General features: G+C 36.8%; 52 protein-coding genes and 1 pseudogene. 20 read left to right on the forward strand and 33 right to left on the reverse strand.

Going from position 1 to position 52,274, the window contains the following annotated elements:
* Positions 1 to 1,058 (reverse strand): diphosphomevalonate decarboxylase (locus AACZ30_RS02105; RefSeq protein ID WP_339647475.1); only part of this gene is annotated, 1,058 nt, incomplete at its 3' end.
* Positions 1,059 to 1,289: 231 nt separating this feature from the next.
* Here AACZ30_RS02105 and AACZ30_RS02110 point away from each other — a divergent pair.
* Positions 1,290 to 1,766 carry a TspO/MBR family protein gene (locus AACZ30_RS02110; RefSeq protein ID WP_339647477.1) on the forward strand — a complete coding sequence of 159 codons (477 nt, stop codon included), beginning with the start codon at positions 1,290 to 1,292 and terminating at the stop codon, positions 1,764 to 1,766.
* On the opposite strand, the gene AACZ30_RS02115 is transcribed toward AACZ30_RS02110, so the two are convergent.
* Together AACZ30_RS02115 and AACZ30_RS02120 are read right to left on the reverse strand one after the other, a co-directional pair.
* Positions 1,763 to 2,983 (reverse strand): NAD(P)/FAD-dependent oxidoreductase, encoded by a 1,221-nt coding sequence (locus AACZ30_RS02115; RefSeq protein ID WP_339647479.1) that lies wholly within the window; start codon positions 2,981 to 2,983, stop codon positions 1,763 to 1,765. The two genes, AACZ30_RS02110 and AACZ30_RS02115, sit on opposite strands and share 4 nt — an antisense overlap.
* 48 nt (positions 2,984 to 3,031) lie before the next feature.
* Entirely contained in the window at positions 3,032 to 3,718 is a 687-nt protein-coding gene (locus tag AACZ30_RS02120) for a glycerophosphodiester phosphodiesterase family protein (RefSeq protein ID WP_339647481.1), read from the reverse strand.
* Between the two features lie 203 nt (positions 3,719 to 3,921).
* Here AACZ30_RS02120 and AACZ30_RS02125 point away from each other — a divergent pair.
* The 7 genes and pseudogenes from AACZ30_RS02125 (at position 3,922) to AACZ30_RS02155 (ending at position 7,592) form a co-directional block, all read left to right on the forward strand.
* A pseudogene (locus AACZ30_RS02125) lies at positions 3,922 to 4,771 on the forward strand (SDR family oxidoreductase).
* 33 nt (positions 4,772 to 4,804) lie between these two features.
* Entirely contained in the window at positions 4,805 to 5,329 is a 525-nt protein-coding gene (locus AACZ30_RS02130; protein ID WP_208224230.1) for a YetF domain-containing protein, read from the forward strand.
* A gap of 3 nt (positions 5,330 to 5,332) precedes the next feature.
* Positions 5,333 to 5,602, forward strand: a complete 270-nt coding sequence (locus tag AACZ30_RS02135) for a SemiSWEET transporter (RefSeq protein ID WP_208224228.1) — start codon at positions 5,333 to 5,335, stop codon at positions 5,600 to 5,602.
* A 104-nt stretch (positions 5,603 to 5,706) separates the two neighbouring features.
* Positions 5,707 to 6,405 carry a guanitoxin biosynthesis heme-dependent pre-guanitoxin N-hydroxylase GntA gene (gntA, locus tag AACZ30_RS02140; RefSeq protein WP_208224226.1) on the forward strand — a complete coding sequence of 233 codons (699 nt, stop codon included), beginning with the start codon at positions 5,707 to 5,709 and terminating at the stop codon, positions 6,403 to 6,405.
* 2 nt (positions 6,406 to 6,407) lie between these two features.
* Positions 6,408 to 6,815, forward strand: a complete 408-nt coding sequence (locus AACZ30_RS02145) for an FMN-binding negative transcriptional regulator (protein WP_339647486.1) — start codon at positions 6,408 to 6,410, stop codon at positions 6,813 to 6,815.
* 16 nt (positions 6,816 to 6,831) lie between these two features.
* Positions 6,832 to 7,023, forward strand: coding sequence for a hypothetical protein (locus AACZ30_RS02150; RefSeq protein WP_339647488.1), 192 nt, complete (start codon positions 6,832 to 6,834; stop codon positions 7,021 to 7,023).
* Entirely contained in the window at positions 7,014 to 7,592 is a 579-nt protein-coding gene (locus tag AACZ30_RS02155; protein ID WP_339647490.1) for an urea carboxylase-associated family protein, read from the forward strand. Before AACZ30_RS02150 ends, AACZ30_RS02155 begins: the two co-directional genes overlap by 10 nt.
* A 79-nt stretch (positions 7,593 to 7,671) precedes the next feature.
* Here the strand turns inward: AACZ30_RS02155 and clpX are convergent, their stop codons facing one another.
* The 8 genes from clpX to AACZ30_RS02195 form a co-directional block, all read right to left on the reverse strand.
* Positions 7,672 to 8,904: an ATP-dependent Clp protease ATP-binding subunit ClpX gene (gene clpX, locus AACZ30_RS02160; protein ID WP_208224220.1), complete on the reverse strand. Its 1,233-nt coding sequence runs from the start codon at positions 8,902 to 8,904 to the stop codon at positions 7,672 to 7,674.
* A gap of 52 nt (positions 8,905 to 8,956) precedes the next feature.
* Positions 8,957 to 9,634, reverse strand: coding sequence for an ATP-dependent Clp endopeptidase proteolytic subunit ClpP (clpP, locus tag AACZ30_RS02165; RefSeq protein WP_075325692.1), 678 nt, complete (start codon positions 9,632 to 9,634; stop codon positions 8,957 to 8,959).
* Positions 9,635 to 9,741: 107 nt separating this feature from the next.
* A complete protein-coding gene (gene tig / locus AACZ30_RS02170) occupies positions 9,742 to 11,064 on the reverse strand; it encodes a trigger factor (protein WP_339647495.1) in 1,323 nt (440 codons plus the stop codon).
* Positions 11,065 to 11,153: 89 nt separating this feature from the next.
* Positions 11,154 to 11,495 (reverse strand): phage holin family protein, encoded by a 342-nt coding sequence (locus tag AACZ30_RS02175; RefSeq protein ID WP_075325690.1) that lies wholly within the window; start codon positions 11,493 to 11,495, stop codon positions 11,154 to 11,156.
* Positions 11,496 to 11,582: 87 nt separating this feature from the next.
* Positions 11,583 to 13,118: a G-D-S-L family lipolytic protein gene (locus AACZ30_RS02180; RefSeq protein ID WP_339647497.1), complete on the reverse strand. Its 1,536-nt coding sequence runs from the start codon at positions 13,116 to 13,118 to the stop codon at positions 11,583 to 11,585.
* 10 nt (positions 13,119 to 13,128) lie between these two features.
* Positions 13,129 to 14,376 carry an outer membrane protein transport protein gene (locus tag AACZ30_RS02185; protein WP_339647499.1) on the reverse strand — a complete coding sequence of 416 codons (1,248 nt, stop codon included), beginning with the start codon at positions 14,374 to 14,376 and terminating at the stop codon, positions 13,129 to 13,131.
* Between the two features lie 119 nt (positions 14,377 to 14,495).
* On the reverse strand, positions 14,496 to 15,260 hold the full coding sequence (locus AACZ30_RS02190) for an alpha/beta fold hydrolase (RefSeq protein ID WP_339647501.1): 765 nt from the start codon (positions 15,258 to 15,260) through the stop codon (positions 14,496 to 14,498).
* 25 nt (positions 15,261 to 15,285) lie between these two features.
* Positions 15,286 to 15,999 (reverse strand): pyridoxine 5'-phosphate synthase, encoded by a 714-nt coding sequence (locus tag AACZ30_RS02195; RefSeq protein WP_339647503.1) that lies wholly within the window; start codon positions 15,997 to 15,999, stop codon positions 15,286 to 15,288.
* 90 nt (positions 16,000 to 16,089) lie between these two features.
* Between AACZ30_RS02195 and AACZ30_RS02200 the strand changes: the two genes are divergently transcribed.
* From AACZ30_RS02200 to murI, 8 genes are all read left to right on the forward strand, one after another.
* The gene (locus AACZ30_RS02200) at positions 16,090 to 16,746 is read left to right on the forward strand and encodes a CBS domain-containing protein (protein WP_339647505.1); all 657 of its coding nucleotides are present in this window, start codon (positions 16,090 to 16,092) and stop codon (positions 16,744 to 16,746) included.
* Entirely contained in the window at positions 16,743 to 17,627 is an 885-nt protein-coding gene (locus tag AACZ30_RS02205; RefSeq protein ID WP_075325684.1) for an NAD kinase, read from the forward strand. Before AACZ30_RS02200 ends, AACZ30_RS02205 begins: the two co-directional genes overlap by 4 nt.
* Positions 17,628 to 17,727: 100 nt before the next feature.
* A complete protein-coding gene (locus AACZ30_RS02210) occupies positions 17,728 to 18,432 on the forward strand; it encodes a DUF6089 family protein (protein ID WP_339647508.1) in 705 nt (234 codons plus the stop codon).
* Position 18,433: 1 nt separating this feature from the next.
* Positions 18,434 to 19,174, forward strand: coding sequence for an isoprenyl transferase (locus AACZ30_RS02215; protein WP_075325682.1), 741 nt, complete (start codon positions 18,434 to 18,436; stop codon positions 19,172 to 19,174).
* A gap of 7 nt (positions 19,175 to 19,181) precedes the next feature.
* Positions 19,182 to 21,800 (forward strand): outer membrane protein assembly factor BamA, encoded by a 2,619-nt coding sequence (gene bamA / locus AACZ30_RS02220; RefSeq protein WP_339647511.1) that lies wholly within the window; start codon positions 19,182 to 19,184, stop codon positions 21,798 to 21,800.
* A 33-nt stretch (positions 21,801 to 21,833) separates the two neighbouring features.
* Positions 21,834 to 22,637 (forward strand): OmpH family outer membrane protein, encoded by an 804-nt coding sequence (locus AACZ30_RS02225; RefSeq protein ID WP_339647513.1) that lies wholly within the window; start codon positions 21,834 to 21,836, stop codon positions 22,635 to 22,637.
* 43 nt (positions 22,638 to 22,680) lie between these two features.
* Positions 22,681 to 23,190 (forward strand): OmpH family outer membrane protein, encoded by a 510-nt coding sequence (locus AACZ30_RS02230; RefSeq protein WP_075325679.1) that lies wholly within the window; start codon positions 22,681 to 22,683, stop codon positions 23,188 to 23,190.
* 70 nt (positions 23,191 to 23,260) lie between these two features.
* A complete protein-coding gene (murI, locus tag AACZ30_RS02235; RefSeq protein ID WP_339647516.1) occupies positions 23,261 to 24,058 on the forward strand; it encodes a glutamate racemase in 798 nt (265 codons plus the stop codon).
* On the opposite strand, the gene AACZ30_RS02240 is transcribed toward murI, so the two are convergent.
* Positions 24,055 to 25,026, reverse strand: coding sequence for a type IX secretion system membrane protein PorP/SprF (locus tag AACZ30_RS02240; protein WP_339647552.1), 972 nt, complete (start codon positions 25,024 to 25,026; stop codon positions 24,055 to 24,057). The two genes, murI and AACZ30_RS02240, sit on opposite strands and share 4 nt — an antisense overlap.
* A gap of 147 nt (positions 25,027 to 25,173) precedes the next feature.
* Between AACZ30_RS02240 and AACZ30_RS02245 the strand changes: the two genes are divergently transcribed.
* A complete protein-coding gene (locus AACZ30_RS02245) occupies positions 25,174 to 26,097 on the forward strand; it encodes a NifU family protein (protein ID WP_339647518.1) in 924 nt (307 codons plus the stop codon).
* Between the two features lie 11 nt (positions 26,098 to 26,108).
* On the opposite strand, the gene AACZ30_RS02250 is transcribed toward AACZ30_RS02245, so the two are convergent.
* Positions 26,109 to 28,361, reverse strand: coding sequence for an inorganic phosphate transporter (locus AACZ30_RS02250; RefSeq protein WP_339647520.1), 2,253 nt, complete (start codon positions 28,359 to 28,361; stop codon positions 26,109 to 26,111).
* Between the two features lie 238 nt (positions 28,362 to 28,599).
* Between AACZ30_RS02250 and AACZ30_RS02255 the strand changes: the two genes are divergently transcribed.
* The 3 genes from AACZ30_RS02255 to AACZ30_RS02265 all read left to right on the forward strand — a co-directional run bounded on the left by AACZ30_RS02255 (position 28,600) and on the right by AACZ30_RS02265 (position 31,870).
* The gene (locus AACZ30_RS02255) at positions 28,600 to 28,800 is read left to right on the forward strand and encodes a dodecin family protein (protein WP_075325675.1); all 201 of its coding nucleotides are present in this window, start codon (positions 28,600 to 28,602) and stop codon (positions 28,798 to 28,800) included.
* Positions 28,801 to 28,867: 67 nt separating this feature from the next.
* On the forward strand, positions 28,868 to 30,910 hold the full coding sequence (locus tag AACZ30_RS02260) for a thioredoxin domain-containing protein (RefSeq protein ID WP_339647523.1): 2,043 nt from the start codon (positions 28,868 to 28,870) through the stop codon (positions 30,908 to 30,910).
* Positions 30,911 to 30,985: 75 nt separating this feature from the next.
* On the forward strand, positions 30,986 to 31,870 hold the full coding sequence (locus tag AACZ30_RS02265) for a mechanosensitive ion channel family protein (RefSeq protein ID WP_339647525.1): 885 nt from the start codon (positions 30,986 to 30,988) through the stop codon (positions 31,868 to 31,870).
* Here AACZ30_RS02265 and tsaB read toward each other — a convergent pair.
* The 20 genes from tsaB to sprA form a co-directional block, all read right to left on the reverse strand.
* The gene (gene tsaB, locus AACZ30_RS02270) at positions 31,867 to 32,526 is read right to left on the reverse strand and encodes a tRNA (adenosine(37)-N6)-threonylcarbamoyltransferase complex dimerization subunit type 1 TsaB (protein WP_339647527.1); all 660 of its coding nucleotides are present in this window, start codon (positions 32,524 to 32,526) and stop codon (positions 31,867 to 31,869) included. The genes AACZ30_RS02265 and tsaB overlap by 4 nt on opposite strands.
* Before the next feature lie 21 nt (positions 32,527 to 32,547).
* The gene (locus AACZ30_RS02275) at positions 32,548 to 33,780 is read right to left on the reverse strand and encodes an efflux RND transporter periplasmic adaptor subunit (protein WP_339647529.1); all 1,233 of its coding nucleotides are present in this window, start codon (positions 33,778 to 33,780) and stop codon (positions 32,548 to 32,550) included.
* 3 nt (positions 33,781 to 33,783) lie between these two features.
* Positions 33,784 to 35,223: a TolC family protein gene (locus AACZ30_RS02280; protein WP_339647531.1), complete on the reverse strand. Its 1,440-nt coding sequence runs from the start codon at positions 35,221 to 35,223 to the stop codon at positions 33,784 to 33,786.
* 62 nt (positions 35,224 to 35,285) lie between these two features.
* Entirely contained in the window at positions 35,286 to 36,404 is a 1,119-nt protein-coding gene (locus AACZ30_RS02285) for an efflux RND transporter periplasmic adaptor subunit (protein ID WP_208224184.1), read from the reverse strand.
* A 36-nt stretch (positions 36,405 to 36,440) separates the two neighbouring features.
* Positions 36,441 to 37,706: an ABC transporter permease gene (locus tag AACZ30_RS02290; protein ID WP_339647535.1), complete on the reverse strand. Its 1,266-nt coding sequence runs from the start codon at positions 37,704 to 37,706 to the stop codon at positions 36,441 to 36,443.
* 1 nt (position 37,707) lies between these two features.
* Positions 37,708 to 38,955, reverse strand: coding sequence for an ABC transporter permease (locus tag AACZ30_RS02295; protein ID WP_075325667.1), 1,248 nt, complete (start codon positions 38,953 to 38,955; stop codon positions 37,708 to 37,710).
* Complete coding sequence (locus AACZ30_RS02300; RefSeq protein WP_339647538.1) at positions 38,948 to 39,649, reverse strand: ABC transporter ATP-binding protein; 702 nt, start codon at positions 39,647 to 39,649, stop codon at positions 38,948 to 38,950. The genes AACZ30_RS02295 and AACZ30_RS02300 overlap by 8 nt, the downstream gene beginning before the upstream one ends.
* Before the next feature lie 108 nt (positions 39,650 to 39,757).
* Positions 39,758 to 39,991, reverse strand: coding sequence for a hypothetical protein (locus AACZ30_RS02305; RefSeq protein WP_075325665.1), 234 nt, complete (start codon positions 39,989 to 39,991; stop codon positions 39,758 to 39,760).
* Positions 39,992 to 40,079: 88 nt separating this feature from the next.
* Complete coding sequence (locus tag AACZ30_RS02310) at positions 40,080 to 40,619, reverse strand: DUF420 domain-containing protein (protein ID WP_075325664.1); 540 nt, start codon at positions 40,617 to 40,619, stop codon at positions 40,080 to 40,082.
* Positions 40,616 to 41,353 carry an SCO family protein gene (locus AACZ30_RS02315; protein ID WP_339647539.1) on the reverse strand — a complete coding sequence of 246 codons (738 nt, stop codon included), beginning with the start codon at positions 41,351 to 41,353 and terminating at the stop codon, positions 40,616 to 40,618. Before AACZ30_RS02315 ends, AACZ30_RS02310 begins: the two co-directional genes overlap by 4 nt.
* Position 41,354: 1 nt before the next feature.
* Positions 41,355 to 41,999 carry a hypothetical protein gene (locus AACZ30_RS02320; protein WP_339647540.1) on the reverse strand — a complete coding sequence of 215 codons (645 nt, stop codon included), beginning with the start codon at positions 41,997 to 41,999 and terminating at the stop codon, positions 41,355 to 41,357.
* A gap of 85 nt (positions 42,000 to 42,084) precedes the next feature.
* Positions 42,085 to 42,447 (reverse strand): cytochrome C oxidase subunit IV family protein, encoded by a 363-nt coding sequence (locus tag AACZ30_RS02325; RefSeq protein ID WP_339647541.1) that lies wholly within the window; start codon positions 42,445 to 42,447, stop codon positions 42,085 to 42,087.
* 18 nt (positions 42,448 to 42,465) lie between these two features.
* Positions 42,466 to 43,446 (reverse strand): cytochrome c oxidase subunit 3, encoded by a 981-nt coding sequence (locus tag AACZ30_RS02330; protein WP_075325660.1) that lies wholly within the window; start codon positions 43,444 to 43,446, stop codon positions 42,466 to 42,468.
* A gap of 47 nt (positions 43,447 to 43,493) precedes the next feature.
* Positions 43,494 to 44,075 carry a cytochrome c oxidase subunit 3 gene (locus AACZ30_RS02335; protein WP_339647542.1) on the reverse strand — a complete coding sequence of 194 codons (582 nt, stop codon included), beginning with the start codon at positions 44,073 to 44,075 and terminating at the stop codon, positions 43,494 to 43,496.
* Positions 44,066 to 44,968, reverse strand: a complete 903-nt coding sequence (cyoE, locus tag AACZ30_RS02340; protein ID WP_339647543.1) for a heme o synthase — start codon at positions 44,966 to 44,968, stop codon at positions 44,066 to 44,068. The genes AACZ30_RS02335 and cyoE overlap by 10 nt, the downstream gene beginning before the upstream one ends.
* Positions 44,969 to 45,110: 142 nt before the next feature.
* Positions 45,111 to 47,228 carry a gliding motility protein RemB gene (locus AACZ30_RS02345; protein WP_339647545.1) on the reverse strand — a complete coding sequence of 706 codons (2,118 nt, stop codon included), beginning with the start codon at positions 47,226 to 47,228 and terminating at the stop codon, positions 45,111 to 45,113.
* Between the two features lie 123 nt (positions 47,229 to 47,351).
* Positions 47,352 to 48,074 carry an energy transducer TonB gene (locus AACZ30_RS02350; RefSeq protein WP_075325656.1) on the reverse strand — a complete coding sequence of 241 codons (723 nt, stop codon included), beginning with the start codon at positions 48,072 to 48,074 and terminating at the stop codon, positions 47,352 to 47,354.
* Between the two features lie 44 nt (positions 48,075 to 48,118).
* On the reverse strand, positions 48,119 to 48,541 hold the full coding sequence (locus tag AACZ30_RS02355; protein WP_339647547.1) for a VanZ family protein: 423 nt from the start codon (positions 48,539 to 48,541) through the stop codon (positions 48,119 to 48,121).
* Positions 48,513 to 48,893 (reverse strand): glycine cleavage system protein GcvH, encoded by a 381-nt coding sequence (gene gcvH, locus AACZ30_RS02360; RefSeq protein ID WP_208224167.1) that lies wholly within the window; start codon positions 48,891 to 48,893, stop codon positions 48,513 to 48,515. Before gcvH ends, AACZ30_RS02355 begins: the two co-directional genes overlap by 29 nt.
* A 62-nt stretch (positions 48,894 to 48,955) precedes the next feature.
* A partial coding sequence (gene sprA / locus AACZ30_RS02365; RefSeq protein ID WP_339647550.1) for a cell surface protein SprA occupies positions 48,956 to 52,274 on the reverse strand: 3,319 nt, incomplete at its 5' end.

Here is a 52,274-nt window from a genome sequence, read left to right on the forward strand (position 1 = left end):
TCGCAAATATACTGCCCTTTTTCACAATAGGCAACAAGCTCATTCTTAATGAATTCTAAAACTTTTGTTTTATTTGCCTCGGGATAAAGCACATGTACATTAGCACCTGCGTCCAATGTGAAACAAATGGGCGTTTTGGTAGCTTCCCTAAACTCCCAAATTTTATTGATAATCTCTAATGTATTAGGCTTCATTAAAATAAAATAAGGATTGCTACTCATCATCATCGCGTGAAGTGTAAGCGCCTCACTTTCTACAATAGAAATAAACTTTTCTAAATTTCCGGAAGCAAAAACCTCTTTCAATTTGTCTAAATTTGAATGCGCCTGGGCAAAACGATTTTCAGCAAATGGATGGCCGTGCATTAAATTATGACCAACACTGCTGCTCACCTGTTTTTGCCCCTTGTCTACCAACAAAATAGTATCCTGGAAACTTTTAAAAACTTCATTAACTTCAAACGGATATTTTATTCCGAAGAGATCACTGCTTCCCGGGGTATTCTGGTGCTCGCCCCACTCAATTAATTCTCCTTCCACGCTTCGGCAGGCGCTTCCTGAACCCAATCTTGCTAAGAATGAGGCTTTTTTATAAAAATATTCTTCATTATTAGTTTGTATAGCTTCTAATTCCTTTTCCAAACTCATTACGCAAAGCGCGAGAGCACTCATCCCACTGGCCGAAGATGCAATTCCACTACTATGCGGAAAAGAATTTTCGGTATAAATTTTAAAGCTATATTCTTTTAAAAACGGGCAGTAAGTTTCAATTCTTTCAAAAAATTGTTGAATTTTCGGTTTAAAATCTTCCTTCTTTTTTCCTTCAAAATAAAGTTCAAAATCAAATCTATCAGATTTCCCTGATTTCTTCTGAAATTCCAGTTTGGTAGTGGTTTTACAATTATTCAAGGTAAAACTCACCGATGGATTAGCCGGAATCTGGTTTTCCTTTTTTCCCCAATATTTCACCAATGCGATATTGCTGGGAGATTGCCAGGTAACTTCTCCTTTCTCTATATTATTCGAAATTTGCTTTGAAATAAAATCCTTTTCAGGCATAATCAGTATTTTAAAACTATGAATATTGGAGCTTAATAAACCAAATATTCCAAATTAAGAAGCAAAGATATGTTTTATGTTTTGGGAATTTTCTTTCCCGGTTCAAATAAATTTATATTTTAGTAGTTGAAAACTCACAAGCTTAGCGACTGAAATAGTGATTTTTACATAATCTATTTTAGAAAATAAAAACTTGAGTGGTTTTAATTTTACTTTGAAAATCAACCAGAAATGACCAAAAAACTCTTTTTTCGAAGTTCGGTGGCCATTGGCATTTGTTTGCTGTTCGGTTTTATGGGCGTGATTGCTACCCAAACGGGATTTGAAGGTTGGTACCCAGGGTTGAACAAGCCCTGGTTTAATTTGCCAGATTCTATATTCGGGCCCATTTTATTTTTAATGTATGTTTTAATGGGGATTGCCGCTGGGATAGTTTGGAGTAAAGGTTTTTATCATAAATGGGTAAAAACGGCTTTATATCATTTTGGATTTCAGTTGTTGTTAAGCGGCGCCTGGTTCCTTCTATTTTTTGGCCTCCAACAGCCACTTTTAGCACTTTTAAATATTATTGCTTTATTTATTCTACTTCTTTTCACCATAAAATGGTTTAAAGTAGTAAATAATACTGCAGCTTATTTGCTTCTTCCCTATGCTGTTTGGGTGCTTTTTGCGATAGCACTTAATTTTGAAATTTGGCGACTCAACTAATCTTTACTTATTGCTTGCGCGGCAAGAAAGCCACCCGTCCAGGCATTCTGAAAGTTAAATCCTCCGGTTATGGCGTCTATATTTAAAATTTCTCCTGCAAGAAATAGATTTTTATAAAGTTTGCTTTCAAAAGTTTTAAAATTGACTTCTTTAAGATCTACGCCACCGGCCGTAACAAATTCTTCTTTAAACGTGCTTTTTCCATTTACTTTAAAAGAGGCCTCGGTAAGTTGTGCGCTTAAATTTTGCAGCTGATTTTTATTTAAATCTGCCCAGGTGGTACCATCTGTAATTCCTGCTGCAACTATTAAATTTCTCCATAATCTTTTGGGTAAATCGAATTGTGCATTTTTTAGAACCTGCTGTTTGGCGAGTTTGTTTTTTAAATCTTTTAACTGATTTAAAACTTCTTCTGAAGTAGTTCCGGGCAACCAGTTTACCTTAATTTCAAACTGATAATTTAGCTTTTCTAAATCCCTTGCTCCCCAGGCCGAAAGCTTTAAAATCCCCGGCCCGCTCATTCCCCAGTGGGTAATTAAAAGCGGCCCTTTACTTTCTAAATTTACTTTTTTAGAATTTATTTTTACTACTGCTTCAGTCGCAATTCCCGGTAGGTCTTTAATTCGCTCGTCTTTAATATTAAAAGTAAAAAGAGAAGGTACAGGCTCAATAATTTTATGACCGAGTTTTTTCAACAAATTCCACATTTTGGGATTACTACCGGTAGCGAGCATCATTTTTTCTGCTGAAAAATCTCCTTTACTGGTCTTTATCTCCCAAAAATCATTTTTTTGCTGAAATGTTTGAACCGCATGACTTTTTAAAACCTGAATTTTTAATCTATCGGCTTCCCGTAAAAAGCAGTCTATAATACTCTGGGAATCGTCTGAAACAGGAAAAATTCTTCCGTCGTCTTCAATCTTTAATGCTATGCCTCTTTCTTCAAACCACTGCATGGTATCGCCCGTCATAAAACTGTGAAACGGCCCTAACAATTCTTTTTCGCCCCGAGGATAGTTGGTGCTAAGTTCCTTTGGAAGAAATTCGGCGTGGGTAACATTACATCTTCCCCCACCTGAAACTTTTACCTTGGTAAGCACATCTTTGCCACGTTCTAAAATGGCAATTTTTAAGTTGGGGTTTATTTCTGCTGCATTTATTGCGGTGAAAAATCCCGCTGCCCCGCCGCCAATTATAATGATATCAAAATGCTGCATTTTCAGGTTTAAAAGTTTAAAAATTCGGGTTTTGAGCTTTCCATTCCCTTAAATTAGTCTATCGGGAAAATCAGAAATAATCCCGTCAACACCAAATTCTTGCATTCGCGCAATATGTTCAGGTTCGTTAACCGTCCAAACATTTACTTTAAATCCGGCCTCATGAGAAGCTTTCACATTATCTCGGGTAATGATTCCCAGAGAAGGATGAATTTTCGAAGCTTTTAATAAATTACCCAAGGCTATAGCCTCTGTCACACTTGCTTTACTCAGTATTCCCAGCGGAACGTTTTCATCGAGTTTTCGCATTTGGAATAATTCATTTTTCTGAAAACTTGAGACGATAAAATCTTCATATTTCCAGTTTCTTTCAGCAATATATTTTTTGATAATTTCTGAAGTAGCTGTGGCAGTATTTAAACCTTTTAATTCAATATTTATAGTGCATCTTCCTTCAATAAGATCTAAAACTTCAGTAAGCAATGGAATTCTAAATTTATTTTCAACTTTAAGGGCTTTCAATTCGGCCAAAGATTTTTTTGCGATTTCTCCACTCCCATTGGTAGTTCGGTCTAAAGTAAAGTCGTGAATTACCACTAACTCGCCAGTTTTACATTTATGTACATCAATTTCTATGGCATTAACTCCAAAATCCAGGGCTTTTTGAATACTCTCTAGCGTATTTTCGGCTATATGGCCTTTGGCGCCACGGTGTCCAATCTTTAATAAATTCATTTGGCAAAGGTATTCAATTAACGTTAATGAATGTTTTTTTAACCTTATTAGGTTTTTAAAGACTTCTTTAGAAAGACTTATAAATCCTTAACATTTTATTGTATAAAATGCTTCTTAATTTTATACTTCGTGCTATTTCAAATTAAGCAACCTATTAATTATGAAATATTTACAAACCAAATACAACCAAAAAACCAATTGATATGGATAACCCAGATAAATTTCCTGACCAGCAGCAGGAGCAACCGGGGAAAGAATATAAAATGAAGCCGGAACCGGAAATTATTAGAAAAAACTACAAAGGCTCGGGTAAATTAGATGGTAAGAACGCTTTAATAACCGGCGGAGATAGTGGCATTGGGCGCAGTATCGCCGTTCATTTTGCACGCGAAGGCGCAAACGTGGCAATTATTTATTTAGAGGAAAACGAAGATGCCCTGGAAACAAAAAAAGTTAGTAGAGCAGGAAGGAAAACAATGCCTTATTATAGAAGGAGATCTAAAGAAGGAAGAATTTTGTAAAAAAGCTTTGCAAAAAACTTCTAACCAATTAGGAAAGTTAAATATCCTGGTAAATAATGCGGCTATACAATTTCCTAAAGAAAATATAGATGATATAAGTACAGAGCAAATTCACAAAACTTTTGAAACCAATATCTATCCTTACTTCTATATTGTAAAAGAGGCGCTCCACCAGCTTAAGGAAGATGATGTGGTGATAAATACTACTTCTGTTACAGCTTATCGTGGTAGTGAACATCTATTGGATTATAGCAGCACTAAAGGTGCCATTGTAAGCTTTACCCGTTCTTTATCTAAAATGTTAGCCAATAAAAAAATACGAGTAAATGGTGTTGCTCCCGGCCCTATCTGGACACCGCTTATCCCTGCCACTTTTGATGATGTAACCGAGTTTGGGCAGGATACTCCCATGGGAAGAGCAGGACAACCCAGCGAAGTTGGTCCTGCCTATGTCTTTCTTGCGAGCGAAGATAGCAGCTATATTACCGGCCAAATTATCCACGTGAATGGTGGTGAAATTATTGGAGGATAGACTTAAAATCTTTTAAATTATTAAAACATTATTATGGAAAAATGGTTTGAAGCTTCCTGGACATCTATTTTGGCAATTTTTTTAACTGCCGTAGGAATTTACATGGCGATTATAATTTTTACGCGAATTGCCGGAAAACGCAGTTTCTCTAAGATGTCCAGTTTCGATTTTGCGATGACGGTGGCTGTAGGTTCTATTTTAGCCACTACTATTTTATCTGCCTCGGTAAGTTTAATACAGGGCATTGTAGGATTGGCGGCTGTATATATTTTACAAATTTCAGCGGCGGTTTTAAGACGTTTCTCCTGGTTTCAGGAAGCGATTGATAATTCGCCATTACTTCTTATGGACGGTAAAACAATACTGTATAGTAACTTAAAAAAAGCCAGGGTTACCGAAGGTGATCTTCGGTCTAAATTAAGGGAAGCCAACGTTTTAGATCTTTCACAGGTGCGGGCAGTTGTTTTTGAAACTACCGGCGATATTTCGGTTTTGCACACCTCAGATGAAACCCAGGAATTAGAAGATTGGCTCACAAAAGATGTTATAAACAATTAGATTATGACTTTAGATTGGACCGATATTTTAGGGCTTGTGGCAGGAATTTGTACTACAGTAGCAGTTATTCCGCAGATTAAGAAAGCCTGGAAAACCAAGAAAGTAGAAGATGTTTCCCCGGGAATGTTCAGTATTTTAATCCTGGGAGTTTTTCTATGGGTTATTTATGGAATTACTCAAAAAGATCTTCCCATAATTGCCACTAATGGGGTTTCTCTTGGGTTAAATGGATTTATGCTGTATCTCATGCTTCGTTACCGCAGGAAGGAATGATAGAAGAGCTGTTAATCTTTTTAAATTTTGAACTAATTTATTCTTAAACCTCATAAAACCTTTCAGAAAACCTGATAGTTTTACAAAAATAACCATTCAACATTATGATTTCCACCAAAGAAAAATCTAAAACAAAGCAATTAAAAGCTGCTACAGATAAAACTATAGAGCTTGCCTTTAAAGACTTTGTGCTAACGCAAGACCATCCTTGTATAATGGCCCAAACTGTATTTAGCCAGGAGCACATAGACCTGCACACCTATGATGAGTTTCCCAGCCGAAAAACAGCAAAACTGATTTATAAAGATTTAGAAAAGTATATTGAAAACTACGATTTTGAATCGAATGAGTTCCATACCTTCATGGCAGTTTTTAAAAACCAGGAATCTTTTTCTGAAACTCAATTTGAAACGGCCCTTTGGAAACAATTAGAATTTCTACACGATATTGACAATAAAGCCTGGGATCCCACCGTAAGCAAAAACCCCGAAGACGATAATTTTAGCTTTAGTATTGGCGGAAAAGCTTTTTATATGGTTGGCCTGCATCCCAACAGCAGCCGAAAGGCTAGACAAAGCCCATACCCCGCAATGGCATTTAACCTGCACTGGCAATTTGAAAAATTAAGGGAAATGGGTGCGTATTATACAGTAAGAGATAAAATTAGGGAACGCGATACCGAATTACAGGGAAATATAAACCCAATGTTAGAAGATTTTGGAGATAAAAGCGAAGCCAGACAGTATAGTGGCCGTAAAGTTGGAGATGAATGGAAATGTCCCTTTCATCAAGGAAAAAAATAACTATGTACCAACCCAAAAAATACAAAAAGGATAATCCTGAATTTATCTTTAAATTTATACAGCATCATCCTTTTGCAACTTTTATAATTAATGGAGACCGATTTTTAGCTACGCATATCCCCGTTCTTACTCACGGCACTGCGCAAGATTTCATTTTATTTGCCCATATAGCAAATCATAATGAGCAGTTTAATTACCTGAAAGATGATACCGAAGCACTGCTTATTTTTCAGGGAGCCCACGGCTACGTTTCTTCCTCCTGGTATAAAGAAAAAGATATTAGTACCTGGGATTATTCGGCAGTACACGTAAATGTTAAGCTAAAAATACAATCGCGGGAAGAGCTTGAAGAATCTTTGCAGGAACTAGTAGCTACTTTTGAAAAGCAGCAGGAAAACCCATTGTATTAAAGATATTCCTAAAGAAATGCTGGAAGACCATTTACCTCACATCACAGGATTTTGGTGTAAAGTTGAGAAAATTCAGGCCATTGCAAAATTGCACCAGGGGTATGATAAAGACGATATAGCATCGGTTACTTCACATTTGGAAAAGCAAGAAAATAATTTATCTTCCGCGTTAAGCGAAAACATTAAAAAAGAGCATAAATGCAAGTAATTAAAAAACAATCTGGAGCTGCCTTTAAATTGAAAAAAGGACAGAAGCTGAAGGTGATAGACCCCGAAGGTGAACAGGTTAGCGATATGGTTCTATTTAATGCAAAAGATAGAAGGGAAAAAATATCATCGGGCAAAACCCTTGATTTTGAAGAGTCTATTTTAATAAGTACCGGGAATTTTCTTTGGAGCAACCGCAGCAATAAAATGATGGAAATCCTGGAAGACACTAATGGTAGGAACGATTTTTTACTCGCTCCGTGCAGCCCGGAAACTTTTGAGGTGATGTATGATTATGAAGGATATCATCCCAGCTGTTTTGAAAATCTCTATACTAACCTGGAAAAATTTGAAATTGAGCCAGACGATATTCCAACTGCGTTTAATATTTTTATGAACGTTCAGTTCGATGAAAAAGGAAAAATTAGTGTAGACCCGCCATTAAGTAAAGCTGGAGATTATGTGTTATTTGAAGCAAAAATGGACCTTATTGTAGCCTTAACCGCTTGTTCTGCTGAAGATAGTAACAATGGGAGTTTCAAGCCTATACATTACGAAATAGTAGATTAATTTTTCACGAATAAATCAAAAAAAAAGCGGCCGGAGATATAGAATTTCCGGCCGCTTTTAATTTATCCTAAAATAGTTTTTAAGAAACCGCTTTAAGTTTATTTATTGTTGATTTATTCAATTTATCCTCGGCATATTCCCGTGACACTTTAAGTTTGCTATGGCCACTTTCTGGCATTTCAAACATTGCATCAGTAAGGATTGCTTCGCATAAAGATCTTAATCCTCTTGCTCCTAATTTATATTCTACGGCTTTCTCTACTATATAATCCAGTGCATCATCTGTCATTTCAAACTCGATATCGTCCATTTCAAACAGTTTTTGATACTGTTTTACAATGGCGTTTTTCGGTTCTGTTAGGATAGAACGAAGCGTACTTTTATCCAACGGATTCATATAAGTAAGCGCCGGTAACCTTCCAATTATTTCAGGAATAAGTCCGAAATCTTTTAAATCCTTCGGAATAATATATTTCAGAAGATTGGTTCTTTCAATCGCGTCTTCACTTTTTGATGCGCTAAACCCAACCGCCTGCATATTTAAACGCTTACTGATGTTACGTTCAATACCGTCAAAGGCACCTCCTGCAATAAAAAGAATATTTTCGGTATCTACCTCAACAAATTTCTGATCGGGATGTTTACGACCTCCTTTTGGCGGCACGTTAACTGTAGTTCCTTCCAGTAATTTCAATAAAGCCTGCTGAACACCTTCCCCTGAAACATCGCGGGTAATTGAAGGGTTATCGCTTTTACGTGCAATTTTATCTATTTCATCAATAAATACAATTCCGCGCTGTGCTTTTTCAACGTTATAATCGGCTGCCTGAAGCAATCTTGTTAAAATACCTTCTACATCTTCACCTACGTAACCAGCTTCGGTAAGTACCGTAGCATCTACTATAGCCAAAGGTACATTAAGCATTTTCGCGATGGTTTTGGCAATAAGGGTTTTACCCGTACCGGTTTCACCAACCATAATGATGTTAGATTTTTGAATTTCTACATCATCGTCGCTTGCCGGTTGTAACAACCTTTTATAGTGGTTATAAACGGCTACAGACATTACTTTCTTGGTAGCTTCCTGCCCAATTACATATTGGTCTAAAAACTCTTTAATTACTTTGGGTTTGCTAAGCATAAGATCTGAAGACAATTCTTTGGCTTCTCCCTGCTTAAGCTCTTCCATTACAATGCCGTGCGCCTGCTCTATACATTTATCACATATATGCGCATCTAAGCCTGCAATAAGTAAATTGGTTTCGGGTTTCTTTCTACCGCAAAACGAACATTCTAATTCTTCTTTCGCCATTTCATCAAATTTCAATTTTCAATCTATAAAATAATAAACTGAAAATTAATTCTTATCCTTCTCTCGTTAAAATCTCATCAATCATTCCGTACTCTTTAGCTTTTTCAGCCTTCATCCAGTAGTCACGATCACTATCTTCTTCAATTTTTTCATAAGATTGGCCAGAATGTTTTGCGATAATATCGTAAAGTTCCTTTTTAAGGGTTAATATCTCTCTCGCTGTAATTTCTATATCACTGGCCTGACCTTGCGCACCTCCTAAAGGCTGGTGAATCATCACTCTTGAATGCGGTAAACCGCTTCTTTTTCCTTTTTCACCTGCACAAAGCAATACTGCGCCCATTGAGGCTGCCATTCCTGTACAAATTGTGGCCACATCTGGTTTTATAAACTGCATAGTATCATAAATTCCCAAACCTGCATAAACGCTTCCTCCTGGAGAATTTATATAAATCTGGATATCTTTTGAAGCATCTGTACTTTCCAAAAACAACATTTGCGCCTGAATAATATTTGCAACCTGGTCGTTTATTGCAGTACCCATAAAGATAATCCTATCCATCATTAACCTGGAAAAAACATCCATCGCGACTGCATTCATTTGTCGCTCTTCAATAATATTAGGAGTCATCCCCGTAGGAGTCACGCTGCTCACTATCTTTTGGTAATAGTTACTATTTATACCGTGATGTTTAGTGGCGTATTTTTCAAATTCTTTTCCGTAATCCATCAATTTTTCTGTTTTTAAGCTTTTTCTCTTAGCTGCCTTTCAAGTGAAAAGGCGTTAATCCAAATGGTTTAACGCCTTAAATATAAGTATAAATTTATAGAAAAAGCTTACTCGTAAATCTCTTTCACAAATTCATCGTAAGTCACTTCTTTTTCTTCAAAAGACATTTTCTCTTTGTAGAAATCAAGCAATTTCTCATTCATTAATTGCTCTGACATTCTTTTTACTTCGTCCTGATTAGAAAGAATTCTTGCCGCGATATCGTCAAGCTCTTTATCGCCAGGATTCATTTGGCCAAACTGTGCCATTTGTTCTTTGATCTTTTCTTTAGCAAAAGCTTTAAGATCTTCAAACTCTACTGTAAGGTTATTTTCGTTTACTATTTTACCTTCAATTAATTGGTAACGTAAACCTTCTTCACTTTTTTCGTATTCTTCTTTGGCTTCTTCTTCAGTCATTGGTTTTTCACCAACTGTTTGAATCCATTTTTGAAGAAATTCTTTAGGAAGTTCAAATTTAGTTTGCTCAATAAGCTGCTTGGTCACATCGTTCATTAACTGCTGATCGCTTTGCTGCTTAAATTGCTTTGCTGCATCCTCCTTAATCTTTTCTTTAAGCTCGTCTTCACTGGTTACTTTACCTTCTCCAAAAAGCTTATCGAATAATTCCTGATTAAGTTCAGCAAGTTCTCTATGACTTATTTCATTTACCGTAAACTCAACTTCAATATCAAGATCGTGCGCCTTATCGTGTTCAATTCCTAAATGCTGAATTAACTCATGCTCATCTTCAAAAAGACTTTTGGTCTTTAAAGTAATCACATCTCCAACTTTAGCCCCAACAAATTTATTTAGATTTCGTTTGCCCTTGATTTTTTCTAATTCAACTGAAGTATTCTTCTCAATTTCCTCTTCTTCATTTTTGAAAGTTCCGGCAACGATATCTCCTTCTTCGGCTTCATCTTTAGAAGTGATCTTCCCATATTGCTTACGCATAGACTCAATCTGGCTATTTACCATTTTCTCGTCTGCAACAATATTATAATGAGTTACCGGTTTTTCAAGTTCAAGGTTTACATCAAACTCTGGAGCCAAACCAAGTTCAAACTCAAAGCTATATTCTTCTTTATTCCAATCGAAGTTTTCCTGTTCTTTTGGAAGAGGATTTCCAAGAACATCCAGTTTTTCTTCGGTAAGATATTTATTTAGTGAATCCTGTAAAAGTTTATTTACCTCATCTACCAACACAGCCTGACCGTATTGTTTCTTTACCATTCCCATAGGCACGTGCCCTTTTCTAAAGCCGGGAATATTGGCATTTTTACGGTAATCTTTTAAGATTTTATCAACTTTACCGGCGTAGTCTTCTTTGGCGATATCTACTTTTACTACCGCATTCAATTCATCAATATTCTCTCTGGTAATATTCATCTTGACTTGTTATAAAAATTGGAGTGCAAAATTACACTTTTTTCCCAAGCCAACAAAGTTTCAAATTATTGAATTTCAGCAATATTGTGCTAATCTTTTCCTAATAAAGAAAACAGCAAGGATTGAAAGAGTGATAAAAGCAAACTAAACAGCAAGGCTATAAAAAAGCCGCTAACTCCAAATCCTGAAACAAAAGCATCTGCCAGTAAGATAATTATCGCATTTATTACGAGTAAAAATAAACCCAGAGTAAGGATAGTAACCGGCAAGGTGAAAATTACCAAAATTGGTTTCACCAGTAGGTTTAGAATAGCCAGGACAATTGCTACAATTATTGCAGTTAGATAGCCTTCTACCTCAACCCCGGGTAAAAATTTGGCCAGTATAACTACTGCAACTGCGGTAAGTAATATTCTTAATATAAAATTCATAATATTCAGATTAGTTAGATTCTGAAAAATACAAAAAACGCCGGAAAAATCCGGCGTTTGTATATCTGTATTAAAAAGTATGTGTTCTTATTGAACTTCGTTGTTATAGGTCACTGTACCGTAAGCACCTACGTTTACTTTAGGCACATCGGCATTATAAGTAGTATTAATTGCATCAATTATACGGTTAGAAACTATTGCGTTTCCTCGAGGTGTAAGGTGGATACCATCAAGTGAGAAAGCACCTCCAGTTACAAAATCTGAAGTTACAAATCCGCCATCAAAAGAGATCCCATCTGTTGCTAATTTATTTAGCATTGCATTAGCATCTACAAACGCAAGACCATTAGCCTCTGCCAAACCAGAAATAACCTGATTATATCTAGTTGTAGCATCTCTAATTAATTCTTGCTCTGCATTTGTCAAAACGTGCTCATCTCCTAAAGGAACCGAAACCCCGTTTATCATATTTGGATTATCACCCACGGGAGTTCCAAGAATTCCAGAGCTGGTTAAAGGAATAAGATCTGTAGGTGTAGCCTGTCTTAACTGACTTAACAATCCTGCAGTTTGAGGATCAAGATTAAATGGCGCTCCCTGAATAGCCTGGCCAATATTGGTTAGCGACTCATCTTGTAGCGTTACATAATTTTGACCTTCAGCAAAATTAATTTGTCGGCTTTGCGCTTCTTCAGCGGTAATAAAACCAGCCTGAACCAAACCAGGAAGAACCTGTGTATTGTAAGCTGAAAATTGCTGATTTAAGGCTGCGGCGGTTTGAGCATCTAGAGGTATAGCATTAACAGGTACTCTTGTAAAAAAGGGAACCGAAGCTACATCTGGAATATTAATAAGAACTCCACCACTTGCATTTGCGGCTAAAGCCTGTACCATTTCACTATATACACTGGCAAAAACGTTTGGATCTGTAATATCATTATCTGCGTATGTAGAAGGCTGCAAATTATTTAATTGATATACTCCTGTTCCCCCAGTTCTTGCATAACCAAGAACATCATTATTTCCTATCCATAAAGAAAAGAAAGTTGGGTCCTGAGCAAGAGCATCTTCCATTACAGAAGCATTAGGCGCAGATGCGAAGCGAGCAAAATAAGGGTTTGCAGTTCCTACTGCTATTCCCTGGACATTTCCGTATCCCGCAGCACCTAAATGATAAGATTTAGCGCCGGGTACTCCCATATTACTAAACGGTCCCTGTTGAACATTTCCCACTTCAGTAGTTGGTTGCATTCCTGTATATACTCGTGGAAGGGTATCGCCATTTACCACAGATAGCACCAATCTATTATTTGTTATTTGATTACCTCCAGCTAAAAGTCCGCCGGCATTATCACTCATAAAAGGAATAGTAAAATCCTCGATATCCTGGGTTTTTTCAAATTGCTGCGCAAGGATGTTTGGATAAGAATTTTCCTGCCCGGTGATATAAAGGGCGTTATCTGCATATCCAGCGGTTAGTGAATTACCAAGGGCTACGTAGCGGGAAAAATCTGCTTCCCCGTTACTGTACGCACCGGCTTCGTCTACCGGGTTATCAAATTCTGGCTCGCAGGAAACAATTCCCAGCGCCAATATTGCTATATATTTAAAATACTGTTTCATCTTCTAAATTTTATAATTTGTAGGTTACACCAAGTCCCGGAATAAAGGCTGAAGTTTTATAAGTTCCTTCAAAAGGAACAGTCTCTCCATTCTCAGTATAATAATTGTAAGCTTCGTCTACTTCTTCATACCTGTTGTAAAGGAAAGCGGCATCTATAGAGAATCTGTTACTTACATGTAAAGAAAGTCCGCCAGTAAATCCGTGGGCATCATTTCTTGGAGTTTCAGGAGCAAAGTATCCTGATTGTACCGGAGATTCATCAAAATAATATCCAACTCTCAATGTAACAGTTTCATTTGCAAGATACTGTAATCCAAACCTGTAAGTAGATGAATTCTTATAATTTCTAGGGTTATTTGAATCTGGAGTTGCATTAGCGAAGTCTATATCTAAAGATTCGTATACATCCCAATAGGTCATATTATAATCGAATGCAAAAAGCCATTTATCCAGAAGCTCATAAGAAAGTCCTACCGAAAGCTCTGCAGGCATAGGCAATGCAGCATCAAATTGTGTATCCTGAAACGGAGTTAAAGGAGAATTTGGAACGTTTTGAAAAGTAGCGTCCCCGCCTTCTGCTTCAACCATAATTTCACTTCGGTAATTTATACCAAAACGTAAATCCTCGGTTGCGTTATACATTGCACTGGCAGACCACCCAAAAGCGCTAACCCCACTGGCATCCACGGTTACATTAGATCGGTTTCCATCAAGATCAGTTAGCGTACGGTTAAGGTTACGGTTAAAGTTTACCGATCCATTTACATAGATTGGCCCACCACCAACACTTAATTTATCTGAAATTTTCACAGAAGCCAGAGCCTGGATATAAATTGCCTGGAGATCTATATTGTTTACCAAATGAGACCCGGCCCAATCTGTTGGCCACTCTACACTACTACCATAGGGAGTATAAGCTGCCAATCCTAAAGTTAACCAATCGTTCACACGGTAAGAACCATAGACATAAAATGGCGTTCCTACAGCACTATCGGTTTCAGAGCTAATTCCAAATTCTGAATTTTGATATTTCACATTGGAAAAAACAGCACTGGCACCGGCTGCTACATTTATCTTGTTTTCAAGATACACAAGGCCTGCGGGGTTAAAAAATGCAAGCTCAGCATTGTTGACTACCGCAACACCGGTGTGGCCCATAGCTAGCGATCTTTGTCCCTGGAGACTCACTCTATACCCACCTGCATAAGTTACCGCAGCCATTAGACCAAAAAGGCCCAGGAAAAGTAATTTTCTCATAATTGATTTGGATTTTATTCTATACTAATAATTTACTATCTCCAAATTTAGAATAAATTACATATTACTCAACAAAAAACGATAATTTATTATGCACACATAATAAATTTAGAAGGATTTTAAAGAAAATCGACCACAGCTTTGTAGAAATCGTTCATTTTCTCAGCGTGAACCCAGTGCCCTGCATTGCGAATTTCTTCAAATTTAACTTCAGGAAATTGTTTTTGAATAGCAGCTTTGTCTTCTTCTTTGATATAATTTGAATTAGCGCCTTTTATAAAAAGCGTAGAACCCTTAAAAATTTTATCTTGCGGAAGAGACTTACCAACTTCTTCAATATTCTCTTTTAAAGTTTCCAGGTTTACCTTTAGACAGTATGTGCCCCCAGATTTTCGGTTTAGATTCTTTAAAAGGAAAAGCCTGATTGGTTTTTCTGAAATAAATTCTGAAAGTAGTTTATCGGCTTCCTGCCGGGAGTCTAAATCTGCTTCTTCCAGAGCTGTTAATCCCTTTAGAATTTGCTGATGATGCGGTTTATAATATTTAGGCGCAATATCTACCACAATAAGTTTTTCTACCAAATCAGGATATTCGGCTGCGGCAAGCATTGCAGTTTTACCTCCCATAGAATGCCCCATTAAAATAATATTTGATAAAGAATGTTGCTCGCAATAATCTTTCACATCTTCAGCCATTAACTCGTAGCTATGCTCATTGGTATGCGGACTTTTCCCATGGTTACGTTGATCTATAAGATGCACCTGGAAATCCCTTTCTTCAGCAAGTTTATTACCAATGGTTTTCCAGTTATCACTCATTCCTAAAAAGCCATGGAGTATTAATAAGGCTTGTCCCTCTCCCAGTATTATAGAATTTAATTTCATTGCAGTTGTTTTTTATGGAATTGTATTATTTCAGCAATTCCAGATATTTCTCAATGGTTTTTTCCAGTCCAATATATAAAGCTTCAGCAATTAGCGCGTGGCCAATAGAAACCTCATCCAAATACGGCACATTTTCTTTAAAATATTTTATATTTTCTAAAGAAAGATCGTGCCCGGCATTTATTCCCAAACCTAATTGATGCGCCAGAGTTGCACATTTTTTATAAGGTTCTACCCCCGTTTTATCACCTTTCGCATATTTTACTGCAAAAGCCTCGGTATATAATTCTATTCTATCTGTACCTGTTTCCACAGCTCCTTCTATCATTTTTTTATCGGGATCAACAAATATAGAAGTACGAATACCGTTATTTTTAAATTCCTGGATTACTTCCTGAAGAAATTCTTTGTTTTTAATAGTATTCCAGCCGGCATTAGAGGTAATTGCATCTTCGGCATCTGGCACTAAGGTAACCTGGGCCGGTTTTGCCTCCAGCACCAAATTAATAAATTTTGCAACGGGATTTCCTTCAATATTAAATTCGGTTTTTACAATTGGAGAAAGATCCCGTACGTCCTGGTAAGTAATATGCCGCTCATCTGGTCTTGGGTGCACGGTAATACCCTGCCCACCAAAAGATTCTATATTTTTAGCGGCTTCTACCACGTTAGGAATATCGCCGCCGCGAGCATTTCTTAAAGTCGCAATTTTATTGATATTTACACTTAATTTAGTCATTTTATAGGCTTTTGTTTAACAAAAATACAAACTTGTAAATGCCCTAATGAATTTTATTTTAATTAATTTGCATAAAAAGGAAGCGACATCATGAACATGCAAGATATTATAATTAACGATGTCTCTATAAGGCATTTTTCTGATAAAATTGGGGAAGTCCAGGACTTGTTCAACCAGTTAACCTATTCGCATTTACCGGTAGAAAATAACGGTATTTATATGGGTTGTATTTCAGAAAACGATATTCGTTGTTTTGAAGCCGAAAAATCGCTGGAAGATTATCAATATGCCCTGGAAGGTTTCTTTGTAAGAAATACAGATTTTTGGCTGGATATTCTAGAACGCTTTGCCCAAAACAACACCAATATTCTTCCGGTTTTAGATGAAGAAAACAACTATTTAGGCTATGTAGAACTCAACGAAATTATTGCATTATTTAACGAAACGCCTTTTTTAAGCGAAGCGGGAAATATTATTGTGATCCAAAAAGGTATAAAAGATTATTCCTTTAGCGAGATCACCCAAATTACCGAATCTAATAATGCCAATATTCTGGGGATCTTTATTTCAAAAATTGAAAATGATGTTGCCCAAATCACGGTTAAATTAAGCCCTTCGGGTATAAATGAAATTATTCAGTCTTTCCGCCGCTATGGTTATAAAATAATTTCTGAACACCGGGAAGACAATTTCAACAAAAATCTTAGAGACCGCTCTAAGTATTTAGATAAATATATGAATATATGAAAGTAGGCATCTACGGTCAGTTTTACCATACCAATGCCGGGATCTATATAGGGCAGCTTCTGGAATTGCTGAAGCGCGAAAATATTAAAGTAGTAATTGAAGAAAATTTCCTGGATCTAATTCATTTAAATAAAACTATAAATGAAAATTACTCACACTTCAACACATTTGAAGAGTTAGATAATAGTTTCGATTTGTTTTTTTGTATTGGTGGAGATGGTACTATTTTAAAATCTATAAATTATATTAGGAATTTAGATATTCCAATTGTAGGAATTAACACAGGAAGATTGGGCTTTTTGGCAACTATTCAAAAAGAGGAAATCAAAGAATGTTTACAGAGTATTCTTGAAAAGAAATTTAGTATTTCCCGTAGAACTGTTTTAAATATTAAAACAAATCCCACCAGCCACGACCCGGTTTTTAGAAATATAGCCCTTAACGAAGTTGCAGTTAGCCGAAAAAACACCACTTCTATGATTACCGTAGATACGTGGCTAAATGATCAATATTTAAATTCTTATTGGGCCGATGGATTAATTGTCTCTACACCCACAGGCTCTACCGGTTACTCCCTTAGTTGTGGCGGCCCGGTTATAACCCCAGATGCAGGCTCTCTTATAATTACCCCCATTGCGCCACATAATTTAAACGCGCGTCCTTTAGTAATTAAAGACGATACTAAAATAACACTTCGGGTATCGGGACGGGAAGAATCTCATTTAGTTTCTATGGATTCCCGTATCGCAACCCTGGAAAATGATACTGAAATTATTATAGAAAAAGCACCCTACGCAATAAATCTTGTTGAACTTAAAGGCGATAGTTTTCTTCACACCCTAAGAAAAAAGTTAATGTGGGGTGAGGATAAACGTAATTAAGCAATAAATGATTTTAAAAACTGTTTAAGAATATATACAAAATTGCTCAAATTATTGTGGAGCAAACATAATTGTTATATTTGCAAACTTTTGAAAGCCTATGAGGTACCTATTAGTTGTAGTAATCATGCTTGTTTTTGCTCCAAAAACAAATTCTCAAACATTTGAAGTAGGACCATATATTGGTGGCGCCAATTATATTGGAGATGTAGGGCGAACCAATTTTGTTCTACCCAGCGGACTGGTTGGAGGCGCATTGCTTAAATGGAATCGCAGCCCACGTCATGCTTTTAGATTTTCGCTTTTATATGCAGAAATAAATGCCGACGATGCAAATTCTAATGACCCCCGAAGATTAAACAGAGGCTACTCTTTTAACAATACAATTGCAGAAGCTTCGTTAGGATTAGAGTATAATTTCTGGAGTTTTGATTTGCACGAAGGCCATCCCCAAAGCACCCCATATTTGTATACTGGGATAACTTATTTTAGAGCAGATCATTTACTACTTGACGCCGATTTTCCTAACGGTGAATTGGAAAACCAGGGCGCAAACTGGGATTTTGCTATTCCGGTAGTTTTTGGTTATAAAGAAAGTATTACATCGCATATTGTAGGAGCCCTGGAAGTAGGTGTTCGTTATACTTTTACCGACAACCTGGATGGAAGCTGGCCTGAAGAAATTTTTGGGAACAGAATGCCAAAAAGGGAATTCGGAAATAGAAATACCAACGATTGGTATGTTTTTACGGGCGTGAATTTCACCTTCTCGTGGGGTAGGGAACCTTGCTACAGTAGATTTTAATATGGATTATAAAAAAAACATAGATCTTAAGAAACTACCTAAACACATTGCCATTATTATGGATGGTAATGGGCGTTGGGCAAGAAAAAAAGGCTTTCTTAGGGCTGCAGGGCACGAAGAAGGCACTACTGCAGTGAGAGATGTTGTAGAAGCTTCAGCTGAAATTGGTATAGAATACCTCACCCTATATGCTTTTTCTACCGAAAACTGGAAACGCCCTAAATTAGAAGTAGACACTTTAATGCGTCTATTGGTCTCTTCCTTAAGAAAAGAAATTAAAACACTTCAGGATAATAATATTAGGTTAAACGCTATAGGAAATCTAAATACCCTGCCTAAAAAGGTATTTAGAGAACTTCACGAAGTTATAGAGAAAACTAAAACCAACGATCGTATGGTGCTTAACCTTGCACTAAGTTACGGTTCACGGGAAGAGCTAAGTTCTGCAATACGTGAAATTAGCCTGAAAGTTAAAAATAATGAAATAAGCGCCGATGCTATTGATGAATCGGTTATAAATCAGCATCTTTACACCCGAAATTTTCCGGAGGTGGATTTACTAATCAGAACCAGCGGAGAACAACGTATAAGCAACTTTTTATTATGGCAAATTGCTTATGCCGAATTATATTTTACAAAAATCTTATGGCCAGATTTTAGAAAAGAAAATCTTTTTGAAGCCATTTACAATTATCAAAATAGAGAAAGACGATTTGGAAAAACCAGTGAGCAACTCAGTTAGCGCATTCATGACGAAGAAAGTATTTACCCTTCTTGCAATAGCATGCAGTTTAATATTCAGCATTTCTTCACAAGCTCAGGGCTTACCATTAGCAGATGGCAAAAAGTATATAATTGGAGATATAAAAGTTACGGGTACCGTTAGTTTTAACGAGCAAACCGTAATTGCTTATACCGGTCTAAAAAAAGGGGAAGAAATCTATATTCCCGGAGATAAAATTAGTAGCGTGATCAATAAACTATGGGATATTGATCAATTTAGTGATATTAACTTTTATATCACCAATGTAAGTGACGGCAATGTAGCCGATCTTGAAATTGAGATCCAGGAAGTTCCAAAACTTAATAAAGTTCAGGTTACCGGACTTAAAAAACGGGAGCAGGAAGAAATAATTAAGGAAAACAAACTAAGAACAGGCGCAAAAGTTTCTGAAAACCTTATAACCACCACCAAAAATTATATTGAAAGTAAATATAGAAAAGAAGGTTATTTTAATGCTAAGGCAAAAATAAGCACCAGCGAAGTTACCGATACTACGGCAAATACCAACCTGGTAAATATGCTTATAGATATAGACCAGGGTGATCGTGTAAAAATTGCCGAAATAAACTTTTCTGGCAACGAAAAATTTTCTAACTGGAAGCTTAAAAGAGCCATGAAAAACACCAAACAAAAGAATTTTTTCCGCTTTTGGAAAAGATCAAAATTTGTTAGGGCAGATTACCAGGAAGACAAAGAAAATATTATAGATAAATATAAGGAAAGTGGTTATAGAGACGCCAGGATTGTTACAGATTCTCTTGTTGAAGTTGACGACGAAACCATAGCCCTAAACCTTAAGGTTGAAGAAGGAGATCAATATTATATTGGTAATATAGATTATTTAGGAAATTCGGTTTATACCGATGCGCAATTACAACGAGCTTTAGGAATTAATAAAGGCGATGTTTATAACGGGGTGCTTTTAGATGAGCGAATTGCCGATGAAACCAAACCAGACGGGGAAGATCTTTCTAACCTGTATAAAAACAACGGTTATTTATTTTCTACCATCAATCTTGTAGAAACCAATGTTTACAACGATACCATAGATTTTGAAATACGAATAATTGAAGGAAAAGAAGCATACTTCAATAATATTAGTGTAACCGGAAACGACAAAACAAAAGATCACGTTATTTATCGTGAATTAAGAACAAAACCAGGCCAAAAATATAGCCAGGAAGATGTTGTTAATACTGTTAGGGAACTTGGACAACTTGGATTCTTTGATGCAGAGCAATTAGAACCAAAATTTGTTGATCCAGATCCGCAGGCCGGTACATTAGACCTTGAATATTCTGTTGTAGAAGCAGGCGCCAGCCAAATAGAACTACAAGGTGGTTACGGTGGCGGTGGCTTTATTGGTACTTTGGGGCTATCTTTCAACAACTTCTCTTTATCTGGAATTTTTGATAAAGAAGCCTATAAGCCGGTACCTATGGGAGATGGGCAAACACTTTCTTTAAGAGCACAGGCCAGTACCTTTTATCAAACGTATAGCCTGTCTTTTCAGGAGCCATGGCTTGGAGGTAAAAAGCCGGTAAGTTTACAAACCTCTTTCTCTTATACAAGACAGTTTTTATTCGATTATATAAACAGAGAAGCAGATAGAAGCAGAAGTTTTGATATCCTGGGAATAAACGTAGGTTTAGCAAAACGTTTAACCGTACCAGACCCTTATATGACGGTATCTCACTCTGTAGGTTTTCAACGTTATAACCTAAATAATTATAATACCGGTTTATTTACGTTTGGTGATGGGCACTCTAACAACTTCACCTATACTTTTGGTCTTACAAGAGATAACACCTACGTAAACCCAATTTTCCCAATGGGAGGTTCTAAATTTAAACTTACAGCAAAATTCACACCTCCTTATTCTCTATGGAACGGTGTAGATTATGCTAATTTAGATGAACAAAGAGAGTTTCAGCTGGAAGATGATAATGGAAATCTTATAGACCAGCAAGGGAACAGGGTGACTCCAGAAAATGCTGTGGGGGACCAACGTAAAATAGATCAGAAGAAATTTAACTGGTTAGAATTCTATAAAGTTAAGTTTAGTGGTGAGTGGTTTACTCAAATCTACGACAAACTTGTACTAAGAACTAACGCCGAATATGGTTTCCTTGGAGCTTATAATAGCGATCGTGGTGTTCCACCTTTTGAAAGATTCTTTCTTGGGGGAGATGGTCTCGGCGCATTTAGTTTAGATGGTAGAGAAACCGTACAGTTAAGAGGTTATCCAAATCAATCTGTAGTTCCTTTAGATCGTCCTGCCGGAGTGAATGATGATGGTGCTACCATTTACAACAAATATTCTTTAGAGCTTAGATATCCTATTACCTTAAAGCCAACAGCATCTATTTATGCACTTACCTTCCTGGAAGCAGGTGCATCTTACGATAATTTTAGAGACTTTAATCCTTTCCAGGTGAATAGATCTGCCGGTGCAGGTTTAAGAATCTTTATGCCAGCCTTTGGTTTACTTGGTATTGACTTTGGTTACGGTTTTGACCCTATTGGAGGTCAACCCGGGCCTAACGGTTGGGAAACGCATTTCATTATCGGACAGCAATTTTAATTTGGCACGATATTTTCTATATTCGATTTAAGTATGCTTAAAAGAACATTTTTATTCACACTTTTTATTTTTATTGGATTAGGGGCAAGCGCTCAAAAGCCAATAAATATAGGCTTTGTGGATATGGAATACATCCTTGAAAATGTTCCAGAATATCAGCAAGCTTCATCTCAATTAGACGAGCGAGTAAAAGAATGGCGAAACGAAATTGAGCAAAAGCGAAACGAAATTAGTGAAATGAAAACCAGGCTGCAAAATGAACGGGCGTTACTCACTCCCCAACTAATTGAAGAACGGGAAGAAGAGATCGCCTACCAGCAAGAACAGGCTACAATTTATGAGCAGAAACGTTTTGGCCCGAAAGGTGATTATATGATTCAGAAAAGGCAATTAATAAAGCCAATCCAGGATCAGGTTTTTAACGCCCTTCAGGAAATAGGTGAAAACAGAGATTTCGATTTTATATTTGACCGTAATGCTGAATCGGGTATGTTATTTGCAAAAAAACGTTTTGATTTAAGCGACCAGGTTCTAAGAAGTATTAACAGAGCTTCTAACCGTAAACAAATTGAAACAAAACAGGAAGAACGAGAACTTGAGAGAGCTGAAGCGCGTACAGCAGAGGAAGATGAAGAATTAAGCCAACGCGAACAAGCTATTGAAGATCGTAAAAGCGAGCGTGAAGCCCTAATAGAAGAACGCAGAAAAGAACAGGACTCTATTAAAGAAGCCAGGCAAAAAGCTTTTGAAGAACGCCGGGAAAGAATTTTAAAGGAAAGACAGCAAAAAAGAGATTCTATAGACGCGGCACGAAATAGAAAAGACACCATAAACTAAATAATTTTAAACCTTAATACTTAAACAATTAATATCAATTAAAATGAAACAATTCAGAACACTTTTTATAGCCCTTGCATTAACCATAGGAGCTACTGCATTTACAAACGCACAAAGCAAAGTTGCTCATATCGCAACCCAGGAGCTTGTAGAAACTATGCCTGCTTATAAAGATGCAATGTCTCAACTTGAGAAGTTAGAGAAAACTTACGATGCAGAGATTAAAGACATGCTTACTGAAGCTCAAAACACGATGCAACGTTACCAATCTGAAGCTGAAACAGTAACAGAAGAAGAAAATGCAAAAAGAGCAAGCGAACTTCAGGCAACTGAAAGAAGAATCCAGGAACACAGCCAGAGAGCTCGTCAGGAACTTCAAAAGAAAGAAAACGATCTAATTAGACCGGTAATTGAAAAAGCTCGTGAAGCTATCCAAAAAGTAGCAAGAGAACAAGGATTTGATTATGTACTTGATTCTACTACAGGAACAGGAGTAATTCTTGCCGATGGTAAAGATCTTATGACAGATGTAAAAGCTGAATTGGGAATGTAATATTCACCCAATACATAAATAAAGATTAAAAACTGCGCCCTTTTCAGGCGCAGTTTTTATTTTTGTATCAATGAGCAATTTGCAACCCATAGGTATTTTTGATTCTGGTGTAGGGGGAACTTCCATTTGGAGAGAAATTCACGAGCTACTTCCCTACGAAAAAACCATCTACCTCGCCGATAGTAAAAACGCTCCATACGGCGAAAAACCTATTGAAGATATTAAAAATTTAAGTCGAAAAAATACTGAAAAATTGCTGGATATGGGCGCCAAAATTATTGTGGTTGCCTGCAACACCGCTACTACAAACGCCATTAAAGACATTAGAAATGAATATGCAATTCCTTTTATAGGCATTGAACCCGCTATTAAACCTGCTGCTCTAAATACCAAAACCAAAACTATAGGAATTTTGGCTACCCGCGGAACCTTAACCAGCACACTTTTCTCAAAAACATCAGATTTTTATACCAGAAATATTAATGTGGTTGAAGTAGAAGGTCGCGGCCTGGTAGAACTTATTGAAGCAGGAGATTTAGATTCTCCCCAAATGAGGAGCCATTTACTCAGACTCCTGGAGCCGTTTTTAGTAAATAAAATAGATTACCTGGTGTTGGGTTGTAGTCACTATCCCTACCTTATTCCTATTTTAAAAGAACTATTACCAAAAGATGTTATAATTATAGATTCTGGAGAAGCAGTGGCCAGGCAAACAAAATCTATTCTTAACGAAAATAATTTATTAATAACAGAAGCACCTTCTCAAAAACCTATACCGGAATTTTTCAGCAATACCAATCCTAAAGTTCTGGAGAATTTAACTGAAGCTGAAAAAAATGGCTATAAAGTCTCTTACCTGGACTTTTAATTAATTGCCGGGCATTTACAATCCCAACGCCCTCTACTCTTTCCAAAATCGTAGCCTATGGTAATTTGATGAAAACCATTATTACTTAAAACAACCGAGTTAAACTGGTAGCTAAAGGTATAGCCAAACATAAAATTTTTGTAATCTAAACCTACAAAAGGAGTAATATACCGTAGCTGCTGACTTTCAATTTCGTTACCATCAGTAGTATATTCGGCACCTTCAAAACTGTTTCTATAGGAAACCCCACCCCATAGTTGCCCGAAATCAACTTCCCGATACACTTTCATATTTAAATCAATATTCATCTCGTTTGTAGCTTCTCTTAGTTGATATAAAATAGAAGGCTCATAACTCCAATCGTTATTACTATCAAAAACATAACCGGTAGAGAATAAATATTTTCGCTGATTGCTGGGCACAGCATCAGAATAGAATAATTCGCGTCTTACAGATATTAAATTTTTTGCAGCCAGGTGTGCATAAAAATCTAAATAATAATAAGAGACTCCAATATCCATATTTCCGAAGATATCAGAAACATTACTCCCGCTTACAATAGGATCAAACTCGGTAAATCCACTTTGATCTAATCTATGCTGAACAATCCCGGCACTTATTCCAAAAGAAAGTTGATTGAGGTCTAACTCACTTCTGGAAAAAAGTAAATGGTAAGCCACCGTTCCATAAGCACCAATTTTAGAGAAATTCCCATTTTGGTCATTAAAAACAATTCCTCCTACGCCAAGTTTATCTCCTACTCTACCATTAACCGCAAGAGTTTGTAAGCTGGGCGCATTATCTACGTCAAACCATTGCTGCCTGGCCGTAAGTCTAATTTGATTTCTATTAGCAGCACCGGCCATAGAAGGATGAAGAAGAAAAAGATTATCGGTCAGGTAATCTGAATATATAGGAATTACTTCCTGGGATCTCACCGAAGAACCAGTTAAGAAAACAAATATAATTAAGAATAGAAATTTAAAGCCTGAACTAATTTGATTAGCTCTTAAAAAAACATTATAATCTCCAGTAAATAAAGTTCTAATCCCCATAAGAAAAGTAAAGATATAGATTAACTAAGTTTTCTTTAGTACTTTTGCAAAAAAATTAATATGAGCACTTTCACCATAAATATACAAGCCACCAACAAACCGGGTATCATTAAATTTGAAACTAACAAATTTCTAACCCGGCACGAGAATTACGAGTTTAAAAATATTGACGAAGCATCCAAATCTCCTATAGCCCAGCAGTTATTTTATTTACCATTTGTAAAAACGGTTTATATCGCACAAAATTTTATCGCGATAGAAAAATATGATATAGTTGAATGGGATGATGTACAGGAAGAAGTTGCCGCGCAAATAGAAGAATTTTTAAATAAAGGCGGCGTAGTGATAAAAGAAGATTCTAAAGAAGCTAAGAATGTTCCTGTAACTGTGTATGCTGAAAGTACTCCAAACCCGGGCGTAATGAAGTTTGTAGCCAACAAAAAACTGGTTTTAAAAACTGCCGAGTTTAAAAATATTGATGAAGCTAAAGATGCGCCACTTGCGCAACAACTTTTTCATTTTCCATTTGTAAAAGCAGTATTTATAGATTCTAATTACGTTTCTATCCATAAGTATGATGTTGCACAATGGGAGGAAATCACCCTGGAGTTAAGAGAATTCATTACTAATTACCTACAGGATGGGAAAGAAGTTCTAAAAGCCGAAGCCTCGGTACCTCAACAAACTGAAGCAGCTAGCCATCCCGCAAATCCAGAGGTAAGCCAGGAAATTAAAGATCTTGACGATACTTCTAAACAAGTTATCGCAATTCTTGATGAATACATTAAACCTGCGGTTGCCAGCGATGGTGGAAACATCCTTTTTGATTCTTATAATGCCGATAATAAAACCGTAAAAGTAATTCTCCAGGGAGCTTGTAGTGGTTGTCCTTCTTCTACAATGACGCTTAAAAGCGGAATTGAAACAATGCTAAGGGATATGCTACGCGGAAAAGTAGATTATGTAGAAGCGGTAAACGGATAATTCTTTAAACGCTAAAGCGTAGACTTCGCTTCCACATAAAATTCTCTGAATAACTGAATTAGATTAAGGGTAGACGAAATAAGGTCTTTAGACTCCAGTAAAAGCCCAAAATAAAGTTTTGTGTTTTTAGGACTGCTTTCTGAAGTCCTTATTCGTGTGATCTGTTTCTCTATCATTTCTGAAACCATATCGAGCAATTGTTGCTTTTCAGCAAGAATATTGTCTAAACGCTCAAAGTCATGTTCATCAAAGGTGTATTTTATCTCTCCAAATAACTCCTGAAGTTTTCTATCAATCTTTTTCAAATCCCTAATCTGATTAAATTTCAGGTTTTTGTGATTGTTATTTACGTGTTCAAAAGAGTTTCTGGTAATGTATCGGGTAGAGTTTACCATTTCCTGCAAATAATCCAACAAATGAATATAAAACCGGCTTGCTTCCACCGAATCTTCGTCTAGCGATTTTATAAAGTAATAGATATTTCCTTTTAAATCATCTACTTCGCTTTCAAGCTCTCCAACTTTCTTATTATTCTTCTTTAGTTTTCCTAAATCGTGATACCCCAGGTTATCTACGGTTTTGGTATAGCGCTTACTAATTCCAGAAATTACCTGTGAGATATTTACAGAGCTTTCGGCAGTAATTTCGTTAATAGTAATTATATCGGTTCGTTTATACCTTTTCTGGCGCTTATCGGCTTTAGCTTTTTTAGCGTGAGAGAGTGTATTCTTAACGATAAAAAAAGCGGTTATTGAAACCAATATGGCTATAGCAATTAAACCTCCATAATAAATTATTGCGGCAAAAAATGCTGCCCCTAGAAAAGCCACCAGAGCCGTAACAAACCAGCCTCCAATTACATTTAAAACTCCCGCCACCCTGTAAACGGCACTTTCCTGGTTCCAGGCCCTATCTGCCAAAGAAGTACCCATGGCGACCATAAAAGTAACGTAAGTGGTAGAAAGCGGAAGTTGCCAATTAGTTCCCATGGAAATTAGAATACTGGCTACCACCAAATTCACCGAAGCCCTCACCAAATCGAATGCGGGCGGTGCTATTTCCCTGGGCTGATTTTTAGTCTTTGGAGTTTCAAACTGGTTATTTATTTGCTTTCTAACTTTCTGCGGAAGTACATCTGAAACCGCAGCACCAAACATTATAGAATACCTAACAATGGTTCGGGATAAATAATTAGCTCCAAACGGTTCTGCCCCCTCATTTTGCCTGGAAAGCTTTACACCGGTATCTACCACGGCCCTGGCTTTTCCAGAAAACCACAAGGTAAGTACCATAACTCCGCCGGCAAAAATGAGAATTATTTCTGGTGTGGGAACGCTACCGGCGAGATCACTCATTAATAATTGAGAGGCCGAAACTCCAGAAACGCTCCATATTTCGTAAGATTGCCAGGCTGCTATTGGTACCCCAATAAAATTCACCAAATCGTTTCCGGCGAAGGCCAGGGCCAGTGCGAAGGTACCAACCACTACAATTATTTTAAGAATATTTACCCTAAAAAAACTAATAAGAATTTTAGAGAGCATAGTAAAACCAAGCAGACTAAAGATAATAATCTGTATGCGATTCTCATTTACATCGTCTACAAAGTGATCTGAAACAAAAGCCATACTGTTAAGGCCTTTTATGAGGATAAAATAAAAGATCGCGGCAAGAGAAACCCCTCCAAAAATAACCCCGGTAAACTTCAGCCTTTTTTCATATTTAAAAGAAAATACCAAACGAGAAAAATACTGCACCACCGCACCCGTAATAAAAGCAATAACTATGGCAATAAGAATTCCGAAAATAACTTCAGAAGCTTTTTCAACGTTTATGAAGTTTACCAGGTGCGAAATATCGTTAGTAGTGTTAAAAATCTTGATTAAGGCGACACTTACGGCTGCTCCTAATAATTCAAACATAATGGAAACCGTAGTAGATGTTGGCAAACCCATAGAATTGAAGAAATCCAACAGCAAAACATCGGTAATCATAACGGCCATAAATATGACCATGATCTCTTCAAAATAGAATTCCTGCGGAAGAAAAATTCCTTTTCGTGCTACCTCCATTAATCCACTGGAAAATATAGCGCCCACCGCCACACCAAGACTCGCTATAATAAGGATAGACCTAAGGGACACCGCTTTGGAACCAATGGCAGAATTCAGGAAATTAATAGCATCGTTACTAACCCCAACCACCAAATCGGTGATGGCCAGAATAAATAGAATTCCCAGAATTATTAAATAAACATCCTGCATGCGAATAACTTCCTTTTAACCTGCAAAAATCAGTGATTTTTTCCTTATATCGCTTTTATGAAGGTTATTAAAACTTTAATTAATAATGTAAAGCTTAAATCATTCCGCATAAATTTTAAAAGAAGGAGACCGGTAATTTACTGGTAATAACCCCTATTTTTTAGTTTCAATTTAGTTTTCGAAGAAATTAAAGCTATCTTTAGTTAATTGAATACTAACATTTTAAAACCAATCTATTATGTCTATTGTAAAAGTTATTGAGATCCTGGCAAATTCTACCGAAAGCTGGGAAGATGCCACAAAAAAAGCAGTGAAGCACGCCGCGAAAACTGTGAAAAATATAAAATCAGTTTATGTTAAAGAGCAAAGCGCACTTGTGAATGGAGAAAACATTACCGAATTTAGGGTTAATGTAAAAATCTCTTTTGAAGTCAATTAATTTTAGCTCAAGAAATTAACAAGGCTCTCTGGGATTCCAGGGAGCTTTTTCATTTTAAAAAATAACCATGACCACACCAAAATTCACCAATAGCCTAATAAATGAGACCAGTCCTTACCTTTTACAACACGCACATAATCCCGTAAACTGGAAGGCCTGGAATTCCCAAACTTTAAAAAAAGCGCGAGAAGAAGATAAATTATTGCTTATTAGCGTAGGCTATTCTGCCTGCCATTGGTGCCACGTGATGGAGCACGAAAGTTTTGAAGATGAAAGTGTAGCCGAAATTATGAACCAGCATTTTATAAACATAAAAGTAGATCGCGAAGAACGTCCAGATATAGACCAGGTTTATATGAATGCGGTACAGGTAATGACCGGTGCCGGCGGTTGGCCTATGAATATTGTTGCCTTACCTGATGGCAGGCCGGTTTGGGGTGGCACGTATTTTAGAAAAGAGCAATGGAAAGACGCTTTAAAACAACTTTCGGGACTTTACCAAACCAAGCCGGAGGAAATGAAAGCTTATGCCTCCAGGCTTGATGAAGGCCTTCAGCAATTACAGCTCATAAAAATTCCTGAAGAAGAAACGTCATTCTCTAAAAATTATCTGGCTAAAATTCTTGAAAAATGGCAAAATGGCTTCGATAAAAAAAATGGTGGTTCCCGCGGGGCACCAAAATTTATGCTTCCGGTAAACCAGGAATTTTTACTGCGAAGTGGCCTACAGCTAAAGAATAAAGAACTCCTTGAACATTCACTGCACAGCCTTAATAAAATCTCTTACGGAGGCGTTTTTGACCATATAGGCGGCGGGTTTTCGCGTTACTCGGTAGACGAGCGATGGCACGTACCACATTTTGAAAAAATGCTTTATGATAATGCCCAACTGGTAAGTTTATATAGCAAAGCTTATTCATTTACTAAAGATAATTGGTATAAAGAAGTAGTTTTTAAAACCCTAAATTTTATAGAAGAAGAACTTACCGATACTACAGGCGCTTTTTACTCGGCTTTAGATGCCGATAGTGAGGATGATAATGGAAATAAAACCGAAGGCGCTTATTACGTTTGGAAAAAAGAGAACTTACAGGAACTTTTAAAAGAAGATTATTCCATTTTTGAAGCCTATTATAATATAAATTCTTCCGGAAAATGGGAGGAGAATAATTATGTTCTTATCAGGTCTAAAAGTGATGAAACCATAGCTGAAGAATTTGATCTCAGTTTATCTGAATTGGAATCTAAAAAAGAAATTTGGACTAAAACTTTAAAAAAAGAACGTGACAAACGAACAAAACCGGGATTAGACGATAAAAGCTTAACCTCCTGGAATGCTTTGATGCTTAAGGGTTACGTAGATGCCTATAAGGCGTTTGGCCAATCAGATTTCTTAGAAAAAGCTCTTAAAAATGCTGAATTTCTTCAGGAATACCAGTTTAAAAAAGACTTTAGATTATGGCATAATTACAAAAACGGAAAAAGTACAATAAATGCTTACCTGGAAGATTACGTTTTTTGTACCGATGCTTTTCTAAATTTATATGAAGCCACTTTTGATGAGAAATGGCTGGAAATTTCGCAGAAATTAGTTGAGGTTTGTTTTGAAGATTTTCAGGATAAAAAAACTGGTTTGTTTTATTTCACCTCGGCCAAAGATGAAGCGCTAATCACCAGAAATTATGAATTAAACGATAATGTAATGCCCGCCTCTAATTCTGTGATGGCCACAAATCTATTTAAACTATCTAAAATAACCGGAAACCGTGATTATAATAATTTAGCCGAAAAAATGCTAAAAACAGTTCAACCTCAAATTGAGACCCAGCCACAATCTTATGCCAACTGGCTGAATTTAATGCTTAATTTCACGGAAACCTATTATGAAGTAGGCATTACAGGAAAAAATGCATTAGAAATAAGAAAAAAACTTCAGCAGGAATATTTACCGCATACTGTTTTTGCCGGTAGTACCGGTGAATCTGAAGTAGCACTTTTAAAATCGAGGTTTAAAGCAAATAAAGATTTAATCTATATCTGCACCGACGGAAAATGTGATCTTCCTTTAAATTCCGTAGAAGAATCTGTTAAAAAAATTAAACATTTTTAACAAAAATTAAACATAAAAGGTTCTGCCAAATAAAATATTTATAGTCAATTTGTTGACTGAAAAATTAATGATATTATGGATAAATTAAACGATTGGGGCGCCATCGCAAGAGAATACGCAGAAAAATTTATCGATTACCTACCAACCTTATTGGGAGCACTTGCGCTTCTAATTATTGGTCTTTGGGTAATTGGCATAATAGTTAAATATGTAGATAAATTATTCCAAAGAAAAGATTACGATGAAACTTTAGAAGTTTTTACGCTTAATGCTCTTAAATGGGGTTTACGCATCCTGCTTTTTGTTCTTTTTATAACTCAATTGGGAGTAGAAAGCGCTTCTTTGGTTGCCGCAATTGGTGCCGCCGGTTTAGCTATAGGTCTTGCAATGCAGGGCTCACTTTCTAACCTGGCCGGAGGTGTACTTCTTATTATATTAAAACCTTTTAAAGTAGGAGATTGGATAGAAGTTCAGGGGGTTTCAGGGACTGTGGTTGAAATTTCTTTATTCTACACTAAATTAGACACCTTTGGAAATCAGCGTGCAGTAATTCCAAATGGCGAGTTAAGTAACGATAATATTATTAACTATAGCTTTAATGGTACAAGAAGGGAAAACCTAACTTTTGGTATTTCTTACGATGATGATTTGAAGAAAGCAAAACAAGTGCTTAGAAATCTTGTGGAAGAACAGGAAGATGTACTTAAAGATCCTGCCCCACAAATTATTGTGACTGAACTTGGAGACAATTCAGTAAACTTTGGAGTAAGATATTTTGCCGAAAACAGTAAATTCTGGGATCTTCACTGGTATATGATTGAAGAAGGAAAAATAAGACTGGAAGAAGCCGGAATGACTATTCCTTATCCTCAGCGAGATGTTTATTTATACGACCAAACTAAAATGAATGGTACGATAGAAAAGAAATTAAACAAAAACAACTCAAATACTGCAGATTAACCGGCAATAAAATCTTTTAAGTAATAAGGCTCAAAATAAGCGACATCTTCGGTGTCGCTTATTTTGTATTTAGCTTCAGCCAAACTGCACATTTCCCGTGCAGAGGGTAATTTATTTGATATAAATTCAGCGTTTGAATGTTTGCAAATTGCTTCAAACTTTTCTACGCCATTTCCTATAAAAACTGTTTTCTCCTTTTCAAGAAATTCCAAAAAGGAACTTTCATCTAAAACCTCAGCTTTAGTTTCTCTAATATTCTTCAAATTTTGATCAAAGACTGCTGAATAAACTTCCATTCTACGCGCATCTAACATCGGAATTATATAACCTTTCTCCAGTTTTACCTGCGCTGCTAAAGAAGCGAGCGTAGCGATAGAAATTAATGGAATATCTAATGAAAAGCACAATCCTTTAGCAGTAGAAACACCAATTCTTAGACCGGTATAAGAACCAGGCCCTTTACTTACCGCAATTGCATCAAGATCTGTTACGGCAAAATTATTTTCTTTTAGAATTTCATCTATAAAAACGTGCAACTTCTCGGCGTGCGAATAATTGTTACTCTTATCTTCTTTAAGCGCAAGCTGAACACCATCTTTTGAAAGTGCGACAGAGCAGTTTGTAGTAGCGGTTTCTAAGCAAAGTATTAATGCCAAATCTTCAAATTTTACTTATTTTTATTTATTAGTCACCTCAACATCATCACCTTCTTTCAGGCTTTTTGTCACGGTGTTGTAAGGGCCGGTTATTACCGTTTCCCCTTCTTCCAGGCCTTCGGTAATTTCAATATTACTATCGTCCTGGATTCCTGTGGTAACTTTTCTAAGTTCGGCTTTTTCTCCTTCTTTTAGAAAAACGGCCTCATATTTTTGATCTTGATTTTTACCTGCCGTGGTATCATTTTTAATCACAATAGCACTAATCGGCACTCCAATTATATTGTCTTTTCTATTGGTAATTATATCTACAGTAGCTGTCATCCCAGGTCTAAATGGAGAATAATTCTCATCTTTTCCCGCTAAAAGCTCTTTGTAAGATTCTTCTATAATACGAACTTTCACTTTAAAATTGGTTACCTGATCTGTAGTAAGAGCAGCATCAGCCGAGTTAGAAATTTCAGTAACAATTCCGCTGAATTCTTTTCCTAAATAGGCATCAACTTCAACAATTGTAGAATCTCCTACCTGTACTTTTACAATATCATTCTCGTTTACATCTACTTCAACTTCCATATTGGTTAGATTGGCCACCCTAAGAATTTCGGTACCGGCCATTTGCTGGGTTCCAACAACCCTTTCACCCAGTTCGGCATCAAGTTTTGAAATGGTTCCGCTCATAGGCGCGTAAATATTGGTACGTCCAAGGTTATCTGTAGCTTCTTTTACCGTAGCCGCTGTACTTTGCATATTGTAATAAGCCGATTCTTTATTGGCTTGTGCTACTTCATATTCTGAAACGATCCTGTCCCATTCTGCTTTAGAAATCACCCCCTTTTCAAACAAGCTTTTGTTTCGGTTATAGTTAGCTTCAGCTTGCTTTAAACTAGCCTGGGCCTGCGAATAATTTGCTCTTGAAGTTTCTAATCCTGCCTGGGCTCTATTTACGTTAGACTGGTAAATATCTGGATTTACTCTAACCAATAGCTCACCTTTTTCTACCGCCTGACCTTCAACCACGGGAAGCTCTATTATTTCTCCTGAAACTTCTGAAGAAAGTTTTACTTCAATTTCCGGTTGAATTTTTCCGGTAGCCGAAACTGTTTCTATAATATCTATAGGTTCAATTTTGGTTATTTCTACTTCTTTAAAATTGCCAGATTTACCAAACCAACCGGCTTTTTTCCCTACTATAAGTAAGACAATAAGCGCGAGAGCAATTCCGATAATTATAAAAAGAGTCTTTTTCTTCATGGTTTAAAATTTAAGATCGGTCACCGGTACTCCAAAATATAATTCAAGTACTTTTAGTTTAAAAATGTAATCGTATTTAGTTCTTAGCACTTCACTTTGTGCATTTTCATATCTCAATTTTGCCTGGCTAAATTCAAAAGCATTAGAAATTCCCACATCAAAACGTTGTGTAGAATATTCAAAAGCCTGCTCTTGCGCGTTTGCTGCAACCAGGGCCGCTTCGTAAGCTTCAAAAGCTCCTTCGGCATCTACATAAGCCTGATAAACATTCGCTTCAAGATCTAATTCTGCCTGCTCCAATTCATATTCCGCACGCCTGGCATTTACCTGGCTTCTTCTTACCTGGTTCCTGGTGGCAAATCCGCTAAAAATTGGTACACTAACCTGCACCCCGTAAGTCATACCATCATTGCGTTGTAATTGTTCAAAAAATGGCAGCGGGCTTCCAATAGTAGTAAGCGTATTTGGTGCCACCACAATGTCACCGGTTTCTTCTACCACACCAATCTCGCGGGTAGGATCGTTAGGATCTATTTCTGCACCCACTATTCTTCCCTGTCCAGATTCCCTGGTATTATAGTTAAAGAAAGCTCCTACACTTGGGTAGTAAGCTCCTTTGGCAATCTCTACGTCTTTTTGAGCAAGTTCACGGTTTGCTTCAGCAATTTTAATTTCAGAACGTTCTTCTTTGGCTTGTTCAACAATATCCTCTACCGGATTATCTAGAATTTCGGTTCCAAAAATATTATAATCTCTTTCTACGATATCAAAATTCTCATAATCTTTGATAAGCAGGGTTTGAGCTAAACTTATAAGAGAAATTCTAATATTGTTTTGGGCCACAATTATTCGCTGTCTTTCATCGGCATTGGTAGCTTCAATTTCCAAAAGATCTCCCTGCGGTAAAGAACCGGCTTCTACGAGTTCCCTGGTTCTTTCCATTTGTTCCTGGGTAACTTCATTTTGCATTCTAAGAATTTCCAGATTTTGCTTGTTAAAAAGTACCTGTAAATAAGAATCTGCTACAAACAATGTAATATCATCTTTCATCCTGTCTAGCGCATACTGGCTGGCAAGTTCAGATATCTTTGCACGTTGCAATTGTTTAAAGTTTCTTAGCCCATCAAAAAGGTTTAAACTTGCAGTTACTCCTGCTGAAAAGTTTCTGGTGGTTTGCGTTTGTAAAACTCCAGTAGTTACATTTTGGGTAAGACCCGTATTCCAGGAATTAGTTGCAGATGCATTTATATTAGGCAGAAAATTACCAATTGCGTCTCTTCTACCAAGCTCTGCCAACTCCACATCGAGTTCGCTTTGTTTTACTGAAATATTATTTTCCAGGGCGTAATTAACACACTCCTGTAGTGTCCACTTTTTGCCTTCCTGTGCTTTTATCACTAAAGCAGAAAATAAAAATATGATTAGTAAGCTGTATTTTTTCATAATAGGAATTGTAGTTGATGAGTCTATGAAATTCTAAACTTGTTACATTTTGAATTAAAAATCTAATTACCGGCAAACTCCGGACTAGGTTTTACAATGTTCCAAACCTTAATTTTATCGTCTTTAGAAATGCCATTTATTACCTGAACCTGAATACCATCACTTATTCCTAATTCCAAATCCCGTCTTTCAAATTCCTGGTCTCCGGTTTGTACTTCTACAAAAGGCTTCTGGCTGTCTGGATCAAATTGAACAAGTGCTTCTTTAATAGCTAAAACCTCGTCTGCCCGGTCTAAAATAATAGAGGCATTTGCACTTAAGCCGGCACGAATAAAGGTGGTATCGGCTTTATCTAAAGTTCCTTTTATTTCAAACTGAATGGCTCCGTTTTCGTCTACACCTTTTGGTGCTATATAATCTAAAATGGCATTAAAAGTTTTATTTTCTATGGCACCCACAGTTACTTCAAGCGGTAAATCTTCTTTAATTTTCCCCACTTCACTTTCATCAACTTTTCCTTCAAAAATCATTTCGTTAACATCGGCAAGCGTGGCTAAGGTAGTACCATCGTTAAAGTTGTTACTTTCAATAACCTGGTTTCCTACTTTAACCGGAACATCCAGCACCATTCCATCTACAGTAGATCTTATAAGCGTGTTGGCTGCACTACCAATACCACTTGTGGTTCCGGTTTGAACAATTTCAAAATTCTGCTCGGCAGAGCGGAAGTTTTGTTGCATTCTTTTAAAATTAGCTTCAGCATTATCAAAATCGTTTTGAGAAATCACTCCTTTTTCAAACAAAGATTTCTGTCTTTCAAAGGTTTTCTTTTCATTTTCTAAATTTATCCTCGCTGTAGCTACGGCATCTTTCGCACTTTGTAATGAATTTACATTGGGGATCACCCTAATTTTAGCAATAAGGTCACCCGCCTTCACTTTCTCCCCGGCCTCAATATATATTTCATCTATAATTCCTGAAATATTCGGTTTTATGAGCACTTCTTCTTTCGGAACAATATTTCCCGTTGCCACCGTTTTCTTTACGATGGTTTCTATTGAAGCCTGTTCGGTTTCATAAACCGTAGGATCTTCCTGATTTTTTTGAAACAAATAGTATAACGCCCCTACAAAAACCACGGCGATCAATACTAAAATTGAGATGGTAACTGTTTTTTTCATTTTTTGATTGAATTTGTATTCTTTACTTTTTTCTTGTTATTCGGTTCTAAGGGCATCTACAGGCTTGATCTTAATTGCGTTTTGCGCCGGAATAAGCCCGGCCAGCAAGCCAGAGCAAATTAAAATCATTAAAGCAGTAAGCACCACTCCCAGGTCTACACTTGGATTGGCAAACATCATTTCTGAAGTATCCATACCGCTTAAGGCATAATTTATTGCGGCAATAATTCCGGTAGCAAAAATAATCCCTGCCATTCCTGAAATTATAGTAAGAAAAATAGATTCCATTAAAATTTGCCCCCTAATAGACCAGGGCGTGGCGCCAAGTGCACGCCTAACCCCAATCTCGTTGGTTCTTTCTTTTACTACAATGAGCATAATATTGCTAATTCCAATTATCCCTGATAGCAATACTAAAATCCCTACAAAATAAGCCACTGCTTTTAGGGCTATAAACAAGCCGTTTATTTTGTTGAATTCTTCGTATAAATCAAAATTACCTACGGCTCTATCATCTTCAGGATGAATAGAATGCCTGCTCTTTATAAGATCTAAAACGCTGGATTTTAAGCTGGTAATAGAATTTTCATCTTCGGCAGTGATCGCCATCCAACCTACGGTATCTCCCATATTAAAAGCCTGGGAAAAGGCCGTAAATGGCACATAAATTTCTTTCTGTGCTTCTTCTGAATTTCCACCTCCGCCACCTTTCTTTTTGTAGGTGCCAATTACCATAAAATTTACGCCATTAATTTTGAGATAAGTTCCCAAAACTTCTTCATCTTTTTCATAAAGCTCGCGCCTTACGCCTTCCCCAATAATGGCAACTTTACGCTTTTCCTGAATATCAAGATAATTAATAAACCTTCCAGAAGTAACATCCATAGGCTCCTGCTGAATGATTTCGGGATAATCCCCATACACATTAAAGGCACCGGTTTGCAAGCCACGAACCACATTGTTATTTCCACCAAAGCCTCCTAACTGGTTTCTGGGAGATATAAACCTAAGTCCAGGTACATTTTCCCGCAAGGCTTCAACATCAGATCTTTTAAAATTATAGCGTCTGCCTTTAGGAAGGCCTTTATAAGGTTTAGAAGCCGTTTGTGTCCACATAAACATAGTATTGGTAGCTATACCTCCAAAACCTTGTTTTACGCCGTTTTCAAACCCCTTACCGGCAGCCAGTAAAATAACCAGGATAAAAATTCCCCACATTACCCCAAAAGCCGTAAGTAAAGTTCTAAACCAGTTAGCACTTAAGGCTTCAATTATTTCGTTCCATTTATCCCTGCTAAACATATTATTCGTCTCTTAATGCTACAATAGGTCTAATTCTCGCGGCTCTCCAGGCAGGGAAAAATCCGGCGATAGCGCCGGCCAAAACAAGGATAAAAACGGTAGTAAGGGCTACATTGAAATTAACCGAAGGATTGGAAATATACTGGGTTTCTATAAGCGGACCCACAAACTCCAATAGTAATAAACTGGCAATTAAACCTATAAATCCAGCAATTGCGGTTACAAAAATAGATTCGTGAAGTACCATTCCAACTATAGAAAGCGGCTCGGCGCCAAGGGCTTTTCTAATTCCAATTTCCCTGGTTCTTTCTTTTACAATAATGAGCATGATATTACTTACCCCAACAATCCCGGCTATAATGGTACAAATACCCACTCCCCAGAAAAAGAATTTTATCATATCCATAAGATCGAAGAAACGCTTGGCATTTTCCAGAGAGTTATTAATGCTAATGGCACTTTCATCGTCTGGCGCTATGGTGTGGGTTTCTTTTAACTGATTTTCTATAGCTTCAGAAAAACGAGTGGAAGCGGCCAGGGCTGCTTCAAAGTTTTCTGCAGGCTCTAAGGTAAAAGCCATATTTGCAATATTATTACCGCCTCCAAAAACACGTTGTGCGGTAGAAAGTGGCATAAACACCCTACTTTCTTCTCTTTCCCCACCCGGATCGGTAAAAACACCTATTACTTTAAAATTTACTCCTGAAATTTGAACATACTCACCAATGGGATCTTTTTTGTCTTTAAAAAGGTCGTTGCGTACTTTATTCCCAACAACCACGACTTTTTCGAAATTTTGATGGTCTTTAAAATTTACAAATCTTCCTTCCACCATCCCACTGTTTTCCAGAAACTGATAATCTGGATAAACACCTTCTACACGATAGGAACCAGATTCTTTTCCAAAATTCACTATTCCATTCCAAATTCTGTAGATAGAAGATCTATATTCTAAATCGTCCTGATATTTAACAGCAGTGTAATTGAAGTCTTCATTTTTCATCTGAATTCTTCTCCCGGGATTCAGGCCTTTATATTCTTTAGAAGTCACCCCGGTATAGACATACATTATATTGGCGGCATCTCTTTCAAACTCTTGCGCAATACCATTACGCATCCCTTCGCCAATTCCAAGAAGAACTACCAAAATAAAGATACCCGAAGCCACTGAAAGCCCGGTTAGAAACGTTCGTAATTTATTTTTACGAATTGTTTCAAAAATTTCTTCCCAACGTTCAAGATCAAACATTTTGTAGCGCTCTAACCTGGTTAACGGGGGTGTCCTGTATAATTCTACCGTCTTTTAAATTGACGATTCTTTTGGTCATTGCTGCAATATCGGGTTCGTGTGTTACAACAAGTATGGTGCGGCCTTCATCGTTAATTTCCTGAATTAAATTCATCACCTCGTAAGAGGTTTTTGAATCTAAGGCGCCCGTAGGTTCATCGGCTAAAAGTACTTTTGGATCGCTGGCAAGTGCTCGTGCAATTGCTACACGTTGCTTTTGCCCTCCAGAAAGTTCATTGGGTAAATGCCCTGCCCAATCTGCAAGACCCACTTTTTCAAGGTAACTCATTGCCTTATCTATACGTTCAACGCGTTTAATTCCCTGGTAATACAGCGGAAGTGCAACATTATCCAGAGCGTTTTTATAAGAAATAAGGTTGAAAGATTGAAATATGAAACCCAAAAATTTATTCCGGTAACGGGCAGCTATTTTTTCGTTTAGATTTTTTATTGGAACGCCATCTAAAGTGTAAGAGCCTCCATCGGCTTCATCTAGCATTCCTAAAATATTAAGTAAAGTAGATTTTCCAGATCCTGAAGATCCCATGATAGAAACGAGTTCCCCTTCAGCAACGCTAAAATTAATTCCTTTTAAAACGTGCAGTGAATTACTGCCCATTTTATAGGATTTATGAAGATCTTTAATTTCTATCATCGTAGTGAAAAATTACAGGTTGTTAACTTTTAACTAAAAGTGTCACCCATAAGACTCTACGAAAAGCGAAATGTTACATATAATTGAAGAAAATATTTTAAAAGCTGCTTATGCCTTTCCAGACTTCTTAGCTTTTTTTCGGGAACGATATATAAAATATCCCAGGCCACCCACCAACAAATAAGGAAAAGCCATTAGGTAAAGAATCCCGTTATTAATACCTTCAGCGGCACTGGTATCGGTATCACTTTCTAAAACTGCGCGGCACATAGAACATTGCGCTTCAGCTAATTCAGGAAGTAGCAGCAAAAAGAAAAAGATAAATAAAAACCTGATTTTCATAGCGGTAATTTCTAAATGCAAATTTAATAAATTTTACTATTAAGCTCTCTTTGCAGTTGTTAAGACTTGAATTACTTCAGAAGAAAAATTAATAATACGGAAACATAAAAATATAAACTAAAACCCCTGTAATTGCAACATAAGACCAGATTGGAAAGGTCCAGCGGGCAATTTTCGCGTGTTTATCATATTCGCCGGTTAAGCCGCGATACATAGTAAAAAGTACCAGGGGAACAATAATTGCTGAAAGCACTATATGCGTAATTAGAATAAAGAAATAAACAGGACGTAAAATTCCTTCTCCGCCATAAGGTACGGGATCGTTACTAATTTTAGAGATCACATAACTCACCAGAAATATGGCTGAAAGTACAAATGCGGTGATCATTACATTTCTATGCAGTTTATATTCCTTAATACTCATAAAGAAATAGCCAAGCATTAGTAAAACAGCCGTAGAACCATTTAAAACCGCGTGAAAAAACGGGAAAGTTCCTGTTTGTGCGCCAAAAATATTATAACGCTCTGGCAGGTACATAAGAATAAGTACCAAAACCGGCACAAGTATGGATAATGCAATTATTACCGGCACCGCAATTTTATCGCTTTTTGTTAGTGCTTTTCTCACAGTAGTTTTTTAATATCTTCAATTAAAATATCAATTTGCGGTTCTTCTTCACCTTCTACAACCGATTTATTTCTTTCTACAGATCCTCGATAATAAATTATCGGATTTCCAAAATTATCTAATCGTGATCTAATATAACCTTCTTTATCAACAAGCGCAAAAAGGCCCTGGTGAGCAAAACCACCGGGAACTTCACTATTTTCACCGGCGTAAATATTATATCCGCCATTAGCCAGGCCGTAAATAGAATCTTTTTCTCCGGTTAATAGATTCCAGTTGGGATGATCTATTCCATAATTTTCAGCATAAGCATTTAAAACTTCTGGTGTATCATGTTTAGGATCTATTGAAAATGAAGCAATTCCAAAATCTTCTTCATTTTTAAATTCTTCCTGGACTTCTACTAGGTTTTGATTCATAATTGGGCAAATTGTAGGGCAGGTTGTAAAAAAGAATTCGGCTACATATACCTTCCCACGGTAATCTTTACTACTAACCGTGTCACCATCCTGATTTATTAATTGAAATTCTGGGGCTTTTTTCTTTCTCCCGTTTATTTCGATATAAGAAAGTGCCTTATTGGTATTCAATTTTTTGTCGGCTCCTTTAATATTTAATCGGTCAGATTTTACTACTTCATCGCTACTAATCGTTTCAACTATTTTTGGAATAACAATTATTCCGAAAATTAAAATGATAAGCGAAAGCCCTATATAAGAATACTTTTTTTTCATGCTAATTGTTTTTTCTTTCGGCGTTGTTCTTTTTTAAAGCCAGCCTGTATTCAGCAAGAATAACTTTTACATCGTCGTTCATTTTATCACTCAATTCTGCCACCGAACGGGAGTCATACCCATAAACCTTTCCAAAATCTTCATCTTCATCACGCCCTCTTAAATTAAGGTCTTTATCTACAATAAAAACGTAAGGCGTATAAGTATTATTAAGCTGGTGTGGAGTGTTGAAACTTTCAAACACCTCTTCTACCTGTGCTGAAGTTCCAAAAATGAATTCCCATTTTTCAGTTTCAGAAATACCGCTAAATTCTTCTTTAAATTTTTTAGCTTCTTCCCTGGCTTCTTGTGGTAATACCACTACAAACTGAAAATCTTTGAATTCGTAATATTTTTCAAGTATTTTCTGGTCAAGATTAAAAGTGTTTCCCTTTAGGTTATCGAGATCTTTCCCAAAAAAAGCTACAATGCTAATTTTATCTTCAAAACTTATAGGCTCCCCATCAAGACTTTCAAATTTAGAAACATCATTAACTTCCGGAGTTAACACAGGTAATTTTGCGAAATTATTTTGACCTGAAGCAAAAAACATATAAGCAATAATAGGCAATGCAAAAAGCACTAAAAGCACTAAAAACTTTTTCATAATCGGGTCTATAGAAGTGAGTGCAAAAATAAAAAGACGGTTTCACAAAACCGCCTTTCTCTAAACTTTTAACTTTTAAGCCAGATTAAAAATCCCAGGCTACGTGATTAGATTTAAACACCTCATAAATATAGTCACCTTCTGTTAGAAGAATAAAAATAAGGTAACTTATAAGAAAAACTGAGGTCCAAACAATTGCTCTTCGCAATCCTTTGGTTTCGCCTTCAAGGTGCATAAAAGACCAGGCGATATAATAAGCTTTATAAATTGTAAGAATTATAAATATCCAGTTAAGAAGAGACATACTTAAAAAAGAAGTTCCCGTAAGAAATTCTGGTTTAAAAATCCCTAAAACAACTTCTATAAGTGTAACGATAGATAGGATTACAAATACCGTCCAGATCTTCTTTGTATTAGATTCGTGATGATGTGCTGTACCGTGTGTCATTTTTAATATTTTCTGAAATTATACCAGGTAAAAGAATGTGAAAACAAATACCCAAACTAAATCTACAAAGTGCCAGTAAAGACCAACTTTTTCTACCATTTCGTAATTCTTTCTTCGCTCGTAAGTACCAAGAAGTACGTTGAAGAAAATTACGATATTAATAAGTACCCCAGTAAAAACGTGAAAACCGTGGAAACCGGTAATAAAGAAGAAAAAATCTCCAAATAATGGCGGGCCGTATTCATTACGGGTAAGGTTAGCACCTTCTACCACTCCTGCGGCTTCATTATCTAATTTAGCAATAGATTCTTCACGAGAAAGGATGGTTTTTTCACCCTCTTCGGTCATTATTTGTGTTCTTATTAAAAGGTCTGGATTTGCAGCAAAACCAGCTTTTATTTCTTCTATAGAATAAGATGGCATAGCTTTTTCAGATTCAAACCATACTCCATTTTTAGATTCGTGCTCCACCCTATCTGAAGCTGCTGGGATAGCAATATCTGCCAGTGCTACCCTATGACCGTCGCCATCAATAAACTGAAGAACGTTACCTCCATTAGTGTAAACCGCGCCATAAGTTCCATTGATAAAATTTTTCCATTCCCAGGCTTGAGAACCAAGGAAAATAATTCCCCCAATAATAGTAAGGAACATATAAAAAGTAACTTTGGCTTTATTTAACTGGTGGCCGGCATCTACTGCCAATACCATGGTTACCGAAGAAAAAATAAGGATAAAAGTCATTAATGCCACATAATACATTGGCGCATCTACACCGTGTAAGAATGGAAAGTGATTAAAAACTTCGTCGGCAATTGGCCACGAATCCATAAATTTAAAGCGGGAAAACCCATAAGCTGCAAGAAAACCAGAGAAGGTAAGTGCATCGGAAACGATGAAAAACCACATCATCATTTTGCCATAACTGGACTTTAAAGGCTCATTACCACCACCCCAGGTTTTACCTTCGGTGCCTGTTCTAACAACAGTAGCTTCCATAGAAGAGTATTTAAATTTTAAGTATTGCGCAAAAATACGCAATTTTATTATCTAAAGAAATATAAAAACACAAACAGGTAAATCCACATAAGATCAACAAAATGCCAAAAAGTCGCACCTAGCTCAATTCCAAGCATTTGACCTTTTTTATAACGTTGTTTAAAATGGTTATAAATTACTACCAAAAGCGTGATAATGCCCGCCAACAGGTGAGCCATATGCACTAGAACCAGTACATAAATAAAGGAAGTGGTAATACTACTTTCACTACCGGTAAAGTAATAACCTTCGGCAATAATTTCAGTAAATCCATTAAATTGAAGCGCCACAAATAAGACCGCAAGCACCAGTGTACCAATAAGTAAAGCCGAGGCGTTTCTTCGGTTTCCGGTTAAAATACTTTGTTTTGCTAATATAAACGTGAGGCTGCTTAAAACTATAACAAGAGTACTCCACATGAATGCATTTGGAAGATCAAATTCTGTTAGCCAGTCTGGTCTTGTTTTACTTACTACGTAAGCACTGGTGAGCCCACCAAAGGTCATAATCATACTAATTATCCCAAACCAGAGCATCATCTTCTTTGCCCTATCGTATTTGTGCTTTTCGGCACCTTGAGTTAAATCCATTCTCTTATAATTTTATCAAAAACATATACTATTTGAAGCAGCGTAATATAAGATACGCTTGCAAACATCAATTTCTTAGCCGCCTGCGCTGTCTTTTCCTTATACAGTTTTAAAGCATAATAAAGCATGCCCAGGCCGAGTAGAAGAATGAGCCCGCCAGCTACCGGCGATAGAAAAAGTTTCCCTGTAACTCCAAAAACTGGAATTAAAGAAACTAAAATGGTCCATACCGTGTAAAGAATTACCTGTATGGCCGTTCCCTTATCACGCTTTCCAGTAGGTAGCATAAAAAAACCTCCTTTTTTATAATCGTCAAACAACCACCAACCTATTGCCCAAAAATGAGGAAACTGCCAGAAAAATTGTATCATAAATAAAGTACCGGGCTCTATACTAAAATCTCCTGTGGCCGCTACCCAACCTAACATAAAAGGAATTGCTCCCGGAATTGCACCTACAAAAACTGATAACGGAGTTTTAGTCTTAAGTGGAGTATAAACACTTACATATAAAAATATACTAATTGCCCCAAACATAGCCGTCTTGGGGTTTATAATGTATAAAACGATAAGCCCGGCGATGGTAAAAACACTCGCTATTAAAAACGCTGTACTTACCGACATTCTACCATCGGGAATAGGTCGGTTTTTGGTGCGATCCATAAGTGCATCAAGATCCCGCTCTATAATTTGGTTATAAGCATTTGAAGCGCCCACCATAAAGTAACCGCCAATGGCAAGTAAAAAAACAGTAACAAAGTCTATGCTATCTGCACCCAAAAAATAACCTGCAACCGAAGAAAAAACCACGCTTACGGCAAGCCGCACCTTGGTAATTTCTTTAAAGTCTGTTAGGATAGAAGCCGAGGAAGTATGTACACCGGTGCTGCTCAAAAATAGGTTTTTTCAATTAGCGCAAAGATACTCCTTAATTGGGTTTTGGCAAGGGTGCAAAAATGTTAATTTTCAGCACTTAAGAAAATGGAAAATTATTGACTAAAACTGCTTAAAATACTGTAGTAGTTTAGCAATTTATTTAATAATCGTAATGCCAGTTAAAAATATCGGTACGTAAACCAAAATTTATCCAGGAAGTTGTATTCTCAAAATTTTGATGAGTCTTTACATCGGGGTTAAAAGAGCGATAAATAAAACTACCGTAAAGTTTTAAATTTGTTGCCGGGTTTACAATATAACCTGCTTCAATATTCGAAAAGAAAGAAGTTGTAGTATTTCCCTGGCCAATTTTCACACCGGCATCAAAAGGCCGCTGGTGCTCGCTGGTATAGATGTCTCCTCCATAGGCAGCCTGGTTTGTCGCCATATTATAATCAAAACCTCTTTTGCCGTAAATTACTTTGGCATTTCCATACCACCTATCATTTTTATAGCGCGCAATAGCTAAAATCTCCCTGAAATTAGAGCCCCACAAGTGAGCCATAGACTGGTTATTATGCCCATAATTCAAAACTCCTGTGTTATGCGAATAAGTGTAAGGCCGAACCTGGTTATATTCTGCCTGTAGAAATAACCCGGGAATTTTGAAAGCATCAAAATATTTCACTCCTAATTGATATCCAAGTTTGTTTTTCCAGCTTTGATTCCTACCAAAAACATCAGATGTAGAGAATTCATCTATAATCATTTGACCATAGATATTAATTTCATCTGAAAACTTATATTTTGAAGTAAGACCGATTATTGCATTGCCGCCACGTGCCCCGGTAGAAAATTCTATAGCCCGATAAAAAATTACCGGGTTCAAATAATTTAAATCGAAGCCCCGGTTATTATCATTTTCCCAAACCACAGATTCAAATAAACCAATATTAAGCCTTTTGGTTACATTATAACTCAAGTAATGGTTAGCCATATATTTTGTTCTAAAGGAACCATTTTCTGTAACTGCCGGTCTCACATCACGCAAAGACATCCAGGTATTGGTGTATTTTAACTTCCAAAACGTGGTATTGAGTTTAAAATAAGGGTATGGCGAAGCATTATCACTCATTAAAAGGGAGCGATAACCGTCTCCAATAAAGTTTTTGCCGTGGCCAAATTGAAGATTAAAAAACTTATTAGGTGTGTAAGATAAATAACCTTCCGCTACAGGGTAATCATAACCTTTGTCCATAAAAGGTTTTGCAATTCCCCTGCCGGGTATTATAGCAGGATCGCCGCCATCTGGCCTAATAGATTCGGCAAACCTATTGTAATAATCGGCAAACCTGCCTTGATTTTCGTAAGCTACCGTATAAAAATTAAACTTTTTCCCTAAACCACCCTGAAAAATAAGAGCGCGGGTGTTATTATACGTGAAATCGAAATCTGTTTGCTGAAAATCTTTTCCTAACTGAAGATCTAAAGCAAAATCCAGGGTAAACCAATAATCTTCGGTTTGATATTGCACCAAATGCTCATTCCATAACTTTCTGCCAAACCAGGAATCTGCATCCCGCAGCATTTTATCTTCTTCAGCTTTAAAATTATAATATTTAGAAACTTCAGAAAAAAGCAAAGGCTTTGAAGCCGAGTGAGTATTCACTCCTATTTTATTGAATTCAGCATCAAAACGGCTGTAGTATTCATGCGATAAAGGAATATTTATCTGACTTTCATACCGAGGTCGCGTAAATCCTTCCGATTGAATTTGATCATATTCATTAGTCAGATCATCTTCTTGAGGTTGCTGAAAATTGATTTCTGAAATATCAGGTTTAACCTGGGAGGTAGTAGAAAAATCTTCATTATTCAATTCCAACGGAATTTTTACCGGCATTTTAAATTGAACAAAAATTGGCCTGGAATTATAAGTGGCCGGCTTAATTTGAGGCAACAAAGTAAAAATACGCTGCATTTCTTCCTTTAATTCTGCATAAGCTGCATCGGTATAAACAATATTAAAATTTCCGGTTTTATCAACTTCAAAAATAACAATGATTTCTCCCCTATAATTTTCTCGTATTACCTCTAAAGGAACTTCATAATTATTCAGAACAAATTTGGTAAGGGTATTTTTAAAGCAGGTTTCTTTATTAGCAAAATCTACATTGGTACATTGAGGAAATTCAGGAAAACGCTGGCTATTATCCTGGGCCTGAGATTTTAAAATAATCGCACTTAGCAAGAAAAGAAGAAACAGGTAGTTCTTCATACTTAAAGTAGGGAAAGATTGGTTACACCTTCGAAATATACATTTTTTTAGATAGAGTAAACCAGCTTAAAATAAAAAATCCCGGGACAAGCCCGGGATTTAAATTTATACTAAATAAATGTCTTAGTCCTGAATTTGGAATACAATTGGTAAAGAGTACATAACCCCTACTGCCTTACCACGTTGTTTACCCGGTTGCATACTAGGCAATTTATTAATTACCCTTGCTGCTTCACGCTCTAACCTTGGGTGTGGCGCTCTGGATTGCACATTGGTAATATTTCCTTTTTCATCTATCTTAAACTGAACGATTACCCTGTTTACACCAGAAAGGCCAAGTTCTGCACCAAGATCTGTATCGAACTCACGGTTTACAAACTGACTAATCTTTTGGCTCATACATTGCTTACGCTCTTCGTTGTTATTTAGGTTTTCACAACCCGGGAAGATTGGCACATCTTCAATTACAGCGAAGGGAACATCTGCAACCTCTTCTTCTACGGGTGCTTCAACAACCTCTTCTACCTCAACAATTTCATCCATATTGGTTTCAGTAGACTCAATTTCGTCTTCTTCTACCTCTTCCTCATCCTCTACAACTTCAATAACCTCTGGTGCCGGAGGTGGTGGCGGTGGAGGTGGAGGTGTATTCTGCATCTCTGTAATTGGGATTTCTTCATCGTCTAAATCGTCCATATTTAACTGGCCGGTATCAATGGCTTCCTTGTCATAAGTCTTCCATTCAATTGCCCTCCAGGTAATTAATAGAACAACAATAAGCCCCAATTGCAGAAAAAATACACTTCTTCTGGTTAAATCGGCTTTTGGATTTTTCTTTGGTTCCATAATAGGTTATTGATTAATAAGGATTGCTAAATTAAATATTTTTTCTAAAAAATTAAATTAATCTTACTATTTAACCTTTTTAGACTCTTTTCAAAGAGAAGAAAGATAATAACAGCAAGCAAAATTCCAGCAGTATTCGCCAAAATATCATACCAATCTGGTTCTCTATAACTGGTAAGTACACCCTGTAAAACCTCAATTAACATACCAAACAGTATAGAGAGGCCGGCTATTTTAAATAGGTTACCTTTATAAGTAGCTTGAGGTCTATTTTTTTGCATAAAATATACCTTCCACAATGCTACAAGTCCAAAATAGGCTCCAAGATGTAAAAGTTTATCTGTAGGATTAAAACTCCCCACACTAATCTTACCGAGTTTCACTAAAGAAGAAACCGTTAGTAATATAGTATAAAGGCTCGCTACAAATAAAGTTATTTTAGCTACCAAGAACTTCTTTGTAGGCATCTGCACTTAAAAGATCTTCCAGCTGAGATTCATCAGAAAATTTAATTTTAATCATCCAACCTTCTCCGTAAGGATCTGAATTTACTTTTTCCGGCTCATCTTCAAGGCTCTCGTTAAATTCAATAATTTCGCCAGAAAGAGGCAAATAAAGGTCTGAAACTGTTTTTACAGCTTCAACTGTTCCAAAAACCTCTTCTCTTTCAAGGGTTTCGTCTACGGTTTCTACTTCTACATAAACGATATCACCTAATTCGCCCTGGGCAAAATCTGTAATACCAATGGTAGCCGTATCACCTTCTACCTTAATCCATTCGTGGTCTTTGGTGTACTTTAAATCTTGTGGAATATTCATTAGTTCTATTTTATATTAGAGCAAAGTTAATTTTTTAAAGCAATACTTCAAACAAGCCTCAATTAATTTCCAAAATTATATCTAAGTGTAATACCCGATCTTATGGTTGTTTGCGGAAATGCAGTAGATACCGCATATTCAGAGAAATTATGTTCGTAATAAAATATTGCCGTTAGATTACTGGAAATTGCATAATCTGTTGTAAAATTAATACGCCATATATCCTGGCCGGCAATTACCTGGCTGGTTTCTAAATCTAAATACCTTATAATACTCTTATTTCTTCTAAAGGAAACATCTGCTTTAAAATTAAGATCGCTGCTTAGAATACGATTGGTGCCTCCAAGGCCGGTGGCAATTCTTAAATCGCTAATTCTATAACCCGCACCTAAAATATATTCGTTTCCGGTGGTTTCAGTCAATAAATTATTATCAAAACTCAGGGAAAGCATTCGGTCTTTTCTTACTTCTGCTAAAAGCTGAATAGCATTTTTCGTTTCCAGGTCTAATCGGAAAAGCGGCGTGAATAATTCGGTTAAAACAATATTAGAGTACAGCATTGGGTTTTTAAAATCCCCGGCCTGGTTGGTTTCAAATTCATTCTCGGGGTCGTAATCCAGGTTTGTTTGAAATTGATTAATGGTATAGTTAGACTGATAGCCATGATTGATAGAAATTCTTCTGAATTTATCTTTAAACCAACCAATTCGCATTAAACCGGTATACTTCATATTCCAGTTTGGCAAAGGCATATCTCTAAAAGCTCCCAACTTAATATCTTCGGGATCTTTCCCTGCATAGGCCGAAACAAAAGCCGGTAATAAAACGGCCTGGTTTGTTTTTCCTATTCCCACCGGATAACCGTCTTCATCTACATTATTGGGATCTAAACCTCTCTCTTGAGCAATACGGCGAGCAATATTTAGACGATTTTCCCTGAAGTTTTCAAAAGTTTCAGAAGATTGCTCATCTGACTGATTAAAGGCGGTTTTTATAAGAATGGTAGAAATATTAAAATTCCCATAATTATAAGGCGTCAAAGAAATATATTCCATGGTAGTAGGATTTACCCTATAATTCTCTGAGAAATTTTCTGAATAATTCCTGTTCGCGCTAATATCTACAGTAAGATCTGGAACAATATCCAGCGAAGCCTGCACGTCTAATTGCTCATTCTTTAAAGTAGAATACTGCTGATTAAAATTTTGAAACAGGGTTAACCAACCTCTTCTTGCAGCAGTATATCTAACTTCATCCTGCCAACCAAAAGTAAAGGCTGTACTGGGCTGCAAGGTGCCCATAAACCCTACGCTGGGAGTATAACCAGGAAGGAAAGTCCCTTCATTTTCGCGATAGTTTACCTGCAATCTACTTAAAATAGTTACAAAATCTACAAACGTATTGAAGCTCTTGCTGGTTTTTTCAAGCACTTGGGTATTTTGGGCACGTTCTGCATCTCGTGGACTTCCATCTAATGTAGGCACCCCGGCACTTCGTTGCTTTATAGTTTGGCCTCCACGCCCTTCTTTCTTTTCCAGACCCAGGTACGAATACAGGCTCTCCATATCTAAACTTGCATTTATTTGGTGAGAACTTGAATTCTGAACACTATTTCCAATATCTGGAATTCCTTCCAGGTTTTCGTAAATCCTGGAACCGCGTTGCCATTGGAAATCGCCGGTATAAGAGTACGTAGCATTTATAAATTCCAGCACAGGAATTTTATCAAAAGGAAGATCGTAATTAACCTGCAGGTTTTGATAATGTAAATCTGGTGTTCCTATACTGAAAAAATTATCCCAAACCCCAATGGTATTGTTGGCAAAACCGTCTTCATCTATATAATTTCTTACTATTCGATTATTGGAAGCGTTGAAGCTAAAATTTAGAGAATTAGTAAGATTATAATTTATACCATATTCCCAGTTAAACATATAGTTTCGCTGGTAAAGAGTTGGAATTCCCAAATCATCGTCTGATAGTTCCAGGGATCTAAATTTTTGTTCGTTGTATTGTCTTAAAATCGTAGAACTGGCATTTATATTAGAAGGCAGTAAATTCACATTAAAATCTCTTACCAGGGAATAATAATCGCTGCTATCTAAAACCGAAATATTTTTGAAAGGTTCTACCTGTTTGGGTTCAAAATTAAACTCGTAGGTTGCCCCGGCTCTTACATTTTGGTTTAAAGACTCTTCAATTTCAAAATCCCGATGATCTACCTGATTATAAGAAGTTGTAAAAGCAAAATTCTCTATATCGTAAGGCATAGGCTTGGCTTCGCCGGTGCGCTCCTTCCGCAAGCCTATAATATTTACACTTTGCCGTTTTGTATAAGACTGCGATTGTTTTTTAACCCTATCTCTTTCTACAGGATCTACAATATCGGCAAGTCTTGTTTCCAGTTCTAAATCAAGAAATTCCTGGTCGTATTTTGGTGTAATTAACTCCTCGCCCCTACTATAATTAAACGGAATTTTTACACCCCATTTTTCTGGAAGTAACTGGCCGGCATTTATATTAGTCACCACATCATATTGTTGTGAATTTTCCCGGCTTCGTTGATTTGGCCCCTGTTCTATTGTTCCAAACCCCACGGTACTTTTTCTACCGGTAGCGGCAACCGTGGCGAAATCTGAAAAATTGGTGTCCATATTAATTATTGTTGCCCAACCGCCTTCATTATCAAGATCTGAAAGTCTTAGTTCGTTAAACCAAACCTCACCACATAAATCCTGAACTCCATTGGTTGGAGTTCCGTTTTTTAAACCTAACATTAATACTCTTACATTTCCAAAACTGGGGTTTCCTTTTATCCCAAGACGTAATTGATCCATTTCATAGGAGTCTTCTTCGTCAATTAATTCCAGGTTTTCGGTAAAGAAATTTAATTCTCCAGAATTTAAAGAAGGATCTCCTAAAACACCCGTTTTTACGCGTTGAAGTAGTTCCAACGGAAGATTCATTCGGTTAACTTCCGGCCAGATATCTTCAGCTGTCATCTCGCCAAAAGCCGTTGGACTTAATGGAATTTCAATTTGATAATAATTATCGGTAAAATCGGTTCCCATTCTTACAAAAGCTACCAACTGTCCCTCTTTTAAAGGAGTTTGGTTGGGTAGCGATTCAGCGTGTAAAAACATTTCAAGGTTTTTATACTGCCGCATATCTATCTGGAAATTTTTGTAAACCGCCCTCGCATCCTGTGGTTCCAGGTCACAAACCCTAAGAGAAAGGGATTGTTCGTTTTGCCTTATATTGGTATTATTTTCAAAAAGCTCCTCTCTAATTACGCCCGGAGGTAAAACATAAGGCACCGGTTGCCGATTTTCGTTTTCCTCAATATTTACTGCTGAAACTTCAAAAAGAGTGTTTTGATTT

Origin of the sequence: uncultured Salegentibacter sp., assembly GCF_963972535.1 — a bacterium.
Lineage (GTDB): Bacteria > Bacteroidota > Bacteroidia > Flavobacteriales > Flavobacteriaceae > Salegentibacter.

Coding starts and splice junctions, on each gene's coding strand:
- AACZ30_RS02110 (WP_339647477.1), top strand. CDS start 1,290: ATGACCAAAAAACTCTTTTTTCGAAGTTCGGTGGCCATTGGCATTTGT.
- AACZ30_RS02115 (WP_339647479.1), bottom strand. CDS start 2,983: ATGCAGCATTTTGATATCATTATAATTGGCGGCGGGGCAGCGGGATTT.
- AACZ30_RS02120 (WP_339647481.1), bottom strand. CDS start 3,718: ATGAATTTATTAAAGATTGGACACCGTGGCGCCAAAGGCCATATAGCC.
- AACZ30_RS02130 (WP_208224230.1), top strand. CDS start 4,805: ATGGAAAAATGGTTTGAAGCTTCCTGGACATCTATTTTGGCAATTTTT.
- AACZ30_RS02135 (WP_208224228.1), top strand. CDS start 5,333: ATGACTTTAGATTGGACCGATATTTTAGGGCTTGTGGCAGGAATTTGT.
- gntA (WP_208224226.1), top strand. CDS start 5,707: ATGATTTCCACCAAAGAAAAATCTAAAACAAAGCAATTAAAAGCTGCT.
- AACZ30_RS02145 (WP_339647486.1), top strand. CDS start 6,408: ATGTACCAACCCAAAAAATACAAAAAGGATAATCCTGAATTTATCTTT.
- AACZ30_RS02150 (WP_339647488.1), top strand. CDS start 6,832: ATGCTGGAAGACCATTTACCTCACATCACAGGATTTTGGTGTAAAGTT.
- AACZ30_RS02155 (WP_339647490.1), top strand. CDS start 7,014: ATGCAAGTAATTAAAAAACAATCTGGAGCTGCCTTTAAATTGAAAAAA.
- clpX (WP_208224220.1), bottom strand. CDS start 8,904: ATGGCGAAAGAAGAATTAGAATGTTCGTTTTGCGGTAGAAAGAAACCC.
- clpP (WP_075325692.1), bottom strand. CDS start 9,634: ATGGATTACGGAAAAGAATTTGAAAAATACGCCACTAAACATCACGGT.
- tig (WP_339647495.1), bottom strand. CDS start 11,064: ATGAATATTACCAGAGAGAATATTGATGAATTGAATGCGGTAGTAAAA.
- AACZ30_RS02175 (WP_075325690.1), bottom strand. CDS start 11,495: ATGAATTTTATATTAAGAATATTACTTACCGCAGTTGCAGTAGTTATA.
- AACZ30_RS02180 (WP_339647497.1), bottom strand. CDS start 13,118: ATGAAACAGTATTTTAAATATATAGCAATATTGGCGCTGGGAATTGTT.
- AACZ30_RS02185 (WP_339647499.1), bottom strand. CDS start 14,376: ATGAGAAAATTACTTTTCCTGGGCCTTTTTGGTCTAATGGCTGCGGTA.
- AACZ30_RS02190 (WP_339647501.1), bottom strand. CDS start 15,260: ATGAAATTAAATTCTATAATACTGGGAGAGGGACAAGCCTTATTAATA.
- AACZ30_RS02195 (WP_339647503.1), bottom strand. CDS start 15,999: ATGACTAAATTAAGTGTAAATATCAATAAAATTGCGACTTTAAGAAAT.
- AACZ30_RS02200 (WP_339647505.1), top strand. CDS start 16,090: ATGAACATGCAAGATATTATAATTAACGATGTCTCTATAAGGCATTTT.
- AACZ30_RS02205 (WP_075325684.1), top strand. CDS start 16,743: ATGAAAGTAGGCATCTACGGTCAGTTTTACCATACCAATGCCGGGATC.
- AACZ30_RS02210 (WP_339647508.1), top strand. CDS start 17,728: ATGAGGTACCTATTAGTTGTAGTAATCATGCTTGTTTTTGCTCCAAAA.
- AACZ30_RS02215 (WP_075325682.1), top strand. CDS start 18,434: ATGGATTATAAAAAAAACATAGATCTTAAGAAACTACCTAAACACATT.
- bamA (WP_339647511.1), top strand. CDS start 19,182: ATGACGAAGAAAGTATTTACCCTTCTTGCAATAGCATGCAGTTTAATA.
- AACZ30_RS02225 (WP_339647513.1), top strand. CDS start 21,834: ATGCTTAAAAGAACATTTTTATTCACACTTTTTATTTTTATTGGATTA.
- AACZ30_RS02230 (WP_075325679.1), top strand. CDS start 22,681: ATGAAACAATTCAGAACACTTTTTATAGCCCTTGCATTAACCATAGGA.
- murI (WP_339647516.1), top strand. CDS start 23,261: ATGAGCAATTTGCAACCCATAGGTATTTTTGATTCTGGTGTAGGGGGA.
- AACZ30_RS02245 (WP_339647518.1), top strand. CDS start 25,174: ATGAGCACTTTCACCATAAATATACAAGCCACCAACAAACCGGGTATC.
- AACZ30_RS02250 (WP_339647520.1), bottom strand. CDS start 28,361: ATGCAGGATGTTTATTTAATAATTCTGGGAATTCTATTTATTCTGGCC.
- AACZ30_RS02255 (WP_075325675.1), top strand. CDS start 28,600: ATGTCTATTGTAAAAGTTATTGAGATCCTGGCAAATTCTACCGAAAGC.
- AACZ30_RS02260 (WP_339647523.1), top strand. CDS start 28,868: ATGACCACACCAAAATTCACCAATAGCCTAATAAATGAGACCAGTCCT.
- AACZ30_RS02265 (WP_339647525.1), top strand. CDS start 30,986: ATGGATAAATTAAACGATTGGGGCGCCATCGCAAGAGAATACGCAGAA.
- AACZ30_RS02275 (WP_339647529.1), bottom strand. CDS start 33,780: ATGAAGAAAAAGACTCTTTTTATAATTATCGGAATTGCTCTCGCGCTT.
- AACZ30_RS02280 (WP_339647531.1), bottom strand. CDS start 35,223: ATGAAAAAATACAGCTTACTAATCATATTTTTATTTTCTGCTTTAGTG.
- AACZ30_RS02285 (WP_208224184.1), bottom strand. CDS start 36,404: ATGAAAAAAACAGTTACCATCTCAATTTTAGTATTGATCGCCGTGGTT.
- AACZ30_RS02290 (WP_339647535.1), bottom strand. CDS start 37,706: ATGTTTAGCAGGGATAAATGGAACGAAATAATTGAAGCCTTAAGTGCT.
- AACZ30_RS02295 (WP_075325667.1), bottom strand. CDS start 38,955: ATGTTTGATCTTGAACGTTGGGAAGAAATTTTTGAAACAATTCGTAAA.
- AACZ30_RS02300 (WP_339647538.1), bottom strand. CDS start 39,649: ATGATAGAAATTAAAGATCTTCATAAATCCTATAAAATGGGCAGTAAT.
- AACZ30_RS02305 (WP_075325665.1), bottom strand. CDS start 39,991: ATGAAAATCAGGTTTTTATTTATCTTTTTCTTTTTGCTGCTACTTCCT.
- AACZ30_RS02315 (WP_339647539.1), bottom strand. CDS start 41,353: ATGAAAAAAAAGTATTCTTATATAGGGCTTTCGCTTATCATTTTAATT.
- AACZ30_RS02320 (WP_339647540.1), bottom strand. CDS start 41,999: ATGAAAAAGTTTTTAGTGCTTTTAGTGCTTTTTGCATTGCCTATTATT.
- AACZ30_RS02325 (WP_339647541.1), bottom strand. CDS start 42,447: ATGACACACGGTACAGCACATCATCACGAATCTAATACAAAGAAGATC.
- AACZ30_RS02330 (WP_075325660.1), bottom strand. CDS start 43,446: ATGGAAGCTACTGTTGTTAGAACAGGCACCGAAGGTAAAACCTGGGGT.
- AACZ30_RS02335 (WP_339647542.1), bottom strand. CDS start 44,075: ATGGATTTAACTCAAGGTGCCGAAAAGCACAAATACGATAGGGCAAAG.
- AACZ30_RS02345 (WP_339647545.1), bottom strand. CDS start 47,228: ATGAAGAACTACCTGTTTCTTCTTTTCTTGCTAAGTGCGATTATTTTA.
- AACZ30_RS02350 (WP_075325656.1), bottom strand. CDS start 48,074: ATGGAACCAAAGAAAAATCCAAAAGCCGATTTAACCAGAAGAAGTGTA.
- AACZ30_RS02355 (WP_339647547.1), bottom strand. CDS start 48,541: ATGCCTACAAAGAAGTTCTTGGTAGCTAAAATAACTTTATTTGTAGCG.
- gcvH (WP_208224167.1), bottom strand. CDS start 48,893: ATGAATATTCCACAAGATTTAAAGTACACCAAAGACCACGAATGGATT.